This window comes from Streptomyces sp. NPDC005791 (genome assembly GCF_042871485.1).
Taxonomy (GTDB): Bacteria; Actinomycetota; Actinomycetes; order Streptomycetales; family Streptomycetaceae; genus Streptomyces.
On record NZ_JBIAIP010000005.1, the window covers coordinates 1 to 57,671 of the forward strand.

Sequence of the window (57,671 nt, forward strand, 5' to 3'; positions counted from 1 at the left end):
GCGGGACGCGTCGCGTCACCGAACGGGTCGTTGCCACGCCAGCCCACGGTCCACAGACCGAAGGTGAACCTGTCCGCGGGGGTGGGAGTGAAGCGGTCCGACATTGCACAGCCTCTTGTCGACGTCAGGCCCGGACGACAGCTCCGCCGCCCGGGGCCAATTTGTTTGGTTGCAGTACTAATACGCCATCCCGTCGAAGGTTTCTAGACCATTTCCGTGACGTATCGGTCACGTGGCGCCAACATGGCAGATCCGGGCGCACATCATGCGATTCGGCTACTCGGGCATTCCGGGAATTCCCGCCGCGCACCAGCCCTGTCGGCCGCATTTGTTTTGTGTACGATCAAAACTGAGAGGACCCGCAGCCGCGCTTGCCGCAGGCGCCCTGACGTCCCGCCCAGCACCCCCTGATCGGCTAAGGACCACCCCCATGAAGTTCACCGACGGCTTCTGGCAGATGCGCAGTGGTGTGCACGCCTCGTACGCCACGGAAGTCCGCGATGTCCGCCTCGACGACGACCGTCTCGCCGCTTACGCCGCCGTCAAGCGCGTCACGCGCCGCGGCGACACGCTGAACGCCCCGCTGATCACGGTGGAGGCCTACGCGCCGGCCGAGGGCGTCATCGCGGTGCGCCTCACCCACCACGCCGGCAAGAGCCGCAAGGGCCCCGACTTCGGGTTGCCGGGCTCCGCCCCGCAGTCCGCCGCCACGACCCGCACCGAGGGCACGGCCGCCGAGCTGACCAGCGGGCCGCTGACGCTGCGCCTTCCCACCGAGGGCGTCTTCGGTCTGGAGTTCCTCGACGGGGACGGCCGGGTCCTGACCTCCGCCGGCCGCAAGGGCAGCGCGTTCGCCACCGTCGACGACGGCAGCCACCACATGTTCGCCCAGCTCGCCCTCGGCGTGGGTGAGACCGTCCACGGCCTCGGCGAGCGTTTCACGCCGTACGTCAAGAACGGCCAGGTCGTCGACATGTGGCAGGCGGACGGCGGGACCAGCAGCGAGCAGGCCTACAAGAACATCCCGTTCTACCTCTCCTCGCGCGGCTACGGCGTCTTCGTCAACCACCCCGGCAAGGTCTCCTTCGAGATCGGCTCCGAAGCCGTGGGCCAGGTGCAGTTCAGCGTCGAGGACCAGACGATGGAGTACTTCGTCGTCGCGGGCCCCACCCCGAAGGACGTCCTGTCCCGGTACGCCTCCCTCACCGGTCTCCCGGCGCTCCCCCCGGCCTGGTCGTTCGGCCTCTGGCTGACGACCTCCTTCACCACCTCCTACGACGAGGCCACGGTCACCTCCTTCGTCGACGGCATGGCCGAGCGTGGCATCCCGCTGAGCGTCTTCCACTTCGACTGCTTCTGGATGCGCGAGTACCAGTGGTGCGACTTCGAGTGGGACCCGGCCGTCTTCCCCGACCCGGAGGGCATGATCGCCCGGCTCAAGGACAAGGGCCTGAAGATCTGCGTCTGGATCAACCCGTACATCGGGCAGAAGAGCGCCCTGTACGAAGAGGGCGTGCGCGAGGGCTACTTCGTCCTCACCCCCGACGGCGACATCTGGCAGTGGGACAAGTGGCAGGCCGGCATGGCGTTGGTCGACTTCACCAACCCCGAGGCCACCGCGTGGTACCAGGCCAAGCTCAGGGTCCTCCTGGACCAGGGCGTCGACGGCTTCAAGACCGACTTCGGCGAGCGCATCCCGACGGACGTCGTCTGGCACGACGGCTCCGACACCGAGCGCATGCACAACTACTACACGCACCTCTACAACAAGGCCGTCTTCGAACTCCTGGAGGAGGAGCGCGGTCAGGGCGAGGCCGTCCTCTTCGCCCGCTCCGCCGCCGCAGGCGGCCAGCAGTTCCCGGTCCACTGGGGCGGTGACTGCTGGTCCTCCTTCGAGGCCATGGCCGAGTCCCTGCGCGGCGGCCTCTCGCTGTCGTTGTCCGGCTTCGGCTTCTGGAGCCACGACATCGGCGGCTTCGAGGGCACCCCCGACCCGGCGGTCTTCAAGCGCTGGCTCGCCTTCGGCCTGCTCTCCTCGCACAGCCGGCTGCACGGCTCCTCGTCCTACCGCGTGCCGTGGGAGTTCGGCGACGAGGCGGTGGACGTGGCCAGGCAGTTCACCCGCCTCAAGCACCGCCTCATGCCGTACCTGTACGGCGCGGCCGTCGAGGCCCACCGCACGGGCGTCCCGACGATGCGCCCGCTGCTGCTGGAGTTCCCGGACGACCCGACGGCCCGCACGGTGGACCGCGAGTACCTGCTGGGCGCGGACGTCCTGGTCGCCCCGGTCTTCACCGAGGACGGGGAGGTGGAGTACTACGTCCCCGAGGGCACCTGGACCCACTTCCTCACCGGCGAGACGGTCTCGGGCCCCGCCTGGCGCCGCGAGACCCACGGCTTCGACAGCCTGCCCCTGCTGGTCCGCCAGGGAGCGGTCCTGCCGCTCGGAGCGGACGAGTCCCGCCCGGACGGCGAGTGGCTCGACCACCTCGAACTCCGCGTCTACGTACCGGAGGGCACCGGCGACTTCACCCGCACGGTGACGGTCCCCGACCGCACGGGCGCGGTGGCCGCGACGTACGAGGTGAGCCACGAGGGCGGCGAGGTCAGCGTCACGACGGACACGGACCAGCCGTACACGGTGACGGTCGTAGGCTGACCTCTTACGGCCCTTCCGAGCCGGCCCCGCCCGGGGCCGGCTCCCCGGCGCAAGGTGGAGTCCATGGGTGAGCTGCTTCTGATCCGGCACGGCGAGACGGAATGGTCCCGCTCCGGGCAGCACACGAGTCACACGGACCTGCCGCTGACCGACCTCGGGGAGCGGCAGGCCCGCGCCCTCGTTCCCGTCCTCGAGGAGCGCAGCGTCGGCCTCACCCTGGTCAGCCCCCTCCTGCGCGCCCGACGCACCGCCGAGCTGGCCGGCCTGCGCGCGCCGCGCGTCACGCCGGACCTGCACGAGTGGGACTACGGCGCGTACGAGGGCATCACCACGGTGGAGATCCGGCGCACCCGCCCCGACTGGGACCTCTGGCGGCACGGCGTCGCCCCCGGCCCCCAGGACCACCCCGGTGAGTCCCCGTCCGAGGTCGCGGACCGCGCCGACCGGGTTCTGGCCGAGGTCGCCGCGGCGGCCTCCCGCATGGGCCACGACGACATCGCACTGGTCGCCCACTCCCACTTCCTGCGCGTCCTCACGGCCCGCTACCTGGGACTGCCGGTCACCGGCGGTGAACTCTTCCAGCTGGCCACGGGCGCGGTCTCGCGCCTCGGCCGGGAACACGACAAGCCCGTCGTCAAGGCGATGAACATCGCCATCCCGAGGAGCATGTTCGAGGCGGCGGGCTGCTGAAGGGCCCACCGGCGTGAACCGTCACGCCGCACCCGTCGACGGTCGTCACGACCACAGCGCCCGTCCGGCCGCCGGGGCCCGTACGAGACAGTGGGGGCCGAGCTCCGCGGGCCGGGTGCAGCCGGACAGGGCGAGTGTCAGCTCGAACTCCGCGAGGAGCGTCCGGATGACGTGCTCCACGCCCGGCTCGCCGTCGAGAGCGAGACCGTAGACGTAAGGACGGCCGAGCAGTACCGTCCGCGCGCCCAGTGCCAGGGCCTTCAGCACGTCGTCCCCGGTGCGGATCCCGCTGTCGAACAGCACGTCGAGGCGGTCCCCGGCCGCCTCGACGACCGCGGGCAGTACGTCGAGGGACCCCACCGCGCCGTTGACCTGACGCCCTCCATGGTTGGACACGACGACACCGTCCATTCCGGTGTCCACGGCGTTCCGTGCGTCGTCCGGGTGCTGAATGCCCTTCAGAACGATCGGCCCCTTCCAGTGTTCGCGCAGGAACGCCAGGTCCTCCCAGGTCTTGCCGGGGTCTCCCGACATACGGAAGAAGTGGGCGACGGCGGCCTCCGGATCCTCCTCGACGGGTGCGGCGAGCCCTGCCAGGAACGCCGGGTCGGTGAAGTAGTTCGCCGTTCCCACCCCGTGCAGGAAGGGCATGTACGCCTGGTCCAGGTCGGCCGGCCGCCAGCCGAGGAGCCAGGTGTCCAGCGTGACCAGGAGCGCCGTGCAGCCGCAGGCGGCGGCACGGGCCAGGAAGCTCTTCGTGATCTCCCGGTCCTTGGCCCAGTACAGCTGGAACCACCGCTCGCCGTCCCCCATCACCTCCGCGACCTCTTCCATCGGCGTACTCGACGACGAGGACAGGACGAACGGCACCCCCTGTGCCGCAGCGGCGCGGGCGGCGGCCTTCTCCGCCTCGGGGTGCGCCACAGCCAGGGCGCCGACGGGCGCCAGCGCGACGGGAACCCGCAAGTGACGGCCGAGCACCTCGACCGACAGGTCCCGCACGCGGACGTCACGCAGCATCCTGGGCACGATGCGCCACCCGTCGAAGGCCTCACGGTTGGCGCGCGCCGTACGTCCGTCGCCGGCGGCGCCCACCACCGTCCCCACCGGCCCGGAACCGAGCCGCCTCGCGGTCATCGCCTCCAGGCGGTTCAGATCCGTCGGCAGCCGAGGAGGCGCCCCGGCCAGACCGTCACGAAAGATCTCGTGCTGGAACGCCGTCCAGTCCATGCCGTGTCCCGCTTCGCCCTGCATGGGGCATCTCTTCCGCGCCCCGGACCCGCACGACGGCACCCGGCGAAGTTTCACCCGGTCGGATCCGCTGCCCCTCGCGTCCTGTTGGCGAGGTGCGCACACTTTTCGGGGCTCCACTGTGAATATGTCCGGTATTCCCTCCTTGTGGTACATGACAGGAGACAACCGGCCATGCCAGCGAAACGCACGGCGCTCATCGCTCTTCTCGCGGGCGCGCTCTACCTGGTGGTGGGTGTGACGGCCACGGACTCGCTGCTCCCGGCGGGGGCCAGGGGCGGTGACACCACCACGACGGCCCGCACCGACACCGGCCTCGTGCGGGGTACCAGAACGGCCACCCACACCGTCTACCAGGGGATTCCCTACGCGGGGCCGCCCAAGGGCGCCCACCGCTGGGCCGCCCCGCGTCCGGTGCGGCCCTGGGCCGGCGTACGGGACGCGACGAGACCGGGCCCGCTGTGCCCCCAGGTCGCCTCGGCCTACGCGGACGTCGCGAGCCTGGAGGAGGACTGCCTGGTCCTCAATGTCACCACGGGCGCCTCGGCGGCCGCGCGAGGGCATGCGCCCGTCCTGGTGTGGATCCACGGTGACGGGGCGGTGGGGGGAGGCGCCTACTTCGACGCCCGGCGCCTCGCCGACCGTGGCCTGGTGGTGGTCACCGTCAACTACCGGCTGGGAGTGTTCGGCGGCTTCTCCTACCCGGGTCTCGAGGGGTCGGGGACGTTCGCCCTGCAGGACCAGCAGGCGGCGCTGCGGTGGGTGCGGCGCAACGCCGCCGCGTTCGGGGGTGACCCCGGCAACGTCACCGTGGCCGGTTCCTCCTTCGGCGCGGCCGCCATCAGCGGGCACCTCACGTCGCCGGGGGCCCGGGGGCTGTTCCACCGGGCCGTCCTGGCCAGCGGCGAGGGGATGATGGACATGCCGGCCGGGGCGATGGGGGAGGGTGTGCCGGCCTATCCGCACTACACCTGGCGTACCGGGCAGGAGTCGCGGGACACCGGTGTCGAGATGACCTCGTCCCTGGGCTGCGCCGGCCCGGACCCGCGGCGGGCGCTGCGATGCCTTCGGGCCCTGCCGGTGAAGAAGGTGCTGGAGGTTCCGGACATCATGAACGCCTTCCAGGCGTTCGCCTACGGCAACGAGGTGCTTCCGGAGCTGCCGGAGGCGGCGCTGGGACAAGGCCGCTTCCTCCGTGTCCCGCTGATGTCCGGGGCCACGCTGGACGAGCACCGCCTGTTCGTCGGAATGGCCCATGACGCGATCGGCTCCCCGTTCACCGCCGGCCAGTACGCCCGCGCCCTCGTCACCGCCTTCGGCCGGGACGCGGAGACGGTGGGCGCGCGCTACCCGGTCACGGCCTTCCCGTCGCCGGCGCTGGCCTGGTCCACCGTGGTGACCGACCGGATGTGGGCCCGCGGCACCTACGCTCAGGCGACCGCGTTCGGGCGCCGCACACCGACGTACGCCTACGAGTTCGCCGACCGGGACGCCCCGATGTACCTGCCCCTTCCGGGGGCCTTCGACTTCGGGGCCTACCACGCGGGCGACACCCCGTACGTGTTCGAGGACCCGGACGCGCAGAAGTACTTCACCGACGCGCAGGTGCGCCTGTCCGACACCATCACCGACTACTGGGCGCAGTTCGCCCGAACCGGCACACCGAACCGGCCGGGGCTTGTGCGATGGCCCCGGTTCGAACCGGGGGGCGCCGTACCGCACACCCAGTCCCTGGGGCCGGACAGGATCGGGCCGGTCGACTACGCAGGGGAACACCGGCTCGACTTCTGGCGCCGTCTCGCCGGACAGGGGACTTCGCCGGCACCACGGCCGACCGAGGGCAAGGAGCAGATGTCATGAGGGTTCCTCACGTCACCCACGACTGGGGTGTGCTCAAGGAGACAGTCGTGGGCAGGGTCATCGACTTCACCTTCCCGGCCGAGCTCGCCGCGGGAGTCCCCGACTTCCTCGGCTTCCTCCCCGAGCGTACGAGGGAGAACATGCCCCGGTGGGCGGGAAAGCTCTGGTCGCAGGCCGATCCCGAGGGTTACGGACGGTGCGTCGAGCAGGTCGAGGGACTGGCCCGTTTCCTCACCGCACGCGGGGTGAGGGTGCACCGCCCACGCGCGCTCAGCGAGAACGAACTGGAGTTGTACGACGGCGGGTTCAGCAGCCAGACCTTCGTACGCGATCCGATGGTCGTCATCGGCGACCGGGTCATCGAAGCGGCGCTGCGGCTGCCGTCCCGCTACAAGGAACGCTTCGGCCTGCGACCCGTCCTCGAGGAGGCGGAGGCACGCGGGGCACGCTACTCGGTCATGCCGCCACCCGTACCCCTGTCGTCGGCGGACATCCCCACGGCCGAGGGCCCCTTCCTGGAGGGCGGCGACGTCCTGCTCATGGGCCGTGACATCCTCGTCGGCACCGGCAGCGCCGCGTCCGACGCGAGGGGCGCCCGTTGGCTGGAACGGCTGCTCGGTGACGACCACCGCGTCCACCGGGTGCCCCTCTCGGAGCGGGTGATCCACCTGGACGACGGCCTCACCACCGTCCGTGAGGGCCTCGCCGTGGTCTGCCGGGAGCAGTTCACCGACGGGCTGCCCGCACCGGTCGCCGACTGGGAGCTGATCGACGTCAGCCTCTGGGACGCCGTCAACCTCCTGGCGGGCAACAGCCTGGTCCTGGCCCCGGGCGAGGTACTCGTCGACGAACGGCTGACGGATCTGGCCGAAGCCCTCACCGCTCGCGACGTCACCGTGCACACCCTGCCTTACGACGCGGTGACCCCCTTCGCGGGTGGTTTCCGCTGTTCCCACCACCCGCTGGTGCGGGAGCTCACCGGGTGACCCTCGGAGCGCGCCACGAGGACGTGTGGTGAAGGTGAGGGAGGAGTGCACACCCACAGTTAGGATGACGCGTCGAACAATTAGGCGACTTGGGTGATACCTGACAGGGGACTGGGGGCCATGGACGCACAGACCTATGGTGGGGCGGACGAGGTCGACCCCGCGGACCAGTGGGTGGTCAATCCCGAGACCGGGACCTACGAACTGCGCCTGGACGGACCGTCAGCAGCCGGCCCCGACGGTGATGCCGGGGCCGCGCACCCTTCGCCCGACAGTACCGCCGCGCCCGCACCGTCCCGCGTCCCCCGGCAGCGCGGCCGTCGCGACGCATCCGCTCCCGGCACCGCGTCCGGAGCCGGCCGCCGCAAGCCCAAGCGGCGCAGCAGGAAGAAGGCGCTGCTGTGGACGGGAGGCGGCCTCGCGTTAGTCCTCGTCGGGTCGTCGGCGTACGCGTACTACTGGTACGACCGCCTCGACGGCAACATCACCACCGTCGACATCGGCGACGTGGGGAGCGACAGCGTCCTGGCGGGCGGCCCGGCCAACATCCTGATCATCGGCAACGACGTGCGCGTCGGCAAGGGCAACGAGGGTTACGGCAACCGGGACAACGTCACCGGCCACGCCGACACCACCCTCCTCTTCCACATATCGGGCGACCGCACCAACGCGACCGTGGTGAGCATCCCCCGGGACCTCATGACCATGATCCCGGACTGTGAGACCAAGCAGCCCGACGGCTCGACCAAGGTCATCGCCGGCTCGGCGTCCCCCACCAAGTTCAACGAGTCCTTCGGGGTGAACGGCCGGGACCCGGGCTGCACCATGCGTACGGTCGAGGGCATCACGGACCTCGAGGTCGACCACTTCATGATGTTCGACTTCAACGCGGTCAAGACGCTGTCCACCGCGGTCGGCGGTGTCAAAGTGTGTCTGAAGGAACCCATCAAGGACGAGGACGGCGGGTCCAAGCTCGACCTGCCGGCGGGGGAGAGCCGGATCGCGGGCGAGGACGCGCTGTCGTTCCTCCGCAACCGGCACGGTCTCAAGAACGAGAGCGACCTGGACCGGATCGAGATGCAGCAGAAGTTCGTCGCGTCGATGATGCGGCAGCTGAAGGAAGACACCCTGAGCAGCCCGACGAAGATGCTCGATGTCGCGGAGGCGGCCACCAACGCGCTCACCGTGGACAAGGGGATAGGCACCGCGGGCAAGCTCGTCACCCTCGCCAGGGAGCTCGGCAAGATCGACCTGAAGAACATCACCCTGATGACGCTGCCGGTGGTCGACAACCCGGACGAACCCACGCCCGTCACCGTCGTCCCGAACCCGGTCGAGGCGCCGAAGGTCTTCAGCATGCTGCAGAACGACGTGTCCTTCACCGAGGTGAAGAAGCAGAAGAAGGCGGCCAAGGACAAGCAGGCCGCGCTGCTCGAAGGGCCGCGGGCGGAGGCGGCGGACGTGCGTGTCGACCTCGCCAACGGCGGTGCGCCGAGTGGCTCGGCGAGTGCGGTCCTGGGCTGGCTGCAGAATTCCAAGGGTGTACTCAAGTCCAGCAACGTGGGCAACGCCCCGAAGGACGTGGCCGCGACGACGCTGGAGTACGCGCCGAACCAGGCCGACCAGGCCCGTGCGCTCGCGGACCTCATGGGACTGCCGGCGTCGGCACTGAAGCCCGGTACGACGGACGCCACCGGGACGGAGGCGATGACGCTGGTGCTCGGGGCGGACTTCAAGGAGGCCGGCACACCCGTCGCCGCGCCGAAGAAGGTGGACGTCAGGCAGTCCCGGGCCGACGACAGCGTGTGCGGGGCCTGAGGGCTGTCCCGTGGACGGCACGGACGGCCGGTACCTCGCCCCCGAGGTACCGGCCGGTCCCATGGGGCGGGAAGTGCGGCGGGCGGGTCAGGCCGCCTTCCTGAGTGACGTCAGGTGGGCGAAGGCGACGACGTTGGCGGAGTAGCCGCTCTTCTTGTCGAAGCGCCCGCCGCAGGTCATGAGCCTGAGCTCGGGACGGCCGGTGGCGCCGTACACCTTGTCGTCGGGGAACTTCTCCTTCGTGTACGTCTTCACCTCGTCGACGGTGAAGACCGCGGTCTGCCGGTCGGCCCGGGTGACCTTCACGGTGTCACCCCGGCGCAGGGCGTTGAGATTGAGGAAGATCGCCGGTCCCGTCGCGGTGTCCCGGTGGCCGACGAGCAGGGAGGTGCCCGCCTCCCCGGGGGACGGTCCCTTGCTGTACCAGCCGACCAGCTTCGGCTTGCTCAGCGGCGGCGCGCCGAGCCGGCCCTTCTTGTCCAGGGTGAGGCCGGTGACGGAGGCCTCGATGAAGATCGCGGGGACGGCGACCCGCAGCGGCCGGGAGTGCACCAGCGGTGCGTGCGACACCGGCACCTTCGCCTGCGGCTCGCGCGGTGCCCTCCGGAACGGCGCGGCCCCGCCGCCCGCGGCGTCGCCGCCGCGGACGGCGGTGACCGACGAGGCGTCCTCGGGCGAGTCCGAGGACGCCCACACGACGCCGGTCACCAGCGAGAAGGTCACGCACAGGGTCATGGTGAGCCGGCATGCACGGCTCGGCCCCCGTCGTCGTCGCCGTCGGCCGCGGGTGTCAGGGCTCGTTACGGGCACGACGGCGTGCGGATCGACGGACCATGATCAGCCCCGCGATTCCGGCGGCACCGGCGACCAGCGCGGCCGAGGCGCCGACGTTCGACTCGCTCTGGGAGCTCACGCTCTCCATGTCCGGGACGCCGCCGCCCCCTGCGGGCACGGCGCCGGACGGCTTGTCGTACGACTTTGCCGAGCCCTCCTCGCCGTCCTTCTCGTAGCCCTTCTCGGCGTCCTTCTCGGCGTCCTTCTCGTAGTCCTTCCCAGCACTCGACTCCGAACCGTGGTCGCCGTCCTTCCCGTGTTCATCGCCCTGACCCGGCTTGGGGGAGCAGTCGACCTCGAAGCTCCGCTGCTTCGGACCCGCCGGGACGGTCCACACCAGCAGGTACGTGCCCTCGGGGAGCAGGTACTGCTGGCTGCGGGCCTGGCCGTTCACGAGCGGGAGGGTGCCCAGCAGCGTGTCGCCCGGGGGGACGGTCGGCGGCTGCTCGGTGATCGTCCATGGGACGGACTCGAAGGACTGGAAGTTGCTCGCCTTGAGCACGAACTTGCAGACCTCCACGCCCTCGCGGTCACCACGCGAGTGCCAGCCGACCGAGGTGACTTCAAGGTTGCCGCTGTCCCCGGGCAGGGCGTAGGCGGCGGGGGCCCCGGCCAGAGTGGCGCCGGCGACGGCGACCGCAGCGGCCATCGTGACGCCCGTGCGGGCGCTGCGGGAGCGGGCGGAAGCGGAAATGCGCATGCTGGGCTCCTTCAAGCCGAGATGATTGTCGTACTGATCACCTGATCGCCTAAGAGATGACATGGATGGTCCGAGAAGTGGGTCGGGACACCGCGAAGGGCCTGAAAATACCCCGACCAGCCCATAGCGGATCAGCCGGGACGCCGTCGGCGCCGCGCGCCCGGTGATCCGCGTGTGCGTCCGTGGGGGCGGTGGCAGCACCACGCACCGGGGGGGGGGCCCCCCCCCCCGCCCGGGGGGGGCCCCCCCCCCCCGGGGGGGGCCCCCCCCCCCGGCCCGTGGAACGTCAGGCGGTCAGGAGATCAGCTCGATCTCCGCCAGCGTCGCCGGTGTCGCGCTCACCAGCCGGTACTTCGCGTACACACCCGGCGCCCGCACCGAGAACGCCCGCGTCTGCTTGTCCCAGGCGAACGTCTGGCCGGACCGCTTGTCGAGGTCCTTCCAGGTCGTCCCGTCCGCCGACCCCTGGAGCACCCAGCCCGTGGGGGCCTTGGCGGCGGTGGCCGAGGTCAGCGTGTACTGGACCGCCTTCGTGCCCTCGGCCGCCGGCAGGTCCACCGACTCGACCGCGGCCGAGGTGGCCGAGGTGTTGTCGTACAGCGCGCCGTCACCCTTGAGCACGTCACCCCGGGGCGCCGGCACCTTGTCGTCCTTGGTGATCGAGACCGGGGCGGCGTTCTTGCCCGTGCCCCACGCCGACGGCTCGGAGCCCATGTCGAACTCCAGCACGCCGCCCTTGGCCAGCAGGTCGTGCGGCAGCGAAGTGGACGCCCACTTCTTCCCGTTGACCTTCAGTCCCTGGACGTAGATGTTCCTGGCGCTGTTCTTCGGGGCCTTGACGACCAGCTCGCGGCCGTTCTCCAGGTGCACGGTCGTCTTCTTGAAGAGCGGCGAGCCGATCGCGTACTCACCGCTGCCCATGACCAACGGGTAGAAGCCGAGCGAGGAGAAGAGGAACCAGGCCGACTGCTCGCCGTTGTCCTCGTCGCCGTGGTAGCCCTGACCGATCTCGCTGCCGGTGTACAGCCGGCCGAGGACCTCGCGGACCTTCTCCTGGGTCTTCCAGGGCTGCGAGGCCGCGTTGTACATGTACGTGGCGTGGTGCGCGACCTGGTTGCTGTGACCGTACTGGCCCATCCGCACGTCGCGTGCTTCGGTCATCTCGTGGATGACGCCGCCGTACGAACCGACGAACTCGGGCCCGGCGGTCTCGGGCGTCGAGAAGTACGTGTCCAGCTTCTCGGCCAGTCCGTCGCGGCCGCCGTAGAGGTTTGCCAGCCCGCGGCTGTCCTGCGGGGCGGTGAAGGCGTAACCCCAGCCGTTGGTCTCCGTGTAGTCGTAGCCCCAGACACGGGGGTCGTACCGGTCGGAGGGCACGCGCCAGTCACCGTCGGCCTTCTTGCCCTGGAAGAAGCCGGCCTTCTCGTCGAAGAGCTTGACGTAGTTCTGCGCGCGGTTGAGGAAGTACGCGGACTCCTCCTTGTAGCGCGCCTTCTTCGTCTTCTCGTAGAGGGCCTTGCCCATCTCCGCGATGCCGTAGTCGTTGAGGTAACCCTCGAGCGACCAGGAAAGTCCCTCGTGCGTCGAGGTGTTGGCGTATCCGGTGAAGACCGAGGTCTCCATGCCCTTACGGCCGACACCCGAGGACGGCGGAGCCACCGTGGCGTTCTTGACCGCCGCGTCGTACGCCGCCTCGGCGTCGAAGTCGACGCCCTTGACGTACGCGTCGGCGAAGGCCACGTCGGAGCTGGTGCCGGTCATCAGGTCGGCGTAGCCGGGGGAGGACCAGCGGGAGGTCCAACCGCCGTCCTTGTAGTGCTGGACGAAGCCGTCGACCATCTTGCCGGCCTGTTTCGGCGAGAAGAAGGAGTACGCCGGCCAGGTCGTCCGGTAGGTGTCCCAGAAGCCGTTGTTGACGTACACCTCACCCTCGACGAGCTTCGCGCCGGTGTGGGTCGGGGTGTCGGTGCCGGTCTGCGGCGAGAAGGGGCTCGCGTAGGTGCTCTTGCCGTCGACCTGCTCGAAGCCCGAGTTCGGGTAGAGGTAGAGCCGGTAGAGGCTGGAGTAGAGCGTGGTCAACTGGTCGGCGTTCGCACCCTCGACCTCGACCTTGCCGAGGATCTTGTCCCAGGCCTTCTGCGCGTTCTTCCTCACCTTGTCGAAGGAGGTCCTCGCCGGCAGCTCCATGGCGAGGTTCTTCTTCGCCTGGTCGACGCTGATCAGCGAGGTGGCCAGCCGCAGGTTGACCGTGCGGTCCTTACCCGCGTCGAAGCGGAAGAAGCCGGTCACGTCGTCACCGCCGCCGCCCTTCAGCTTGCCGCTGTCGGTGACCGGCGCGTCGAAGGAGCCGTACACGAAGAGCCGGGTGGCGCCGGTGGACAGGCCGCTCTTGACGTCCGAGTAGCCGGTGAAGGAAGCGGTCTCGGGGTCGAGGGTCAGTCCGCCCCTGTTGTCGACGTTGTCGAAGACCAGGCTCGCGTGGTCACCGGGGTAGGTGAACTTCATCCGCGCCGCGTGGTCGGTGGGCGTCATCTCGGCCTTGAGGCCGTTCTCGAAGGTCACCCCGTAGTAGTGCGGGGTCGCCGTCTCGTTCTCGTGGCGGAAGGGCAGCGCGCGCGCCGTGCGGGAGGCGTCGGGCGTGCCGGAGGCCGCCGACGGCATCATCTGGAAGGTCTGGCGGTCACCCATCCAGGGGCTCGGCTCATGGCTGGCGCTGAACGCCTGGAGCGTCGGCAGGTTGTCCTCGTTGTTGCCGCGCGCGTAGTCGTACAGCCAGCTCGTGGAACCGGCGTTCGTGACCGGTGTCCAGAAGTTGAAGCCGTGCGGGACCGCGGTCGCCGGGATGTTGTTGCCGCGCGAGAAGCCGCCGCTGGAGTTCGTGCCGCGCACGGTCGACGCGTAGTCGGCGAGGTGCGCCTTGCGCTTCTCGGGTGCCTTCGGGGCGATGGTGACGTCGTCGATCCAGCCCTGGAACTTCGACGGGCCCTTGGGGGAGTCGTACGCCACCAGGATCCGGTCGACGGTCTTGCCGGCCGCTACCGTGCCGATGCGCGAGGCGACCTTGTTCCACTGGTTCACGTACAGCCGTTTGGCGTCGGCCTGGCCCTGCGGGGTCAGCAGCCCGCCGTGGCTGTCGGTGGCCTTCAGCTCGCTCAGGTACGTGCCGTCGGTGAAGGCGAGGTCCACCGCCACGTGCGTGGCGGGGTAGTCGAGGTCGGTCTCGCCCATCTGCGGATAGACCAGGTAGGAGAGCTGCGTGTCCTTGGTGACCGCCGTGTCGACGTCGAAGACCTTGTTGTACGAGTAGGCGTGGCCGTCCGGCTTGTGCGTGCCCGCGTACCGCAGGGCCTTCTTACCGGTGAACCCCGCGCCCTGCTTGGCGGTGGGGGAGCCCGAGGGGCCGCGGTCGGGCTGCGAGCGCATGTCGTCGGGAGTGGGGGTGGACGTGTCCCCGTCCGAGAACTGCACGTCGGCGAGCTGGAGCGCGTCGGATGCGCCGTTGTTCTTCGTGATCTCCAGCCGGAAGTGCTGGTAGGCGGTGTCCGTCGTGAAGTCGTACGACTTGGTCTGGAAGCGTTCGGAGAACGTCTGGCCCGTGCGGGTGTCCAGGTCCGTCCAGGTCCTGCCGTCGGCGGAACCCTTCAGGACCCAGTCCCTGGGGTCGCGCTCGGCGTGGTCGTTGGCGGACGTCAGGGCGTAGGTGACGACCTCGGTGGGCGCGGCGAGGTCGAACTCGACCCAGCCGGTGGGCGCGAAGGCCAGCCACTTGGTGCCGGACTCGAGGTCGGTCAGGTTCTCCTTGACCTCGCCGCCGCCGGAGTTCTCGCCGCTGGCGCGCAGATCCGTGACCTGGTCGGTGACATTGCCCGGTATCCCGGAGGAGAACCCACCGTCGACACCTGAGGCACGCTTCTTCCCGTCGGTTCCCGCCTCGACGGTGTTGCGCCAGTCCGGCTGCCTTTCGTCGGCCTCGAACGAGGAGCTGAACGACGTGTCGCCGGAGGGCTTCTGCGCGGCGCCGGGCTGCTGTGCGAGGGCCGTGGTGGGGGCGGCCAGGGCCATGACGAGAGAGGCCGCGAGGACCGCGGCGGATCGACCGTGTCTGTGACGGGGGTCGAGATGAGGACCACGTAGGGGCTGCATACGGAGTCGTTCCTCCTGGGGGCATGCTTGGACAACGTTGTCAGCAGGGGATGCGGGTTCCAGTAGGGAGCCAAGTGGCCGGATGTGTCAAGAGTGTTGCGTGGAGCGACACGGGTGATTCGACCGTATTGCGGAAAACGGTGATTCTGCGCCAAGGCGCGCGGTGCCGAGGAGTCGCCGAGGTCTCAACTCGGGAAAGACTGCCGCTCAACCCTGCTTTCGATCTTGCCCAGTTGGCGGCAAGTGGACTATACCTGTCGGCGTCCGCACAGCCGTTTCACCACGGCACGCGGGCGCGGGGGAGGGGGAACAGCTGTGGGCGCGCGAGGTGGCCCGCCGTAGGTTTCCCCGGAACTCCTCCACTGCTTCCAGTAATCCGGCAATGTGCACGATCCGAGCGCAACTGACTGCGGTGGCGGGGCCCTTCGCCTGAGGCGAATTCATCACGGGTGACCGGTACACCGCCTGAGTCCTGGAGAAGGCGAGGACTTGAGCATGGGATTCATCTCCGGCCGCACGAATGAGGGCCTTGGCCGTCGCGATGTGATCAAGCGTTCTGCCGCACTCGGCCTGATCGCCGTTCCGACGATGAGTTTCCTGTCGGCGTGCGCGAGCAGCGACAGCGGAAGTGACGAGAAGGCCGAGAAGGGCACCAAGAGCGCGAAGAACCCGCTCGGTGTCAATGAGACCGCGGCCCTGGAAGTGGTCATCTTCAACGGTGGCTTCGGCGAGCAGTACGCCATCGACGCCGAGAAGAAGTACAACGAGGCCTTCCCCAAGGCGCCGAAGGTCAAGCACTCCGCGACCGAGAAGATCCAGTCGATCCTGCAGCCGCGCTTCAACGGCGGCACCCCGCCCGACCTGATCGACAACTCGGGCGCCGAGCAGATGGACATGGGTGTCCTGGTCGGGAAGAAGCAACTCGCCGACCTGACACCGCTGATGGACGCCCCGTCCTACGACGACCCCGCCAAGAAGGTCCGCGACACGCTGCGCCCCGGTGTGCTGGAGATGGGCCAGTTCGACGGCGACCCGGTCTGGGTCATGTACTACGCGTACACCGTCTACGGAGTCTGGTACTCGCAGACCAACCTCGAGAAGCTCGACGCGACGTACCCGGAGACGTGGGACGACATGCTCGCGCTGTGCGCGAAGGCGAAGAAACAGGGCATCGCGGGCTGGACGTACCCGGGCAAGTACCCGTACTACCTGCCGTTCTCGCTCTACCCCTTCATCGCCAAGATCGGTGGCCGTGAGGTCCTCGACAAGATCGACAACCTGGAGCCCAACGCCTGGAAGGACCCGGCCGTCAAGGCCGCGTTCGAGGCGTACTACGAGCTCTTCCAGAAAGGCTACGTCCTCAAGGGCACGCCCGGTCTCACCCACATCCAGTCGCAGACCGAGTGGACCAAGGGCAAGGCGCTCTTCATCCCGAACGGCTCGTGGGTGGAGAACGAGGCCGCGCCCACCACGCCGGACGACTTCAAGATGATGGTCGGCGCACCGTCCAGCCTCGACTCGTCCGACGCGATGCCCTTCGGCACCCTCTGGGCCTCCGGCGGTGAGCCGTTCATCGTCCCGGCGAAGGCGAACAACGTCGAGGGCGGCATGGAGCAGCTGCGCATCATGCTCAGCGAGGAGTCCTCCAAGAACTTCACCAAGTCGGTGAAGTCCCTCAGCGCCTTCAACGGCGGCACCGACGGCCTGACGCTGTCCACCGCGCTGCAGTCCGGCGTCGACGTCCTGGCGAAGGCCGGCGAGAACGTGGTGAACCCTCGCATGCAGGACTGGTACGTGAAGCTGCAGAAGGAGCAGATCGGTATCGCCGGCCTCGGCGAGATGATGGCCGGCCGCGCGACCCCGGCGGAGACCATCAAGAAGATCCAGGCCTTCGCCGACGCGGCGGCCAAGGACCAGTCCATCAAGCACTACAAGCACCGGTGAGCCACCGTCACCAGCGGCGGCACCCGCTCGGAAATCGGGGTCGGTAAACGATGCAGCACGGCAGGTACCGGTTCATCGTGGGGTTTCTGGCAGCCCCACTGGCGTTGTACGCCATCTTCGTCATCTGGCCCTTCGTCCAGTCCATCTACTACTCGTTCACGGACTGGACCGGACTGAGCGCGGACTTCCGGATGGTCGGCTTCGACAACTACAGCCGGATGCTCGGCGACGACATCTTCTGGAAGTCCCTGCAGCACAGTGTGCTGCTCGCAGTGCTGCTGCCGCTGGTGACGCTGGGTCTGGCGCTCTTCTTCGCCTTCATGCTCAATGTCGGCGGCCGTCGGCGCAAAAACGCCGCGGTCGCCGGTGTGCGGGGTTCCGCTTTCTACAAGATCGCTTATTTCTTCCCCCAGGTCCTGTCGATCGTGATCGTGGCCCTGCTCTTCCAGTTCGCGTTCAACCCGACGTCGGGAATGCTGAACGCGACACTGAAGGGCGTCGGTCTCAAGAGTCTCCAGCCGGACTGGCTCGGCGACCCCGACCTGGCGCTCTACTGCGTGATGGTCGTGCTGATCTGGTCGACGGTCGGATTCTTCGTCGTCCTCTTCTCCGCCGGCATGGCGTCGATTCCGAAGGACTTCTACGAGGCCGCGCTGCTCGACGGAGCCAGCCGCGTCACGACGTTCTTCAAGATCACACTGCCGCTGCTCTGGGACACCGTGCAGTCAGGCTGGGTCTACATGGGCATCCTGGCGCTCGGCGTGGAGGCCTTCACGGCCGTACAGGTCATGACCGTGGGGCCGGGGGGTCCCGACTACTCCACCACCGTCCTGCCGCTGTACGTCTACCAGACGGCCTTCCGGGACGCCCAGGCCGGATACGCGACCACGATCGGCGTCGGGCTGCTCGTCGTCACCATGCTCTTCGCGGGCATCGTGATGCGACTGGGCCGGCGCGAGCGGCTGGAGTTCTGATGGGGGTCGCTGCGGAACACGGCGACCTGGCCCCCGGCTCCAGGCGAATCAGTTCGGTCCCGGTGGCCGGCTCGACAGATGTACGAGGTGAGCACACGTGAAGGTCACTGAGACTCCTCCCGCCGCCCCGGCACCGCGTTCGCCGGTGACGAAGGCGAAGGCCCCGGTGGACGGGCCGGCCGAGAGCAGCGAGGGCAGGGTCCTCAACGTCTTCTCGCACGGTGTGCTGGTCATCTGGGCGGTGCTCGTCGTCATGCCGCTGCTCTGGGCGGTGATGTCGTCCTTCAAGACGGACGACTCGATCCTGTCGAGGCCCTGGGAGCTGCCGGACGAGCTGCACTTCGAGAACTGGTCACGGGCCTGGAACCAGGCCCACATGAGTGACTACTTCCTCAACACCATCCTGGTGGTGGGCGGTTCACTCATCGGCACGCTGCTGCTGGGCTCGATGGCGGCGTACGTGCTGGCGCGGTTCGACTTCCCGGGCAACCGCTTCATCTACTTCCTCTTCATCGGCGGGATGAGCTTCCCGATCATCCTGGCGCTGGTCCCGCTGTTCTTCGTCATGAACAACATGGGCCTGCTGAACTCGGTGCACGGGCTGATCCTGGTGTACATCGCGTACTCGCTGCCGTTCACCGTCTTCTTCCTCACCTCGTTCTTCCGGACCCTGCCGACCTCGATCGCGGAAGCGGCCATGCTCGACGGCGCCTCGCACACCCGGACGTTCTTCCAGGTGATGCTGCCGATGGCGAAGCCGGGCCTGATCAGCGTCGGCATCTTCAACTTCCTCGGCCAGTGGAACCAGTACATGCTGCCGACGGTGCTCAACACCGATCCGGACGGCAAGGTGCTCTCCCAGGGGCTGGTCGAACTCGCCACGAGCCAGGGGTACAAGGGGGACTGGTCGGGCCTCTTCGCGGGTCTGGTCATGGCGATGCTGCCTGTCCTCGCCGCCTACATCGTCTTCCAGCGCCAGGTCGTCGCGGGGCTGACTGCGGGGGCGCTCAAGTAGGGGCGGTTCCGAGGAGCGCGTTCACGTGTCAGCAGCTGTGGTCGTCACCCTGTGGCGACAACAGCCACCATGAACGAACAGGCCTCCTGGCCAGGAACCACCCCTCGGCAGGGCCGAGGGGTGGTTCCTGGCCGTTTCCACCGCTTTCGCCGCTGTCCGGATGTGGAGGCCCCATGCTCACAGGAGGCTGCGGCTGCTCAAGGTCTTGACGGGGAGCACCCCAAAACGCTCAGCTTAGAGTTCACATGTTGGAGAAAACGGCAGGAGTGAGTGAGTCGATGGAGACTCCGGGGTCGCAGACGTCTCTGCATCGGGCCAACCTTGAGCGGGTCGTACGTGCCGTAAGGATGGCGGGGTCCCTGACCCAGGCCGAGATCGCCAGGAGCACCGGTCTCTCCGCAGCCACTGTCTCCAACATCGTCCGTGAACTCAAGGACAGCGGCACGGTCGAGGTGACCCCCACCTCGGCGGGCGGGCGCCGCGCGAGGAGTGTCTCCCTGAGTGGGGACGCGGGGATCGTCATAGGGGTGGATTTCGGGCACACCCACCTGCGGGTGGCCATCGGCAACCTGGCTCACCAGGTGCTGGCCGAGGAATCCGAGCCGCTCGATGTCGACGCCTCGTCGGCGCAGGGGTTCGGCCGGGCGGAGCAGCTGGTCAACCGCCTGATCGAGACCACCGGGATCAGCCCCGGGAAGGTGATCGGCGTAGGCCTCGGTGTACCGGGCCCGATCGACGTCGAATCCGGCACGCTGGGCTCCACCTCGATCCTTCCGGGCTGGACGGGCATCAATCCCGGCCAGGAGCTCGCCGGCCGCCTCGGTGTGCCGGTGTACGTGGACAACGACGCCAACCTCGGCGCGCTCGGGGAGCTCGTCTGGGGCAGCGGCAGGGGTGTCAAGGACCTCGCCTACATCAAGGTCGCCAGCGGTGTCGGCGCAGGTCTGGTGATCGACGGGCACATCTACCGGGGCCCCGGGGGCACGGCCGGCGAGATCGGCCACATCACCCTCGACGAGTCGGGACCCGTCTGCCGCTGCGGCAACCGCGGCTGCCTGGAGACCTTCACCGCCGCCCGGTACGTCCTGCCGCTGCTCAGGCCCAGCCACGGGGCCGATCTCACCATGGAGCGGATGGTCCAGCTGGCCCGCGAGGGCGACCCGGGCTGTCGCAGGGTCATCGGGGACGTCGGCCGGCACATCGGCAGCGGGGTCGCGAACCTGTGCAACCTGCTCAACCCGAGCCGGGTGGTCCTGGGCGGATCCCTCGCGGAGGCGGGCGAGCTGGTGCTGGCGCCCATTCGCGACTCGGTCTCGCGCTATGCCATTCCCAGTGCCGCGCGACAGCTCTCCGTGCTCCCCGGAGCGCTCGGAGGACGGGCCGAGGTGCTGGGCGCGCTGGCCCTCGTGCTCAGCGAGATGGGGGATTCGACCCTTTTGGAGAGCACCCTCCCTGCCGCCACTCCTGCCTTCACTTAGATAACGAATGGCACCGTTGTCATCTCGTTAAGAATTTACTCCTTGACGCCGCCCCTGCGGCCGAGTTGACTTCCAGCCACCTCGGCCGCAACGTCGCGGCCTCGTCAGGGAGGTTCGAAATGAACACGCGTATGCGTCGTGCCGCCGTTGCCGTTGCCGCCACCACCATGGCCGTCTCGCTCGCTGCTTGCGGCAGTGCCAAGGAAGCGGGCGACAAGACCGGTTCGGAGTCGGCTCCGGCCAAGAAGGGCGACGACCTCAAGATCGGTCTGCTCCTTCCGGAGAACGTCACGGCCCGCTACGAGAAGTTCGACAAGCCGATCATCGAGAAGAAGGTCGGCGAGCTCACCGGCGGCAAGGCGGAGGTCGTCTACGCCAACGCCAAGCAGGACGCCACGCTGCAGGCGCAGCAGGTCGACACCATGATCACGAACAAGGTCGACGCGCTCATCCTTGACGCCGTCGACGCCAAGGCCATCGAGAACAGCGTGAAGAAGGCCAAGGACGAGGGCATCCCCGTCGTCGCCTTCGACCGTCTCGCCGAGGGCCCGATCGACGCCTACACCTCCTTCGACAACGAAGAGGTCGGCCGCGTGCAGGGCACGGCCCTGCTGGAGGCCCTGGGCGACGCCGCCAAGCCCACCGTCGTGATGATGAACGGCGCGATCACCGACCCGAACGCCGCGCTCTTCAAGAAGGGCGCCAAGTCGGTCCTCGACGGCAAGGTGACGTACGGCAAGGAGTACGACACCAAGGAGTGGAAGCCGGAGAACGCCAACGCCAACATGGAGGGCGCGATCACGGCCCTCGGCAAGGACAAGATCGCCGGCGTCTACTCCGCCAACGACGGCATGGCGGGCGGCATCATCCAGGCCCTCAAGTCCGCCGGTGTCTCCAAGCTCCCGCCGGTCACGGGTCAGGACGCCGAACTCGCCGGTGTCCAGCGCATCATCACCGGTGAGCAGTTCATGAGCGTCTACAAGCCCTACCCGCAGGAGGGCATCGTCGCCGCGGAGATGGCCGTCGCGCTCGCCAAGGGCGAGAAGCTCGACACCATCGCCACGTCCAAGGTCGACAACGCCGGCACGAAGGGCATCGCCACCGTGCTCGTCCCGGTCGTCTCGCTGACCAAGGCCAACATCAAGGACACCGTCATCAAGGACGGCATCTACACGCTCGACGAGATCTGCACGGCCAAGTACAAGGCCGCCTGCACCGCCGCCGGACTCCAGTAGGCCGCAGGCGGGACCGGCCACCTCGGCCGGTCCCGCTAGGGCGTGTTTCGAAAGTCCCGCCTGCCTGGCGACGCCTGGCACGCACGCTCGCCGCGTTGTCGGGATCACCCCGATACATCCAGTATCGGGGCGAACCTCCGCCTTGCGATCGCACGCACCAGACGCCGCCAGGCTCGCCCTTCGGGCGGACGGCGCTACTTTCGAAACACGCCCTAGGCCCGCTGCACGAAGCCTGTCCGGTGCCTCGCCCACCAACTGTCCCGCTGCCGGGCGGGGCGCCGGGCGGAACGCTACGTGCCCACCCTTTTCATACTTCTGCTCAAACCACCGTGCCTTCCCCCAGGCGCGGTATCCCCGCCGGGTCAGGCGGCGAAGGAGATGGTTCACGTGTCCGCTACGCCCGTGTTGGCGTTGCGAGGGGTCTCCAAGCGATTCGGTGCCGTCCAGGCGCTCACCGACGTAGAGCTTGAGGTCCACGCCGGTGAGGTGGTCGCCCTGGTGGGTGACAACGGCGCCGGTAAATCAACGCTGGTCAAGACGATCGCCGGGGTCCACCCCATCGATGACGGAGTCATCGAGTGGGACGGCCGGACGGTCCCGATCAACAAGCCGCACGACGCCCAGAACCTGGGGATCGCGACCGTCTACCAGGACCTCGCGCTCTGCGACAACATCGATGTCGTCGGCAACCTGTACCTCGGCCGGGAGCTCCGCAAGTTCGGGATCCTCGACGAGGTCGAGATGGAGCGGCGTTCCCGCGAGCTCCTGAGCACGCTGTCGATCCGCATTCCCAGCGTCCGCATCCCGATCGCGTCGCTCTCCGGCGGTCAGCGCCAGACCGTCGCCATCGCCCGCTCGATGCTGGGCGAGCCCAAGCTCGTCATCCTCGACGAGCCCACGGCCGCGCTCGGCGTCGAGCAGACCGCGCAGGTCCTCGACCTCGTCGAGCGGTTGCGCGAGCGGGGCCACGCGGTCGTCCTCATCAGCCACAACATGGCCGATGTGAAGGCCGTCGCCGACAAGGTCGCCGTGCTCCGGCTCGGCCGGAACAACGGGGTCTTCGACGTGAAGACCACCTCGCAGGAAGAGATCATCTCCGCCATCACGGGCGCCACGGAGAACGCCGTGACCCGTCGTGCGGCGCGCAACGCGGAGGCTCAGAAGTGACAACCGACAAGACGTCCACCGCAGTGGTCAACCCGGAGGCGGCCCAGGGCGCCGACACCGTGGTGGACCCCCGGCTCCTCGTGCGCGAACAGGGCCTCGGCGGCTACCTCACCGAGTTCAAGCGCAAGATGCGCGGTGGTGACCTCGGCTCGATCCCCGTGATCATCGGCCTGATCATCATCTGCGTGGTCTTCCAGAGCCTGAACTCCGAGTTCCTCTCGGCGAAGAACATCAGCGACATCGCCGTGACGATGGTGGCCACCGGCATGATGGCCGTCGGCATCATCTTCGTGCTGCTGCTCGGCGAGATCGACCTCTCGGTCGGCTCGGTCAGCGGGGTCTCGGGCGCCGTCGTCGCCGTGCTCAGCGTCACGCACGGCATGAACGAGTGGCTCGCCATACTCGTCGCCATCGTCAGCGGCGCGGTCATCGGGGCCATCCACGGCTTCTTCTTCGCGCGGATCGGCGCACCGGCGTTCGCCGTCACCCTCGCCGGTCTGCTGTTCTGGCTTGGCTTCATGCTCCAGCTGCTCGGTGACACGGGCACGATCAACCTGGACAGCGACGGCGTGGTGGGCAGCCTGACCACGTACTACTTCTCGGACGTCGCCGCCGCCTACAGCCTCGCCGCCGTCGCGGTGATCGCCTACTTCCTCTCCGCGTTCCTGGACACCCGCCGGCGTGAGGCCGCCGGAATCCCCTCGCGGCCGCTCGTCGACATCGTGATCCGCACCGTCGTCCTCACGGTGTTCGCCTTCGGCGCGGCGTTCATGTTCAACCAGTACCGCGGTCTCCCGCTGGCCCTGGTCCTCTTCCTGATCGTCCTGGTCGGTACGGACTTCGTCCTGCGCCGCACCTCCTACGGGCGCAAGATCTTCGCGCTCGGCGGCAGCGTCGAGGCCTCCCGGCGCGCGGGCATCAACGTCACCGCGATCCGGGTCTCGGTCTTCGCCATCGCCGGCACCTTCGCGGCCATCGGCGGCCTGTTCTGGGCCTCCAAGATCGCGGCGGCCAACCAGGGCTCCGGTGCCGGTGACCTCCTGATGAACGTCATCGCCGCGGCCGTCATCGGCGGCACCAGCCTCTTCGGCGGCCGGGGACGCACCTGGAACGCGCTGCTCGGCGTCATGGTGATCGTCTCGATCCAGTACGGCCTCGCACTGGAAGGCATCGCCACACCGATCAACTACATGATCACCGGCGCTGTTCTTCTCATCACGGTCGTCATCGACTCCATCACCCGCAAGACACAGAAGACCGCGGGCCGCGCCTGACCGTCGCACCTGCGCACATGTGCCCGGCATCCTCGCGGTGCCGGGCATCCGCGCGTCCGGCACGGCCTGGCGCGGTGCAACGGAATGCGCCGCCCGATGACCGGGGCCGCCGATGGAACATTAGACTCATCGGATCGACACGCTCGACCAGCTCACAAGCAAGGAGGCACGGGTGGACCTGCTGACCCGCATCAGGGGACCGCGCGACCTGGACCGGCTCGGCCTCGAGCAGCTCGACCAGCTCGCCGGCGAGATCCGCACCTTCCTCGTCGAGGAGGTGGCCAAGACCGGCGGGCACCTGGGCCCGAACCTGGGCGTGGTGGAGCTGACCATCGCCCTGCACCGGGTCTTCGAGTCCCCGCAGGACAAGGTCCTCTTCGACACCGGCCACCAGAGTTATGTGCACAAGCTGCTCACCGGTCGGCAGGACTTCTCGAAGCTCAAGAGCAAGGGCGGACTCTCCGGATACCCCTCCCGCGCCGAGTCCGAGCACGACGTCATCGAGAACTCGCACGCCTCGACGGTGCTCGGCTGGGCCGACGGCCTCGCCAAGGCCAACGAGCTCCTGAAGAAGGACGACCACGTCGTCGCGGTCATCGGCGACGGCGCGCTCACCGGCGGTATGGCCTGGGAGGCGCTGAACAACATCGCCGCCGCCAAGGACCGCCCCCTCGTCATCGTCGTCAACGACAACGAGCGCTCGTACGCCCCGACCATCGGCGGACTCGCGAACCACCTCGCCACCCTGCGCACCACCGACGGGTACGAGCGTTTCCTGGCCCGCGGCAAGGACATCCTGGAGCGCACGCCCGTCGTGGGCAGGCCGCTCTACGAGACCCTGCACGGCGCCAAGAAGGGCCTCAAGGACTTCATCGCCCCGCAGGGCATGTTCGAGGACCTCGGCCTCAAGTACGTCGGCCCGATCGACGGCCACGACATCGAGGCCCTGGAGTCCGCGCTCCAGCGGGCGAAGCGCTTCGGCGGCCCGGTCATCGTGCACTGCCTGACGGAAAAGGGCCGCGGTTACACCCCCGCTCTCGAGGACGAGGCGGACCGCTTCCACGCCGTCGGCAAGATCCACCCGGACACCGGACTGCCCATCTCCACCTCCGGCCTCGACTGGACCTCGGTCTTCGGCGAGGAGATGGTCAAGCTGGGCCACGAGCGGGAGGACATCGTCGCCATCACGGCGGCCATGCTCCAGCCCGTCGGCCTCGGCAAGTTCGAGGCGGCCTTCCCGGACCGGATCTACGACGTCGGGATCGCCGAGCAGCACGGCGCGGTCTCCGCGGCGGGTCTGGCCACCGGTGGGCTGCACCCCGTCTTCGCGGTCTACGCCACCTTCCTGAACCGCGCCTTCGACCAGGTCCTGATGGACGTCGCCCTGCACAAGTGCGGAGTGACCTTCGTCCTTGACCGGGCCGGCGTCACGGGCACGGACGGCGCCTCGCACAACGGCATGTGGGACATGTCGATCCTGCAGTGCGTGCCGACCCTGCGCATCGCCGCCCCGCGCGACGCCGACCAGGTCCGCGCCCAGCTGCGCGAGGCCGTCGCCGTGGACGACGCGCCCACCGTCGTCCGCTTCTCCAAGGGTGCCGTCGGCCCCGCGGTCAAGGCCGTGGGCACGGCGGGCGGCATGGACATCCTGCGTACGGCGGGTACGGACACACCGGACGTCCTCCTGGTCTCCGTCGGTGCTCTCGCCCCGATGTGCCTGGAGATCGCCGCGCTGCTGGACGCCCAGGGCATCTCCACGACCGTGGTGGACCCCCGCTGGGTCAAGCCCGTCGACGAGGCGCTCGCCCCGCTCGCCGCGGAGCACCGGGTCGTCGTCACCGTCGAGGACAACAGCAGGGCCGGCGGTGTCGGCTCCGCCGTCGCCCAGGCGCTGCGCGACGCCGACGTCGACGTACCGCTGCGCGACTTCGGTATCCCGCCGGTCTTCCTCGACCACGCCTCGCGGGGGGAGGTCATGGCCGAGATCGGGCTGACCGCGCCGGACATCGCCCGCCAGGTCACCGGCCTGGTCGCCAAGCTCGACGGACGCTACGAGAGCCACGCCGCGGAGCAGACCGTAGGCGACTGATCCACCCGCGCGCACCTGGGCCGGCCGCCCACCCCACTCGGGTGGTCCGACCGGCCCATTCGCGTGAAACCGGGGCGTAGGGGGCGTGCCGAGAGGGCTGCTTCCGAATCATGGCGTGCACGACGAGTGCGTGGAGGTACGCCGGTGAGCACGCAGCAGGACACGCCCCCCAGCGGGAAGGGACTGTTCAGGACCAAGACGGTCGAACAGTCCATCCGCGATACCGAAGAGCCGGAGCACTCCCTCAAGAAGTCGCTCTCCGCGGTGGACCTCACGGTCTTCGGCGTGGGTGTCATCATCGGCACCGGCATCTTCGTCCTCACGGGCAAGGTCGCCAAGGAGACGGCCGGCCCCGCCACAGCCCTCGCCTTCGTCGCCGCGGGCGTCGTCTGCGCGCTCGCGGCCCTCTGCTATGCCGAATTCGCCTCGACCGTCCCGGTGGCAGGATCGGCGTACACCTTCTCGTACGCCTCCCTGGGCGAGCTCGTGGCATGGATCATCGGCTGGGACCTGGTGCTGGAATTCGCCCTGGGCACCGCGGTGGTGGCGGTCGGCTGGTCCGGCTACGTCCGCTCGCTCCTGGACAACGTCGGCTGGAGCATGCCCGACGGGCTCTCCGGCCCGGACGTGGCGAGCGGCTTCGGCTTCGACATCCTGGCGTTCGTCCTGGTGCTGATCCTGACCGTGATCCTGGTACTCGGGATGAAGCTCTCCGCCCGGGTGACCACGGTGGTCGTCATCATCAAGCTGGTGGTCGTGGGCATCGTGATCGTCGCCGGCCTGTTCTTCATCAAGTCGGCCAACTACTCACCCTTCATCCCCGATGCCGAGAAGCAGCCCTCGGGATCCGGCCTGGACGCGCCGCTGGTCCAGCTGATCTTCGGCTACGAACCGACGAACTACGGCGTCATGGGCATCTTCACCGCCGCCTCCATCGTCTTCTTCGCCTTCATCGGCTTCGACGTCGTGGCCACCGCGGCTGAGGAGACCAAGCTGCCGCAGCGAGACATGCCGCGCGGCATCCTCGCCTCGCTCGTCATCTGCACCCTGCTCTACGTCGCCGTGTCGATCGTCGTCACCGGTATGCAGCATTATTCCGAACTGTCCGTCAGCGCCCCGCTGGCCGACGCGTTCAAGGCCGTCGGGCACCCCTTCTACGCGGGTGTCATCAGCTTCGGCGCGGCGGTCGGTCTCACCACGGTCTGCATGATCCTGCTGCTCGGCCAGACCCGGGTGTTCTTCGCGATGAGCCGCGACGGACTGCTCCCCAGGTTCTTCTCGAAGACCCACCCTCGCTTCGGCACCCCGTACCGGCCCACGATCCTGCTCGGTGTGGTCATCGCGATCGTGGCCGGCTTCACGAGCATCAACGAGCTGGCCACCCTGGTGAACATCGGCACGCTCTTCGCGTTCGTGGTGGTGGCCCTCGGCGTCATCGTCCTGCGCCGCACCCGCCCCGACCTGCACCGGGCCTTCCGCACCCCGTGGGTGCCGCTGCTCCCGATCGTCTCGGTGGCCGCCTCGGTCTGGCTGATGCTGAACCTCCCGGCGGAGACCTGGCTCCGCTTCGGGATCTGGATGGCGCTCGGAGTGATCATCTACTTCGTGTACGGGCGCCGTAACAGCCGTATGGGGAAAGCGCGTTGACCTGCTCAGCCACGTCCTGACGGCGGCAGCGGCCGCACCGTGCGCGGCCCCGTGCAGCGGGCGCCGCAGGCCTCGGCCCGCTGCCGCAGTCCGCGGTCGGCCGTGACCACGACGCAGGGCCGCAGACCCTGGGCGGCGGCCGCGAGGGAGGCGATCAGGTCGTCCCCGCTGCCGGGCGCCGCCTCCACGCGTACTTCCGGTACGGATACGACTCCCCGGGCCGCACCCTCCACGACCAGGACGAGTTCGACCGGGCCGGGGTCCCCGGGCAGCCCCTCGGCGGCGTACGGGACGAGCGAGTCCCGCAGCCGCTCGGCGGCGCCGCGCCGGTCCCGCCACCAACCGTCCGGGACGGACCCGACCACGTTCGCGGCGTCGACGATCACCAGGGTCTGCTGTTCACCGGTCATCCCCGCAGGATGCCAGGTCAGCCCCCGGTGGCCGGAGACCTCTTGGCGGACTCGGGAATCGTGCCGTCCGTCCGGATCGCCTTCCAGAGGTCGCCCGCCTGCGGTTCGGATGCCACCACACGGTTCGGATCCTGCTTGTCGTAGGCGACCGGGAGCATGATCGTCTCCATGGTGGAGGGATCGACGCCGTTCATCGAGCGGGCGAACTCACTGAGAGAGGTCAGCGAGGCGAGCCCCTCGTCGGTGGTGAGCGACTTGGTGGCGGAGTTCGCGATCTTGTACGTGGTCGCCGGACTGCCCAGCAGGTCCTGCGACTTGATCTCCTTCAGGAGTGCCATCAGGAACTGCTGCTGGAGCCCGATCCGGCCCAGGTCGCTGCCGTCGCCCACGCCGTGCCGGGTCCGCACGTAGGCGAGGGACTCGGTGCCGTCCAGCTTGTGCTCACCTGCCGTCAGGTCGAGCCCGGACGCCTTGTCGTGGATCGGCTCCTCGACGTCGACAGTGACGCCGCCGATCGCGTCGACCAGGTCCTTGAAGCCGGCGAAGTTGATCTCCATGTAGTGGTCGATGCGGACCCCGGACATCTTCTCCACCGTCTTCACCACGCAGGCCGGGCCCGCGAGGGAGTAAACGGCGTTGAACATCTCGCGCTTCTTCTCGGGCAGCTCCGAGCCGTCGGCCGTCGTGCACGTCGGCCGGGTCACCAGGGTGTCGCGCGGAATGGACACGGCGACGGCCTCGGACCGGCCCTCGGGTATGTGCACCACCATCGTGGTGTCGGACCGTCCCCCGCTGACGTCACCGCCCCCGCCCAGCTCCTTGTTCTCCGCCCCGGCGCGCGAGTCGGAGCCGAGGACGAGCAGGTTCTGCCCGGCGGTGGGGAGCTTCTCGGGGCGGTCCTGACCGAGCGCCTCGTCGATGTCGACGCCCTTGATGTTGCCGTCGAGGTCCTGGTACATCCAGTACGCGGTGCCGCCGCCCGCGAGCAGGGCGACGACCAGTACCCCGAGAGTGATCTTGAGGCCGCGGCGGCGCTTACGAGTGCCTCGTCCGCGCTTGCCTCCACCGCCGTGAGACGCCGAACGGCCTCCGTGCGTGCCCTGGGACATGGCTTCGTGACTCATGGTTGTCGAGTCCTCACATCTCGTGGCCCGGGTGGGCCGTGGATCGCGTGGGACTCGGGTGGGGGGTGTGGCCGGTCCGTGTGTGCATGACTGAGCGTGCACTATAGAACAGAGGATCGTGCGCATGGGTGTTCCGGTCCCCGAAGTGCGACCCGCACAGTCCGCACCGCCGAGCGGGCCGGGTCGAGTTGATCGCGGGTGACGGGGCTGTGGATGTCGCAGGCCGGAGCTGGGGGCAACGGCCTGGATCGGGCGAATCGACGCTGAGCATATGATGTTGTCGGCCCCGTGTGGGCAGGATGAAGAACCGGTGAAGCGGAGAGGGTGTTACTGGTCGTGCGGAGAAGAGGATCGGACTCCGCGAGCAGTGCCCCCGCCCTCGCGCCGTCGCCCGCGCGCCACGAGGTCCGCGGAACGCCGCGTGGCCGCTGGATGCCGCTCGGCAAGGACGGCAGGCTCACCCTCTACGCCCGCACGGACGGCGGCCTGTTGCGCTGGACGCAGCGGAGGCCTGGCGGGGACCGGTGGGACGGCCCGGACTTCGTGCCGGTCGCGGACCTGACGGACATCACCGTCGTTCAGGGCGCCGACTCGTACGTGCATCTCCTCGGGCGGCGCGAGCGTCATGGCGCCGACGGGCCGAGCGTGGACTTCGTGCATGCCGTCCAGTACCAGACCGGTCGTCCCGTCACCGAATGGCGCTCCCTCGGCAATTTCCACCGGGACCGGGAGGCGGGCCGGCAGGTCGGCGCGCCGGCCGGGGCCGTCGATGCCAAGGGGACGGTCTTCGTCTTCGCGCGCAACGCGGGTCGAGGACTGCAGATGCGCCGTGAGGAGAAGGGCGGTAAGTGGGGGGCCTGGCAGGACCTCAAAGGGGCCGGGCTCGCCGCCGACCTCGTGCCGTCGGTGACATCGAGCGGGCTCGTCGAGGTCTTCGCGCCCAGTGACCGCGGGGCGCAGCAGTGGCGTCAGGATGATCCGGACGGCCCGCTGCGGCTCACCCTGGCGCCCCTGCAGTTCTACGCTCTGGAGGGTTCAGTGGCGGCGCTGGAGACGGCGCCCGACCGCCTCACCTATTACTGGACCGACGCGAACACGGCAGGGGTCGTCTCCTACCGGGCGGGCGCCTGGCCCGTGCCGGTGGGCGGGTACCCCGGGGACGGCGCCCTCGTGGCGTTGCGCACCCCGCTCGACGGCTACGACTGCACGGTTCTCGCGCAGCGCGGGGCAGGCGACACCTTGCTGATCGGGGTCTGCACCACCGAGGGGGAACAGGGCGGGGTCTGGTGGTCGGACACCACCGAGAAGTGCGTCGGTGATCCCACGCTCGCCCTCGACGGCCAGGGCCGCGTCGTCGTGGCGGTTCGCGGGCAGGACGGGGCGGTGTCCGTCGCCCGGCAGGAAGCGGGTCCGGGGCTCACGCTCTCGCCGCACTGGCGCCGGCTGTGACCTGACAGCACCTTTCGGAACTGGCCTGAAAGCACCTTGCGGAACCGGGCTGACGGCATCTCCCGGAACGTCGACTTCACCGGCACGTCACCTCGATTCCATGTTCCGTTCTCGTGAAGTCGTAAAAGGTTGTACGAGTTCTCGGTGGGATTCCTCACGGGTGAACGCCGGATATGTCCGCTTTTTTGGCTGGACACTGATCGATTCTTTATGTGAAGGTTCTGTGACTTGCTCGCGAGTGAGCAGGTGTGACTGTCCAGTGGGGCGGTCGTGATGGCAAATGACAGGTTTCGGTCTCGTACCGTCGGTCGTCCGGGCACGAGGTGGTGCCTGGCCGCGGCAGACGCTGGACCGCAGTGGCGTGGGTGGTGGATGCCTCGTGGTCGGTTCCGGAAATCCGGAGGCGGGATCGCTGGTCTCGGCGTACCGGTCCGTCGTGCCGGCGGGGGCGCGCAGGGGCATCGTCCGCAAGGTGCCGGCCCCGTTGCGCTCGGCCGTGAAGTCCTCGTTCACCTCCGTCGACGCCATCCGTTCGGCGACGGTCGTCTGGGCGATGGGCGGCCGCCGCAGCTCCCCCCGGCACAGCGCGGCCTCCATGCGCCGGGTGGTGCGCGTCAAGGGCCGTCACGTGCACGCCCTGCTCGTGGAGGGCGCCACGGCGTGGGCGGCCCGGGCGCGCAATCTGCACATCCTCGTCGCCGCCCTGGAGGCCGGGGGCATCGACTACTTCTGTATCCGCGGTGCCACGAAGGACGTTCCGACGGTCGCGGTGCCCGCCGGGCAGCGCGAGTCGGCGGAGGAACTGCTCCAGATCGCCTTCGGACAGACACCGGGATACGTGGGCGCGGCCACCGCGTCGGAGTCGGCCATGCGACCCGGCGACGACGACAAGTCCTGGCGCCAGCTGCGCAGGCACGACGCCCTCCGCGTCGCCTGGTATGTCACCGACCCGACGCAGGAGCTCGTCTTCGGCGCTGATCAGGGTTGTGACCTGGAGTTCTGGGCGGAACGGCAGGGTCGGTTGGAGGCGCCCCGCCCCAACCGGGTGGTCGACGAGGTGCCGGTCGGCGCGACACGCCACACCGTGCCGCAGGCCCTGTTCGCCCTGGTGCCCGGCGCCTACTCCACCGGTAGCGCGCGTACCGTAGCCGAATTCACCCAACCCCTGGCAGAGGACCACCTCTTCCCCATCGACGTCGTCTACACCTGGGTCGACGACTCCGACCCCAGGTGGAGCGCCGAACGCGACGCCGTCCGCTCGGGACGGATGGGCGCCCCGCCTCAGGCCCTGCACGCCCAGGCGGCCAACGACGCGCGCTTCACCAGCCGCGACGAACTGCGCTACTCCCTGCGCTCCCTGCACCAGTACGCACCCTGGGTCCGCACCGTCTACCTGGTCACCGCCGGACAGGTGCCCAGCTGGCTCGACACCGAAGCGCCGGGCATCCAGGTCGTCGACCACCGCGAGATCTTCTCGGACCCCTCCGCCCTGCCCACATTCAACTCCCACGCCATCGAAAGCCAGCTGCACCACATCGACGGCCTGTCCGAGCACTTCCTCTACCTCAACGACGACGTGTTCTTCGGCCGCCCCCTCGGCGCCGAACGCTTCTTCCACACCAACGGCCTTACCAAGTTCTTCCAGTCCAAGGCACTCATACCGAGCGGCCCCTCGGACACGGACGACCTGCCGGTGAACGCGGCGGGCAAGAACAGCCGGGCACTGATCGAGCGGTCCTTCGGCACCCGTATCGCCCAGAAGATGAAGCACACCCCGCACCCGCTGCGCCGCAGCATCCTCGACGACATCGAGCTGGTCTACGGCGAGGAGCACCACCGCACCCAGCACTCCCGCTTCCGGTCCCCCGAGGACGTCCCGATCGCCTCGTCCCTGCATCACTACTACGGCTTCCACACCGGCCGTACGACCGCCGGGAACATCCGCTACCAGTACATCGACCTGGCCGCCGACCAGGCCCGGCGCCGTCTGGACAGCCTCCTCGCGCATCGGAACTTCGACACGTTCTGCCTGAACGACACCGTCGAGCATCCCGATCCGGAGGCCCAGGAGCGCATGGTCAGGAACTTCCTCGACGCCTACTTCCCCGTCCCCAGCCGCTTCGAGCGCGTGGACGCGGACGAGTACCGCGACGTGAGCCGGTCGCAGAAGGCCGAAATCGGAGGGTGAGCGACCCGCTCCCCGCCGCGGAATCCGTCCCCCGTAACGAAAGTGAACCGCGTGTTTGACACCTCCAGTCGTGAAACGGCTGGCGAGACCTGGGGTACCGGCCCTCGCCCGGAGCCCACGCCCGCGCAGCTGCGCAGGAGCCGTGCGGAGCGGCAGGTCGTCGTGGACATGCACACGCGTGTCGCCCTGGTGCACGACCGTCTCACGCCGCTCGCCGCGCGTGAGCTGAACAACCTGGAAGTCCGTCGCGCCCTGGAGGCCGAGCGGATCGACTGGTTCGCGGTGCCGGGCCTCGACGACACCGCCTCCGCGGTCGGAGTCGACGCGCGTCGACGACCCCAGGCGCTGGCGGCGCTACGCGCCCGCCTGTCCGACAGCAGGGGCTACCTCGCCCGCCCCAAGGCCGGGACGGCCCCCGGCGACGGCGCGTGGGACGGCTCGTCGGACAAGACCTGGGAACGGGCGGACGGCCTGTCCGTCGTGCGTGCCTTCTGGTTCCGCACCACGGAGGAAGGGCACCTGACGCACGGTGCCGATACCGGCTGTGACATCGAGTTCTGGGAACCCGAGGAGAGCGTGCCCGGCCAAGGAGTCGACCGTCTGGTCGCCCCCCGCCGTAACCGCGCGAGCGAGCACGTCTCCCTCGGCCGCCGGCAGCTCGTCGTGCCCGGGGAGCAGATGACCAGGCTCGTGGGCCGGGTGCACGGGTCCGAGGTGCCGCCGCTGCGCCCGACACGCACCCGCCCCGAACTGGACATCCCCTTCCCCGACGAGCACCCCTTCCCCATCGACGTCGTGTACACCTGGGTGGACGGCGACGACCCGGCCTGGCAACGGCGCCGCGCCGAGAGCCGCGGTGAGGTCTTCCACGCGGAGGCGGCAAGCCTGGCCCGTTACGTTTCCCGCGACGAGCTGAAGTACAGCCTTCGCTCGGTGCGGATGTTCATGCCGTGGGTGCGGAACATCTACATCGTCACCGACCAGCAGACCCCGCACTGGTGGGACGCCGGCGACGGCAGGGCCCGCGTGGTGGACCACCGGGAGATCTTCGACGACCCGTCGCACCTGCCCACCTTCAACAGCCATGCGATCGAGTCCAGGCTGCACCACATACCCGGACTGTCGCGCCATTTCGTCTACTTCAACGACGACATGTTCATCGGGCGGACCCTCACGCCCTCCGCGTTCTTCCACCCGAACGGCATCGCCAAGTTCTTCCCGTCCCCGGCACAGGTCCCCTACGGCCCCCCGGAGCCCGACGAGGTGCCCACCTCGGTCGCCGCGAAGAACAACCGCCGGCTCATCCAGGAGCGGTTCGGCCGCACGCTCGTGCAGAAGATGAAGCATGTGCCGTACGCCCTGAACCGGGACATCCTCGCCGCCATCGAACGGGACTTCCCCGAGGAGCACCGGGGCACCTCCGCCAGCCCCGTGCGGAGTATCTCCGACCTGTCCATAGCCTCCTCGCTGCACCACTACTACAGCTACTACTCCGGGTGCAGCCTGCCCGGGGACCTCCGGTACGGCTACTTCGCGCTGGACGACCCCGAGCTGGAGCACAAGCTGGAACTGCTGCTGCTGCGCCGGGACCGGGACACCTTCTGCCTCAACGACTCCGCGAGCGACCCCGCCGAGATCGAGCACCAGAGCCAACTGCTCCACCGATTCCTCGAGGCCTTCTACCCGGTGCCGAGCCCGTACGAGAAGACGGCGACCTGAGCCATGAACATCGAGATCCTGGTCCATACCCTGGCCACCGATTCCATCGGCGCGCGGGCGGCCGCCCGGCTCGCCCAGTCCCTCGTCGCCAGGCACCGGGTCACCGTCGTCACCGTGCGAGGCGCCGCCGCACCGCACCCGGCGGTGCGGCTCCCCGGAAACGTCGCCGTCGTGGCCCTGGCTCCCTCCGTCGCGGCAGGCGACCGGGACGACGAGAACACCTCACAGCTCGTCATCGCCGGCGACCCCGAGTTCCGGCGCTACAACCGCGCCGACGACGGAAGACTCCAGAAGCACCTGTCCGCGAGCGGCGCCGACGCGGTGGTCGCCCTCAGCTCCGCCCTCGGCGCGGTGCTGGCTCAGTGCCGCGTACCCCACGCGCGGCGTATCGCCCGCCAGCCGGCACCCGTCGAGCGGCTGCCCGAGTCGGTGCGCGCCCGATGGGCGGAGCTCTACCGCGAACTGGACGCGGTCGTCCCGCTCACCCAGGGCGACGCCGCCGCACCCGAGTACCGAGCGCTGGGTGCCGCCGGCGTCGAGGTGCGCCACATCGCAGAGCCGGTGCTGCTGACCGAGAGCCCGGACAAAGCCACGACGGGTGTGGTGATCAGCGCCGGGCGGCTGGTCTCGCACCGGCGCGTCGACGTGGCGCTGCACGCCTTCGCCCGGACCCGTACGGCTCAACCGGGCTGGGAACTGAGGGTGTTCGGCACCGGGCCGCTGCGCCGTGAGACCCGCGAACTGGTCACCGCGCTGGGACTCCACGACCATGTGCTGCTGTTCGACCGAGAAGCCGGCGAAGAGGACTTCTACGACGCCGACATCGCCCTGGTGACCGCGGAGCGCATGGACAGCGCTCGGCCGGTGGTGGAGGCGCTGGCTCAGGCCACACCCGTGGTCGCCACGGAAGTGCCGTGCGGAGCTCCCGAGGTCCTCGCCGAGGGCCACGGCGGGCTGCTGGTGCCGGTCGGTGACGTCCATGCCACAGCCCGCGCCCTGGAGCGCTACATGGCGGACGAGCGGCTGCGCTCCGCGCACCGGACCCAGGCCCTGCGGACCGCACGGTCCGCAGGCATGGAGCAGGTCGGCGACGCGTACGAGGAACTGCTCAGGGCGGTCAAGGCCGGGGTGCGCGGCCGATGGGGCCAGCGGCGGCGCGCGGGCGGCGGCGCCCCTGCCGAGGACCGCCCCCGTCCCACCGCCGACTGCCGGGTGCTGCCGAACGGTGCGTGGGAGGTCACTTTGCGCGGCGTCTCCGGCGCCCGCACCGTGCGCGTCAAGGAGCAGGGCAAGGGCCGCAAGGAAGTGGTCGACTTCGCCGTCGAGAGCGGGGGGACGTCGGCCCGCATCGACGCTCGCGCGCTGGCCGTGCTGGGCGAGGGCCGCGCGGATCTCCACGTGGTGGACGGCAAGGGCAAGGAGAGCCGCCTGCGCTACGGCCGGTGCACGCTCGGCGGGGCACGCGACGTCGGACACCTGAGCGACCTGGATCACTTCCACTGGGTGCTGCCGTACGCGACCGAGGGCGGCTATCTGCGCCTGCGCGTATGGTCCCGGACGAACCACGCCGAACTGGTGACCGTCGACTACAGCGACACGAGCCTGTGGCTGACGGGCTGGCTGCAGGGGGAGTGGCAGTTCGGTGGCGAGCTGTCGTTGCTGCTGCGTCGGCGGCAGGAGCCCGCGCGCACGCTGGCAGCCGGTCGGGTGCGCTACGAAAGCGGCTGGTTCGGCGCGGAGCTGGACATGGACGAGGCCATGAGGGCCCGGCTGCTCATGCGAGAGAACTGGGACGTGCTGCTCACCGACGGCAGCGGCAGCGAGCCGGTCAGAGTGGCACGCATCGCCGACGACCAGGTGGTGCGGCGTGATGTGCAGCGCTTCCCGGAGCTGGTGCGGGAGGAGCCGACGGGCCTGTTCGGCCCCGACGTCGGCCGTGCCGTCGTCGGACTGCGCCCCTACTTCACCGCCGACAACGAACTCTCGCTCGTGATGACCGAGCATCACTGACAGCGGCCCTCACGGACCTCCACTTCCCCGAAGGACACTTGTGCGGATCTCCTTCCTGCTCCACAGCTTCGACAATTTCGGCGGGGTGCCGCGGGCGACCAGCAGTCTGGCCTCCGCGCTGGCGGTCCACCACGAGGTGGAGATCGTCTCGGTCTTCCGTACGGCGGACCGGCCGTCCTTCCCGCCGTCCAGCGGTGTGACCCTGCGCTACCTGGCCGACCGGCGCGAGGGGGCGGCGCAGACCAAGGGCGGCAAACCGTCCCGGATCATGCCGCGAGAGGACGGCTGGGCCGACCACTACACCCCGGCCGTCGATGACCTGATCCTCGGTCACCTCGGGACGTGCGACGCCGATGTCGTGATCGCTGCCCGGCCGGCGCTCGCCGCGTATCTCATAGCCCATGGACGGCACGGATACGGGCGCGTCGTCATCGACCACGAAGGCTCGATGGTGCCCTCCCAGGAGCTGCGTGAACGCACACTGGAGCTGTACCGCGAGATGGACGGCGTCGTCTGCCTCACCCAGGCCGACGCGAACAACTACCAGCGCCAGCTCGGCGACCAGGCGCCCCCGCTCGCCGCCATCGGCAACATCGTGCCGCCGCCGGCCCGGCACGCCCCTGTGCGCGGTCTGCCGCTGATCGTGGCCGCGGGCCAGCTCGTGCCGCGCAAGGGCTTCGACACGCTGATCAACGCGTTCGCCATGGTGGCCCCCGAGCACCCCCAGTGGCGGCTGCGCATCTTCGGCCGCGGGCCCGAGCACGCACGGCTGCAGGACCTCGTGCACGCGCACGGGCTCAGTGACGCCATTCGTCTCATGGGAGCGCAGCCCGACCTCGCGGCGGAGTGGGACAAGGCCGCGTTCGCGGTGAGCGCGGCCCGCCGCGAGTCCTTCGGCTTGACCCTGGTGGAGGCCATGCACCACGGGCTGCCGGTTCTGGCGGCCGATGCGCCCTTCGGCCCGGGCGAGATCGTGGTCCCGGGCCGCAACGGCATCCTGGTCCCGGTCGGTGACGAGGAGGCCATGGCCCAGGCGATGCGCTACCTCATCGAACAGCCGGCCGAGCGGGAGAACCTGTCCCAGGGCGCCTACGCCTCGGCGCCTCTCTACGGCGCCGAGCGCATCGCCTTCCGCTACGACACGTTCCTGCGGGAGGTGGCGGCCTCCGTACCCAAGGAGCGCACCGCCGCGGTCCCGGCGGTCGTCCCGGCGGAGGTACTGGTGCGCGGTGACGGCTCCATCGAGGTCCGCGCCGTGCTGCCCCCGGGCGCGGAGCCACCCGCGCTGTGCATCACCCTGCGCAAGGCCGAGACGCCGCTGGCCAGGCTGGCTGCTCTCGGGACGTCGGTGGACGAGGCGACGGGCACTGTGCGGACGGTGTACACGGTCCCCGCCGAACCGCCGGTTCTCGCCGAGGGCCGTTACGACATCGGACTGGAGCTTCCCGACGGCCGCCGCCAGCCGCTCGCCGTGGAGGGTGTCCACACCGGTGGACTGCTGATCCGCCGGATCCCGCCGGAAGGCCCCGCGTACTGGCCCGTGCCCTACCGCACCGCGGACGGCCATCTGTCGGTCTTCGTGCGTCATCGCGTGGAACATGCCGAGGTGCATACCGTGCTGGTGGGGCCGGAGGGCTGGCTCGTGCGCGGCAGCCTGGTCGCTCCTCCGGGCACCAGCCTCTTCGGGCTGCAGCTGAGGGCCGTGCCCCGCAGGGGGAGTGCCGGGGCCACCGTGTCGGGCCAGGTGTCCGTGGGACACGACGGCGCCTTCGAGGCGCATCTGCCGTTCGCCGGGGTGGTCGCCGCCTCGTCGGGCGGTCACGACGACTGGGACCTTTACGTGGAGCGTGAACCCGGCCAACCGCGGATCCGGCTGGCGCGCTTCTTCGACGACATCCTGGAACGCAAGCGGATCGACGTCTATCCCACGCAGCGCTGGCACCACCCGACGCAGGGTCCGGCGTGCGGGAGGGTCTTCTTCACGCCCGGCAACGAGCTGTCCTTCACCGTCAGCCCCGACAAGGCCTGACACCCCTCCTTCCGGCCCCGGGCCCCCGGCCACGGGGTCGGCTCGGAGCATCCTCCCCTCACCTCGTCATATCCGCCGTCCGCTGTGGAGTACACGTTCATGCCTACGCACCACCGCCGCACCCGCAAGGCCGTCATCCCGGCCGCAGGTCTCGGCACCCGATTCCTCCCCGCGACCAAGGCGACTCCCAAGGAGATGCTGCCGGTCGTGGATCGCCCCGCCATCGAGTACGTGGTGGCGGAGGCCGTACGCAGCGGACTTGATGACGTGCTCATGGTCACCGGTCGTAACAAGCGGGCCTTGGAGGACCACTTCGACCGTGCCTACGAACTGGAGCACCTGCTGGAGCTGAAGGGTGACGTCGGCAAACTGCGCCAGGTCCGTGAGTCGAGCGAACTCGCCGATGTCCACTACGTGCGCCAGGGCAACCCGCTCGGCCTGGGCCATGCGGTCCTCTGCGCGGAACCGCATGTCGGTGACGCTCCGTTCGCGGTGTTGCTCGGCGACGACCTGATCGACGAGCGCGAGTCGCTGCTCGCCCGGATGCTGGAGGTCCAGGAGCAGCGCGGCGGCAGCGTCGTGGCGCTCATGGAGGTCGAGGACGACCGCACGCACCTGTACGGATGCGCGGCTGTCGCTCCCTCGGACGACGAGGCAGGTGACGTCCTGGTCGTCACCGACCTCGTGGAGAAGCCCGAACCCGGCACCGCGCCCAGCAATCTCGCCGTGATCGGGCGCTACGTCCTCGCCCCGCAGATCTTCGAGATCCTGCGCAGGACCGCGCCGGGCCGTGGTGGCGAGATCCAGCTGACCGACGCCCTGCGGCAGTTGGCCCTCGATCCGACTTTCGGTGGTCCCGTGCACGCGGTGGTCTTCGGCGGTCGCCGCTACGACACCGGGGATCGTGGCGACTACCTGCGTGCCGTCGTCCGGCTGGCCTGCGAGCGGGAGGACCTCGGCCCGGAATTCCGTGCCTGGCTGGGCGAGTTCGTGCAGGAAGAGGGCATCCGGTAGCACGGAGGCCGGAGCGGTGAGGGCCGTACGGGAGTGATCCCGTACGGCCCTCACCGCGTTCACGGTGGTGGTGTCACGCCGGGACGCTCGCCACGCCCGGCTCCAGGAACCGCTTCCCGTTGACCCGCTCCGAGACGCCCTCACGGTCCAGGTACGGCGTGATGCCGCCCAGGTGGAAGGGCCATCCCGCGCCGGTGATCAGGCAGAGGTCGATGTCCTGGGGCTCGGCGACGACGCCCTCGTCCAGCATCAGGCCGATCTCCTGCGCCACCGCGTCCAGGACGCGGTCACGGACCTGGTCCTCCGTCAGGACGGTGTCGCCCTGCTTGAGCAGTGCGGCGACCTCGGGGTCCAGCTCCGGCTTGCCGGAATCGTAGACGTAGAAGCCGCGCTTTCCGGCCTTGACGACCGCGGCGAGGTTCTCGGAGACGGTGAAGCGCTCCGGGAAAGCGCGGTTCAGGGTCTCGGAGACATGCAGGCCGATGGCCGGGCCGACCAGCTCCAGCAGCACCAGCGGGGACATCGGCAGGCCGAGGGGCTCGATGGCCTTCTCCGCCGTCTCGACCGGGGTGCCCTCGTCGATGATGTTCTGGATCTCGCCCATGAAGCGGGTGAGGATGCGGTTGACGACGAACGCCGGGGCGTCCTTCACCAGCACCGCGGTCTTCTTCAGCTTGCGGGCGACACCGAAGGCCGTGGCCAGCGAGGCGTCGTCGGTCTGCTCACCGCGGACGATCTCCAGGAGCGGGAGGATCGCGACCGGGTTGAAGAAGTGGAAGCCGACGACCCGCTCGGGGTTCTTGAGCTTCGACGCCATCTCGGTGACCGAGAGGGACGAGGTGTTCGTGGCGAGGATCGCGTGCGCCGGGGCGACCGCCTCGACCTCCGCGAACACCTGCTGCTTGACGCCGATCTCCTCGAAGACGGCCTCGATGATGAAGTCGGCGTCGGAGAAGCCCTCGGCCTTGTCGAGCACACCGGAGACCAGGGCCTTGAGGCGGTTGGCCTTGTCCTGGTTGATGCGGCCCTTGCCGAGCAGCTTGTCGATCTCGGCCTGGACGTAGCCCACACCCTTGTCGACCCGCTCCTGGTCGATGTCCGTGAGGACGACCGGGACCTCCAGGCGGCGCAGGAAGAGCAGGGCGAGCTGGCTGGCCATCAGGCCCGCGCCCACCACGCCGACCTTGGTGACCGGACGGGCCAGGGCCTTGTCCGGGGCACCGGCCGGGCGCTTGGCGCGCTTCTGGACCAGGTTGAAGGAGTAGATCCCGGAGCGCAGCTCGCCGCCCATGATCAGGTCCGCGAGGGCCTGGTCCTCGGCGTCGAAGCCGGCGCCCAGGTCGCCGCTCTTGGCAGCGGCGATGATCTCCAGCGCGCGGTACGCGGCCGGGGCCGCCCCGTGCACCTTGGAGTCGGCGATCGCCTTGCCGCGGGCGACGGCCTGGTCCCAGGCGTCACCGCGGTCGACCTCGGGACGCTCCACCGCGATCTCGCCCTTGAGGACGGACGCGGTCCAGATGAGCGACTGCTCCAGGAAGTCCGCGCCCTCGAAGATCGCGTCGGCGATCCCGAGCTCGAAGACCTGCTTACCCTTGAGCTGCCGGTTCTGGTTCAGCGAGTTCTCGATGATCACCGAGACGGCGCGGTCGGCGCCGATCAGGTTGGGGAGCAGTGCGCAGCCGCCCCAGCCGGGGACCAGGCCGAGGAAGACCTCGGGCAGCGAGAAGGCGGGGATCGCGGTGGAGACGGTGCGGTACGAGCAGTGCAGACCGATCTCCACACCGCCGCCCATGGCCGCGCCGTTGTAGTACGCGAAGGTCGGGACCGCGAGGCCGGACAGGCGGCGGAAGACGTCGTGGCCGCCCTTGCCGATGGCCAGCGCGTCCTGGTGGTTCTTGAGGAGCTCGACGCCCTTGAGGTCGGCGCCGACCGCGAAGATGAACGGCTTGCCGGTCACACCGACGCCGACGATCGTGCCCTCGGACGCCTCCTTCTCGACCTGGTCGACGGCGGCGTTCAGGTTCGCCAGCGACTGCGGGCCGATGGTGGTCGGCTTGGTGTGGTCGAGGCCGTTGTCCAGCGTGATGAGGGCGAAACGGCCCGCACCGCCGGGCAGGTCGAGATGGCGTACGTGCGCCTGCGTGACGACCTCGCCGGGGAACAGCTCGGCCGCGCCCTTCAGAAGCTCGGTGGTGGGGCTCACTTGCTGCCTCCGGCTGCGTTGTCGAAGTTCGGGTTCTCCCAGACGACCGTGGCGCCCATGCCGAAGCCGACGCACATCGTCGTCAGGCCGTAGCGGACCTCCGGCTGCTCCTCGAACTGGCGGGCCAGCTGAGTCATCAGGCGGACGCCGGAGGAGGCCAGCGGGTGACCGTAGGCGATCGCGCCGCCGTACTGGTTGACGCGCGCGTCGTCGTCGGCGATGCCGTAGTGCTCCAGGAAGGCGAGTACCTGCACCGCGAACGCCTCGTTGATCTCGAAGAGACCGATGTCGCCGATGGAGAGGCCTGCCTTGGCCAGGGCCTTCTCCGTCGCCGGGATCGGGCCGTAGCCCATGACCTCGGGCTCGACACCCGCGAAGGCGTACGACACGAGGCGCATCTTGACCGGGAGGCCCAGCTCGCGGGCGGTCTCCTCGGACGCGAGCAGCGAGGCGGTGGCGCCGTCGTTGAGGCCCGCGGCGTTGCCGGCCGTCACGCGCCCGTGGGCGCGGAACGGGGTCTTCAGGCCTGCCAGGGACTCCAGCGTGGTGCCCGGGCGCATCGGCTCGTCGGCGGTGACCAGGCCCCAGCCCGTCTCTTCCCCAAGCTCTCGGCTTCGCTCGAGCAGGGGAGACCCCAATGCCTCGGCGTTGGTGCGGCGCACCGCAACCGGCACCAGGTCCTGCTGGATCTTGCCGTCGGCGTACGCCTTGGCGGCCTTCTCCTGCGAGCGGACCGCGTACTCGTCGGCACGCTGCTTGGTGATCGAGGGGTACCTGTCGTGCAGGTTCTCCGCGGTCATGCCCATGAAGAGGGCGGACTCGTCGACCAGCTTCTCCGACACGAGACGCGGATTCGGGTCCACGCTCTCACCCATCGGGTGGCGGCCCATGTGCTCGACACCACCGGCGATGACGACGTCGTACGCGCCGAAGGCGATGGAACCGGCCGTCGAGGTGACGGCGGTCAGGGCGCCGGCGCACATGCGGTCGATGGAGTAACCGGGAACCGACTGCGGCAGACCGGCCAGGATTCCGGCGGTACGGCCGAGGGTGAGGCCCTGGTCGCCGATCTGGGTGGTCGCGGCGATGGCGACCTCGTCGATCTTCGCGGGGTCCAGGTCCGGGTTGCGGCGCAGCAGCTCCCGGATGGCCTTCACGACGAGATCGTCGGCGCGGGTCTCGTGGTAGATGCCCTTCGGGCCCGCTTTGCCGAACGGGGTGCGGACGCCGTCGACGAAGACGACGTCCCGGATGGTACGAGGCACGGTGGCTCTCCTCCAGGGTGCGGGATGGCACTGCTGCGGGCGCACGCATCGGCGCGCCACGACCCTCATGCTACTTGCGGGTAACAGGACTGCCCACCCCCCGTCACCGGAGCGTCGAACGTCACATGCGTGAGGAGTGTCGCCCGTTGCCCGGGGCCGCCGGGTAACTGGCCTGAATTCGATCCTCCTCGACGGGCCGCTCCGTGGTGCGGTCCCGACACGCGTACGCCCCCCTGCCTGGTCCGACAGAGGGGCGTACGCAGGTGCGGGGACGTCTCAAATGCTCGTGTCCAGGGCCCGCAACAGCAGGGGGCCGACCTGTTCGATCTGCCAGCGGCGCGCCCCGTGACCGGCCAGCGCGGTCTCCACCGCGCCCGGGGTCAGGGCCTTGGGCGGCTCCCAGCAGACCCGGCGCACGGTGTCCGGGGTGATCAGGTTCTCCTGCGGCATGTGCAGGCGTTCGGCGAGCTCCGACACGGCGGCGCGGGCCGCCGACAGCCGGGCCGCGGCGGCCGGGTCCTTGTCCGCCCAGGAGCGGGGCGGCGGTGGGCCCGCCGGCTGCTGGCCGGGCTGTGGCAGCTCCGACTCGGGCAGTTCCTTGGCCCGGTCGACCGCCGCCTGCCACTGCTCCAGCTGCCGGCGCCCCATGCGGTGCCCGAAGCCGGGCAGTGCGGTGAGCGCGTGTACGTTCGCCGGCAGCGCCAGGGCCGCCTCGATGATCGCGGCGTCGCCGAGCACCTTGCCGGGAGAGATGTCGCGGCGCTGTGCCACCTGGTCACGGACGGTCCACAGCTCCCGTACCACCGCGATCTGACGGCGGCGGCGCACCTTGTGCATGCCGGAGGTCCGGCGCCACGGGTCCTTGCGCGGAGGAGCGGGCGGCGCCGAGGCGATCGCGGCGAACTCCTCCAGTGCCCACCCCAGCTTGCCCTGCCGCTCCAGCTCCTCCTCCAGGGCGTTGCGCAGGTCCACCAGCAGCTCGACATCGAGCGCGGCGTAGCGCAGCCACGGGTCGGGCAGGGGGCGGGTGGACCAGTCGACCGCGGAGTGGCCCTTCTCCAGGGCGTAGCCGAGGACGCTCTCGACCATGGCGCCCAAACCGACGCGCGGGAATCCCGCCAGCCGTCCGGCGAGCTCCGTGTCGAAGAGCGAGGTCGGGGTCATGCCTATGTCGCGCAGACAGGGCAGGTCCTGGGTGGCGGCGTGCAGGATCCACTCGGCTGGGCCGAGAGCCTCGCCGAGCCCGGACAGGTCGGGACAGCCGACCGGATCGATCAGCGCGCTCCCCGCACCCTCGCGGCGCAGCTGTACGAGGTACGCGCGCTGTCCGTAGCGATAGCCCGAGGCGCGCTCGGCGTCGACGGCGACGGGGCCGGTGCCTGCGGCGAAGTCCGCGATCACCCGGGCCAACGCATCGTCGGACGCCGCCACCGGGGGGATGCCCTCGCGCGGTTCGAGCAAGGGGATCGGCGCCGGGGCGACGTCGTCCGGGGGGGCGCCCCCGGTGGTTCGCAGTGATGTGTCTTCTGCGGTCTCTTGGGCGTCGGTCACATGCCAAGGGTATCTGTGTATGCGCGTCGCCCGTCGACGGAACGTTCCGTCGACGGGCGACCATGCGCGTAAACCGGCCGGTTACGCATCCGGGCAGGTGCAGGCGGGGGCGGGTCAGTGGATGATGCCCGTACGCAGGGCAACGGCGACCATCCCGGCGCGGTCCCCGGTGCCGAGCTTGCGGGCGATGCGGGCGAGATGGCTCTTGACGGTGAGGGCGGAGAGGCCCATCGAGACGCCGATGGCCTTGTTGGACTGGCCCTCGGCGACCAGGCGGAGCACCTCCACCTCACGGCCGGAGAGTTCGCGGTAGCCGCCCGGGTGGCTCGGGGAACCGGGAGGCCTGCGGTGCATACGGGCTGCGTTGGCGCCGATCGGGGCGACGCCGGGACGGGTGGGATGGCCGATGTTGGTACGCGTGCCGGTGACGACATAGCCCTTCACTCCGCCCGCGAGGGCGTTGCGCACCGCGCCGATGTCGTCGGCGGCGGAGAGGGCGAGGCCGTTCGGCCAGCCGGCGGCTCGGGTCTCGGACAGCAGGGTCAGCCCGGAACCGTCGGGCAGGTGGACGTCGGCTACGCAGATGTCGCGCGGGTTGCCGACGCGGGGGCGGGCCTCCGCGATGGACGACGCCTCGATGACGTCACGAACTCCGAGGGCCCACAGATGGCGGGTGACGGTGGAACGGACGCGCGGGTCGGCCACGACGACCATGGCCGTCGGCTTGTTCGGGCGGTAGGCGACCAGGCTTGCGGGCTGCTCGAGGAGAACGGACACCAGGCCTCCTGGGGGGAGTGGCGGGACGGGCCGGCTCGGGGGTGAAGCCGGGGCGAACCATGCTTGAAGGGTCATTGACCTCTTCGGCAGCAGGCGCGTCCTCCTTTAGGGGAAGATCACGATTTTGTGAGTAACAATTCGGGCAAATAGGACGGACGATCGATTGTACGAAAAGAGGGCCGGTCCCGTGCGACCGGCTCTCCCAGGAGGTGACGTGGCGTTATGGCGCCTGTGGCCCTCGGCGCTGAGGCAGCGTCACCACCGCCGCGTCGGCCGTACCGGACGGCGGCAGACCCGCGAGCTGGGACAGCAGATCGCCCCAGGCAACCAGATGCGCCCCCATGTCAGGCACCCCGCCGTGCTCCTCGCGCGGCGTCCACGAGGCCCGGATCTCGATCTGCGTGGCGGGCCGGCGCTCGGACAGCGCACCGAAGTAGTGCGAGCCGGCGCGCGTCACCGTCCCCCCTGCCTCCCCGTACGAGAGACCCCGGGCGTCCAGAGCGCCCGTCAGCCAGGACCAGCACACCTCGGGCAGCAGCGGGTCGGCCGCCATCTCCGGTTCGAGTTCGGCCCGTACGAGCGTCACCAAGCGGAACGTGCCCTGCCAGGCGTCATGTCCGGCCGGGTCGTGCAGGAGGACCAGGCGGCCGTCGGCGAGATCGTCCTCGCCCTCCACGACGGCGGCCTCCACGGCGTACGCGTGCGGGGCGAGCCGCTGCGGCGGCCGTGTGGGCTCGACCTCCAGTTCGGGGCGCAGGCGGGCCGAACGCAGCGCGTCGACCGCCGACCGGAACGCGAGCGGGACGGTGTCGCCGTCCGCACCCTCCTCGCTGTCAGTGCCATCGGAATGATCGGAAAATTGTCCCTGAGCCGGAGCCATGCGGGGAAGAGTAGGCGGAACCGGAGCGCCGTGCAGGGAGGGACACCCATGCGACGTCCGGCTCGTTGCCGCTCCGTGCGAAGATTCTGTGCGTGAGTGCCAACGACCTTCCCCGAGAGTTCAGCCCGGCCCGATCAGGGGAGGGCTCCTCGTCGGGCCTGCGGACGACCCCCGCCACCCATGACTCGGCGTTCCTCAAGGCCTGCCGCCGCGAGCCGGTGCCGCACACCCCGGTCTGGTTCATGCGCCAGGCAGGGCGCTCGCTGCCCGAGTACCTGAAGGTCCGCGAGGGCATCGCGATGCTCGACTCCTGCATGATGCCGGAGCTGGTCACCGAGATCACGCTGCAGCCCGTACGCCGTCACAAGGTCGACGCCGCGATCTACTTCAGCGACATCGTCGTCCCGCTCAAGGCCATCGGCATCGACCTCGACATCAAGCCCGGCATCGGCCCGGTGATCGCCGAACCGATCCGCACCCGCGCCGATCTGGCCCGGCTGCGCGACCTCACCCCCGAGGACGTCCCGTACGTCACCGAGGCCATCGGGATGCTCACCGCGGAGCTCGGCGCGACCCCGCTGATCGGGTTCGCCGGTGCGCCGTTCACTCTTGCGAGCTACCTCGTGGAGGGTGGCCCGTCCCGCAACCACGAGCGCACCAAGGCCATGATGTACGGCGAGCCGGAGCTCTGGGCGGACCTGCTCGACCGGCTCGCCGAGATCACCGGCGCGTTCCTGAAGGTCCAGATCGAGGCCGGCGCTTCCGCGGTCCAGCTCTTCGACTCCTGGGTCGGCGCCCTGGCCCCGGCCGACTACCGCCGCTCCGTGATGCCGGCCTCCGCGAAGGTCTTCGACGCCGTCGCGCCGTACGGCGTCCCGCGCATCCACTTCGGCGTCGGCACCGGCGAGCTGCTCGGCCTGATGGGCGAGGCCGGCGCGGACGTCGTCGGGGTGGACTGGCGCGTCCCGATGGACGAGGGCGCCCGCCGGGTCGGCCCCGGCAAGGCACTCCAGGGCAACCTCGACCCGGCGGTGCTGTTCGCGCCGACCGAGGCGGTGGAGGCGAAGACCCGCGAGGTGCTCGACGCCGCGGCCGGTCTCGAGGGCCACATCTTCAACCTCGGACACGGCGTCATGCCGACCACGCCCCCGGACGCCCTGACGCGCCTCGTCGAGTACGTGCACGAGCAGACGGCCCGCTGAGAGCTGTCCGCAGTCAGCCTCCCGCCGCCCGCACCGCCGTCACGGCCTTGCGGGCGGCCACCAGGACCGGGTCCCAGACCGGCGAGAACGGCGGGGCGTAGCCGAGATCGAGGGCCGTCATGGCTTCCACCGTCATCCGGGCGGTGAGCGCCACCGCCGCGACGTCCACGCGTTTCGCCGCCCCCTCACGGCCGACGATCTGCACGCCCAGGAGCCGGCCCGTCCGGTACTCCGCGAGCATCTTCACCGTCATCGGCTTCGCCCCCGGGTAGTAACCGGCACGCCCCGTCGACTCGATCGTCGCCGTGACGTAGCGCAGGCCGACCGCGCGTGCGTCCTTCTCACGCACTCCGGTCCTGGCGATCTCCAGGTCGCAGACCTTGCTCACCGCCGTGCCCACGACGCCGGGGAACGTGCCGTAGCCGCCGCCCACATTGGACCCGATGATCTGGCCGTGCTTGTTGGCGTGGGTGCCGAGCGCGATGTGCCGGGTGCGGCCGGCGACCAGGTCCAGGACCTCGACACAGTCCCCGCCGGCCCAGACGTCGTCCTGGCCCACGACCCGCATCGACAGGTCCGTCAGGAGGCCGCCGTGCGGCCCCAGCGGCAGACCGGCCTCACGGGCCAGGCCGGTCTCCGGTTCGACGCCGATGCCGAGCACGACGACGTCCGCCGGGTAGGCGCCCCCGTCCGTGACGACCGCCTTCACCCGGCCGTCCTCGCCGGTGTCGATGCGGGTGACCGCGGCGCCGTTGACCGTGGTGATGCCCAGTCCGTCCATCGCGTCGTGGACCAGCTGCCCCATGTCCGGATCGAGCGTCGCCATCGGCTGCGCGCCGCGGTTGAGTACGGTCACGTCGAAACCGCGCTTGAGCATCGCCTCGGCCATCTCGACTCCGATGTAGCCCGCGCCGACGACGACCGCCCGGCGCCCCGGGGCCTGGTCCAGCGACTCCAGGAGCGCCTGGCCGTCGCCCAGGGTCTGCACGCCGTGGACGCCCGGGGCGTCGATGCCGGGCAGAGCGGGGCGCACCGGCCGGGCGCCCGTGGCGATCACCAGCTTGTCGTAGCCGGTCCAGTAGGTCTCGCCGCTGTTGCGGTCGAGCGCGCGCACACGGTGCCCGGCGACGTCGATCTCCGTCACCTCGGTGCGGGTGCGCAGATCGATGGAACGGGCCCGGTGCTCCTCGGGCGTACGGGCGACGAGGGCGTCGGGTCCCTCGACGTCACCGCTCACCCAGTACGGGATGCCGCAGGCGGAGTACGACGTGAAATCGCCGCGCTCGAAGGCCACGATGCTCATCGCGTCGGGTCCCTTGAGCCTGCGGGCCTGCGACGCGGCGGACATGCCCGCCGCGTCGCCTCCGACGATCACCAGTCGCTCCGTCGCCATGGCCCCAGGTCCCTTCGCCGCCGTATGCAGGTCCGGGCCCACGCTACGGCGCCTACGGGGCCGGCGGGGCCTCGGAGGTCTCCGCGGCCCGCGTCGGCGCCGTGCGGCGCCCGCGCGGACGGCCGCGAAGCAGCCGCCACAGGAGCGCCAGGACGGCTGCGGCTGCCAGGAACGGCGCCGTCGCTCCGATCGCCACGGCGATCCACCGCAGCATGGTCACGAACGCGTCCCAGCCGCCGCCCAGCGCGTCCAGGAAGCCGGTGTCCTCCTTCCCGGGGCCCTCTCCCTCCTCGTACGGTTCGCTGAGCTCGAGAGTGATCGTCGCCAGCGAGGTGCGGTTCTTCAGCGACGCCTGCTGGGCGAGCAGGGACTCCAGATCGGCCTGGCGGCTGCTCAGTTCGCCCTCGAGCGTCACCACGTCGGTGAGCTTCTCCGCCTTGTCCATCAGGTCGCGGACCCGTGCGACGCTCGCCCGCTGGGTGGCGATCCGGCTCTCGACGTCGACGACCTCCCCGGTGACGTCCTTGGCGTTCGACGTACGGGACAGCACCTTTCCCGAGCCGGCGAGCTCGTCCAGCACACGCTCGTAGTCGCGCTGCGGCACGCGCAGGACGAGACGGGCCTCCTCACGGCTGTCGTCCAGCCGTTCCACGGTCTCCTCCGAGACCCTGCCGAGGCCCATGCCCTTTGTCACGGCTCCGTGGGCCGCGGCGACCGCCTTCGGCACGTCCTTCACCTCGAGGGTGAGGGTGGCCGTGCGGATGATGTGGGCCACCACGCTGGATTGCGTGTTCGTCGTGGAGGAGGCGCCGTCGGGCTTCGCGGTCGACTTCTCACCGGCGCCGGCGCCGGTGGCACCGTGCGCGGCCGCTTTGCTGTCGCCCGCGGATGTCAGGTCCGGACCGCTGTCGTCGGAGGCGGTGCACGCCGCGGTGGCCAGGAGGAACATGAGCAGTCCGGCGGCCGCGAGCGCGCGTGGACGGCCCCTGCCGGTTCGATCGGGCGGATGGCTGTGCGTGTGGAGTTCGTATGGCATGACGCGTCCCCCAGGACCGTTGTCGATGATGCGGGTTCGACGTACGGGACCCGTGTGCGGGTTGCCTGCCGGGGATCTCGAAGTGGTCACGTTCGGGACTCGGAGCCGGTTTGAGAGAGTGGACCCATGCAGCGTCCTCTTCAGCGCGACACCACACGTACGGGCCACGCCGTCGTCATCGGCGGTGGCATCGCCGGACTCGCCGCCGCACACCGGCTGTTGGCCGCCGGTCTCCGGGTCACCGTCCTGGAGGCGACCGGACGGCTCGGCGGCAAGCTGATGACCGGCGAGATCGCGGGCACCCAGGTCGACCTCGGTGCCGAGTCGATGCTCGCGCGGCGGCCCGAAGCGGTCGCGCTGGCCACCGCGGTGGGGCTCGGCGACCGGCTCCAGCCGCCGGCCACCGCCACGGCCTCGGTCTGGACGCGCGACGCCCTGCGCCCGATGCCCAAGGGGCACGTGATGGGCGTACCGGGGGACCCGGCGGCGCTCAGCGGGGTGCTGTCGCCCGAGGGCCTGGCCAGGATCGCCGAGGAGCGCGACCTCACCCCGACCGCCGTCGGCGACGACGTCGCGGTCGGTTCGTACGTGGCCGACCGGCTCGGCCGGGAGGTCGTCGACCGGCTCGTGGAACCGCTGCTCGGCGGGGTGTACGCGGGCGACGCCTACCGGATCTCGATGCGTGCGGCCGTGCCCCAGCTCTTCGAGGCCGTGAAGGAGGGCGGCCCGCTCCTCGACGGCGTACTCCGCATCCAGAGGAGGGCCGCCGCCCGGCAGCAGGACGGACCGGTGTTCCAGGGCATCGAGGGGGGCATCGGTACCCTGCCGGGCGCGGTGGCCGACGCCGTACGGTCCGGGGGCGCCGAGATCCTCATGGAGACCCCGGTCCTCGGGCTGACCCGCACCGGCGAGGGCTGGGACGTGCGCACCGACAGCCGGGTGATCGCCGCCGATGCCGTCGTCCTGGCCACCCCCGCCTGGTCAGCCTCCACCCTGCTCGCCGCGGAGTGCCCGGCCGCCTCGGTCGAGCTCGCGGCCGTCGAGTACGCCTCGATGGCCCTGGTCACCATGGCGTTCCGGCGCTCCGACATCGAAGGGGCCGAAGCGCTCCGGGGACGCTCCGGTTTCCTGGTACCGCCCGTCGACGGGCGCACGATCAAGGCCGCCACCTTCTCCAGCAACAAGTGGCGGTGGGTCGCCGACGCGGCCCCCGACCTCTTCGTGCTGCGCACCTCCGTCGGCCGCTACGGCGAGGAGGAGCACCTGCACCGTGAGGACTCCGAGCTCGTCGCCGCGTCCCTGGGCGACCTCGCCACCGCGACAGGGCTGACGGCCCGGCCCGTGGACACCGAGGTCACCCGGTGGATCGGCGGGCTGCCCCAGTATCCCGTGGGCCACCTCGGCCGGGTCGCCCGGATCCGCGACGAGGTCGCCGAGCTGCCCGGTCTGCGGGTGTGCGGAGCGGTGTACGACGGGGTCGGGATCCCGGCCTGCATCGCGAGCGCGCACCGCGCCGCGGACGAGATCGTCCAGGACCTCACTGGCGCGGCCGCGGGGGAGATCGACAACACGCCGACCCGGGTTCGAGGCACCGGGAGCGAGGCGGGACAATAGCCGTATGAGTGCGCCAGAAAAGCTTCCGAACGCAGGCAAGAAGGCCAAGGACCTCAACGAGGTCATCCGCTACACCCTGTGGTCCGTCTTCAAGCTGAAGGACGTCCTTCCCGTCGACCGTGCCGGTTACGCCGACGAGGTCCAGGAGCTGTTCGACCAGCTCGCGGCCAAGGACGTCACGGTCCGCGGCACCTACGACGTGTCCGGTCTGCGGGCCGACGCCGATCTGATGATCTGGTGGCACGCCGAGACCTCCGACGCCCTGCAGGAGGCGTACAACCTCTTCCGGCGCACCAGGCTGGGCCGCGCCCTGGAGCCGGTCTGGTCGAACATGGCGCTGCACCGCCCCGCCGAGTTCAACAAGTCGCACATCCCGGCCTTCCTGGCCGACGAGACCCCGCGCGACTACGTCAGCGTGTACCCCTTCGTGCGCAGCTACGACTGGTACCTGCTGCCCGACGAGGACCGCCGGCGCATGCTCGCGGACCACGGCAAGATGGCCCGGGGCTTCCCGGACGTCCGCGCCAACACCGTCCCGGCGTTCTCGCTCGGCGACTACGAGTGGCTGCTGGCGTTCGAGGCCGACGAGCTGTACCGCATCGTCGACCTCATGCGTCACCTGCGGGCCTCCGAGGCGCGGCTGCACGTCCGCGAAGAGGTGCCGTTCTACACGGGGCGCAGGAAGTCCGTCGCAGACTTGGTGTCCGGACTCGCATAGCCAGCGTTTCCGGTCATCCCGACCCGGAAGATCAGTTGGCGGGCAACGGCGTGTGTGACGCCGCCCGTCGTTCCAGCGACACCGGGTCCGGTGCCGGGTGCACATCGGCCGACGGCCGGCGAACTGCCGCGGCCCGCGGGGGAGTCAGCCATTCCTCTCCGCGGACCGCCGTTCCTCGCCGTGTCCGGCCGATGTGTCCCGGGCCGCACAACGGAATATGACGTCACCAAGGGCCGCTCCCGGCAACGGGGCGGCCCTTGGTGACGCGCGCCCACGGACCGGTGGGTCGGCCTCCGGTCCGCGCCCCGCTCAGCAGGGCCGCCCGCAGGCCCGGGTCCTCCAGGGCTCCCACCCCCTGTACGGCCACCGCTGCCAGCAGATCGCGGTCCGCGCCGTGCACGGGGGCCGGCAGCGAGTCCAGCCAGTGCTGTCCGGACGGGGAGGCCCACGGGCTGTACGGGTGGTTCTCCACCCGCGCGACGGCCAGGCTGCCCAGCGTCAGGACGAGCGGGAGTCCGAACCAGGCCGCCACCGGGCCCGCGTGGCCCGTCTCCTGACCGGGCATCAGCATCGCGGTGGCGGCCAGGACGCTCACCAGCACGGCCGCGCCCCGCACGCCCCGCACCGCCGACTCCAGGGCCGTCCGTGTCCCGTGCGGTACGGCGAGCCCTGCGGCGACGAGACGGTCCGCGAGGGAACGCACGGCGTCGGCCGCCGCCGCTGCGGCCCGTACCGGGGCTGTCCGGGACTGTCCCTCCGGGCCGATCGCGCTGATCACGGTGCGCTCGACCTCGTCCCGGCCCTCCGGGTCGACGACCGTCACCCAGCCGGTGTGGGCGAGCAGCAGCCTGCGCCGCACATGCATGGAGACCAGGGCGAGATCGGCCACCCGCTGCGGACCGCCGGCCAGGAACGCCGTTTCGTACAGGGTGAGTTCAGGGGAGACGGCCGTCCGTTCGGCGACGGGCGGCCGCAGCGCCGCACCTGCGGTGACGAGACACAGCCGGATGCAGGAGGCGGCGGCCGCGCCCCACGCGACCAGAAGGAGCATGACCCAGAGCATGGCCGAGTTCTATGCGAAACCGGCAAGTAAGCGCCATGACCTGTTCACGATACGGACTGATGTCGGTCACAGGTGGTCATCGGTGGCTGCATCCATACGCTCGCCGGGTCGAGGTCCTCACGAGCTGCTGCCGCAACTGGAGCCGCCGCCGCAGCTCGACCCGCTGCTGCAACTGGACCCACCACTGCTGCCGCAGCCCGACCCCGAGCCGCAGGCGGACCCCGAACCGGAGTCACCGCCCCCGCCGCTGGAACTGCCGCAGCTCCCGCCACCGGGACCCGCCCCGGCACACCACACGACCGGGACGAGCGCGGCGGTCGTGGTGGTCGAGGCCGTCGACGAGGCGCGCGGGACGGGCCGCTGCCCGGCAGCTGTCACCAACCGCCCTCGGAGCACGGGATCGGGGAGTGCGCGCAGCCCCGAGGTGGCCACCAGGTGGGCGGGATCGACCACCTGGGCGTGCGAGCCCCGGAAGCCGTCGAGCGCGCGCCGCCCCGCCCGGGTGATCCGCCGCTTGGCCGAGGAGGCGGTGACGAAGCCGATGACGATCCCGGCCACGATCGCCGGAAGAATCTTGACGACGAACGGGAACGGTACGTCCGCGTAGTCGTCGTACGGGATCGACTGCAGGACGGTGGCGGCCAGGGCCAGAGGGAAGGCCACGACGCACACCACACCCTGGGACAGCGCCCACCGGCGCCGGTTCCGGTTCCCCTCCGGTGCCACCAACAGCCCGCGGGCCGCGAGCCCGTCGCCGATCTCCTGCACGGCCTCGTGCCGCATGACGGCCTCGCGCAGCGTGTGCAGGGCTCCGCTCGGGGCGGCGGCCAGCTCCTGGAAGACGGCACGTTCCACCGGGTCACGGGCCTCCTCCCGGTACACGGCGACGATTCCCGGGCCGCCGACGGCCAGCCGGCCGTCCATGTGCAGCGCGGTGAGCGCGGTGTCGACGACCCGGGCAGGGCCGCCGGCGAGGAAGGCTGCCTCGGCGCGGTCGTGCACCCGGTCGCCGGCGCCGGCGCGCCGGCCGGCCCTTCGGGTGGCGATGATCAGGAGAGTCGAGGAAACCGCCACGGCGAGGGTCAGCAGGACGGCAAGGCTGTTCAAGGAGGTCACCTTCCCAGCAGGGCGGTACGGGCGGCGTGGACAAGCCGGGTCCCTCGACGGGGTGGTCGTGGCCCCGCGCGGTCCTGCCACCAGCGGGTCAGCTGCCGCCTCGCCGCGTCGTCGGCCGGCAGGTCCGCGATGAGCTGGTGCTCGGCGAAGTCGAGGGCGTCACGACGGTAACCGGCGCACATCGGCCGGTTCCTGGCGTACGCCAGGAACGCCGCACGGTAGCCGTCGCCGAGGATCTCGGGCAGTTCGGGCGCGACCTTGGCGACGACATCGGCACGCTTCGCGGCCAGGGCGCGGCTCTGCACCCGGAGGCGCCGGTGGTCGAAGCCCTCCGGCGTGGGCGTGCCGGCCACGAGGGAGGACAACAGCGCGGTCTGTGCCACGGCGGTACGGTCGCGGGCGCCCGCAGCACGTGCGCCCGGTTCCGTGGGCCCTGCGGGCCGCTTCCGGCTGTCCCTCGCCGTGGTGGCAGCCGCGGCCAGCGTGCCGCGGATCGCGGTCAGCTCACAGGCCAGTTCCTCGGCCGGCGGGAAGTCGTCGTCGCGCTCCAGCAGGACCCCCGGCGGGTCGACGCGGGAGCGGAGCTCGCTCAGCACGTCCAGGACCGGGCGTGTCACAGGGTGGGCGTGCGTGTCGTGCCAGACACCGTCCCTCTCGATGCCGCCGGCCACATGGACGTAGGCGATGGCCTCCACCGGGAGTTCGTCGAGTGCGGTCGCGGGGTCCTCGCCGCGGTTGACGTGGTTGGTGTGCAGATTCGCGACGTCGATCAGCAGCCGTACGCCGGTCCGCTCGACCAGTTCCGCGAGGAACTGACCCTCGCTCAGCTCCTCGCCCGGCCAGGAGATCAGCGCGGCGATGTTCTCCAGGGCCAGCGGGACGGGCAGCGATTCCTGCGCGATCCGTACGTTCTCGCACAGCACGTCCAGCGCGTCCCAGGTCTTCGGCACCGGCAGCAGATGGCCCGCTTCCAGCACCGGCGAAGCGGTGGACGGCCCCCCGGCGCGCACGAACGCGATGTGCTCGGTCACCAGGGGCGCACCCAGCAGTTCGGCCCGCGCGGCCAGGCCGGCGAGACGGCCGGGATCCGGACGCTCGGCCCCGCCCAGACCGAGTGAGACCCCGTGCGGGACGACCGTGACCCCGCGCTCCCGGAGGCGTAGGAGCGAGTCGGGAAGGTGATCCGTGCAGATGTTCTCCGCGACCGCCTCGACCCAGTCGATCCCCGGCAGCGCCTCGACGGCGTCCGCGATCTCCGGCCGCCATCCGATGCCGATCCCCAGTTCCATGGTGTCCCTCCCCGTTCTGTTCAGGGGTCATGGCCCCGCCAGGCGCCGGTGAACCCGAAAAGGGGGACGTTCAGAGCTGAACTTGAGGTTCCCCGGTCCGGCCGCCCCGACGGCCGGACACAATCCCGTGATCAGCGGCGCAGCGCCGGGTGGTCGGCGACGACCGTGCACGATCCCGGGGCGACCTCGGTGAATCCGGCGTCCCGCACCACCGGCAGCCCGCTCGTGGTGAGTTCGCGCCAGCCGGCCGCGTCCGGGGTGGCGACGGAGAGTGGGAAACCCGCCTCACGCCATGCCTTGCGCTCGGTGTCCGACAGCTCCCACCAGGCGAGTTGCGCGCCGTGTCCGGTCTGCGCCATCGCCTTGCCCGCCGACATGGTGACGTCCGGATTCATCCAGAGCACCGGTCCCGCCGGGTCGGGAGCGGCGGGGGCCGCGGGGTCGTCCAGGTCGGTGCCCGACACCTGGAGCTTGGCCAGTTCCTTGGGCCAGCCGTCCAGGGGCACCGGCGGGAACACCCGGACCTCGGCGTGCGCACCGGTGACCGTGATCCCGGGCAGCGTGGAGGCCTTGCGCCACTCCGCGCCGCGCGCCCGCCGCACCACCTTGCGGATGCGGGCGTCCTGCCAGTCGTGCATGGCCCGCGCCCACTCGCCCTCGGCCCCGGCCTCGTCCTCGCTCAGCGAGCGGGGGTCCGAGAGGATCGTGAGTACCGCGCGGGCGGCGGTCACCAAGGCGTCGTTGCGCTCCGGGGGGTCGGTCTTCTCGAGGTGCACCACCAGCGGCAGAACGAACTGCGGGGCCTCGTCCCGGAGCGTCGGTCCGGAACGGAACGGACTGTCGGCGGAGGCCTCCGGCGCTGCGGAAAAGGGCTCAGAAATGCTGTCGCTGCTCACACACCCCAGTCTGCCAGGCCCCTCCGACAACCCGTCCTTGGCGGAATGCAGGGCTCCGGGTGAGGATGCACCGCATGAAGAGCGACCTCTTTTCCAGCGAGCACATGGCGCAGCCGGCCACGGTCCCCGGTATGACGCTGCAGAACGCCAAATCCATCAAATACGCCGTCAACGGTGAGATGCACGCGCGTCAGGGATCGATGATCGCCTTCCGCGGCAATCTCCAGTTCGAGCGCAAGGGCCAGGGCATCGGCGGCATGCTCAAGCGCGCGGTGACCGGCGAGGGGCTGGCCCTGATGGCGGTCAGGGGCCAGGGCGAGGCGTGGTTCGCCCACGAGGCGGCCAACTGCTTCATCGTGGAGATGGAGCAGGGCGACGTCCTGACCATCAACGGCCGTAACGTCCTGTGTTTCGACGCGAGCCTGTCCTACGAGATCAAAACCGTGAAGGGCGCCGGAATGACCGGCGGTGGGCTCTTCAACAGCGTCTTCAGCGGATTCGGCAAGCTCGGCCTGATCTGCGACGGCCACCCGATCGTGATCCCGGTCACCGCGCAGCAGCCGGTGTACGTCGACACCGACGCGGTGGTCGGCTGGAGCGCTCAGCTCTCCACCTCTCTGCACCGCTCGCAGAGCGTCGGCTCCATGGTGCGTGGAGGGTCCGGCGAGGCGGTCCAACTGATGCTCCAGGGCGAGGGGTTCGTGATCGTACGGCCCAGCGAGCTCAAGCCGGAGAAGTCGTCGTCTTGATCCTGCGTGATGTGGGCCGGCGCTACGGCCTGCGCGGTCCGTGGGTGCTGCGGGGGCTCGATCTGGACCTGCCCGCGCACACCCTGGTCCGGATCGAGGGTGCCAACGGCGTCGGCAAGTCGACCCTGCTGAGGCTGCTCGCCGGCATCGACGCGCCGACGGAGGGACGCGTCACGGGCCGGCCGCGCACGGCCTACGTCCCCGAGCGCTTC

At 70.0% G+C, this 57,671-nt stretch carries 42 protein-coding genes (1 of these 42 running past the window's edge); 25 read left to right on the forward strand and 17 right to left on the reverse strand.

Annotated elements, in window-relative coordinates:
• The first annotated feature begins 430 nt into the window (after window positions 1–430).
• Entirely contained in the window at window positions 431–2,659 is a 2,229-nt protein-coding gene (yicI, locus tag ACFYSH_RS11645) for an alpha-xylosidase (RefSeq protein WP_359472999.1), read from the forward strand.
• A gap of 63 nt (window positions 2,660–2,722) precedes the next feature.
• Window positions 2,723–3,349 carry a histidine phosphatase family protein gene (locus ACFYSH_RS11650; protein WP_359473002.1) on the forward strand — a complete coding sequence of 209 codons (627 nt, stop codon included), beginning with the start codon at window positions 2,723–2,725 and terminating at the stop codon, window positions 3,347–3,349.
• A 45-nt stretch (window positions 3,350–3,394) separates the two neighbouring features.
• Here the strand turns inward: ACFYSH_RS11650 and ACFYSH_RS11655 are convergent, their stop codons facing one another.
• Window positions 3,395–4,603: a lactate 2-monooxygenase gene (locus ACFYSH_RS11655; RefSeq protein WP_388752018.1), complete on the reverse strand. Its 1,209-nt coding sequence runs from the start codon at window positions 4,601–4,603 to the stop codon at window positions 3,395–3,397.
• 171 nt (window positions 4,604–4,774) lie between these two features.
• On the opposite strand from ACFYSH_RS11655, the gene ACFYSH_RS11660 reads away from it, so the two are divergent.
• From ACFYSH_RS11660 to ACFYSH_RS11670, 3 genes are all read left to right on the forward strand, one after another.
• Complete coding sequence (locus tag ACFYSH_RS11660; RefSeq protein ID WP_388752020.1) at window positions 4,775–6,460, forward strand: carboxylesterase/lipase family protein; 1,686 nt, start codon at window positions 4,775–4,777, stop codon at window positions 6,458–6,460.
• Window positions 6,457–7,446, forward strand: coding sequence for an amidinotransferase (locus ACFYSH_RS11665; protein WP_359473011.1), 990 nt, complete (start codon window positions 6,457–6,459; stop codon window positions 7,444–7,446). Before ACFYSH_RS11660 ends, ACFYSH_RS11665 begins: the two co-directional genes overlap by 4 nt.
• 120 nt (window positions 7,447–7,566) lie before the next feature.
• Window positions 7,567–9,264: an LCP family protein gene (locus ACFYSH_RS11670; protein WP_359473013.1), complete on the forward strand. Its 1,698-nt coding sequence runs from the start codon at window positions 7,567–7,569 to the stop codon at window positions 9,262–9,264.
• A gap of 87 nt (window positions 9,265–9,351) precedes the next feature.
• Here ACFYSH_RS11670 and ACFYSH_RS11675 read toward each other — a convergent pair whose 3' ends face one another.
• The 3 genes from ACFYSH_RS11675 to ACFYSH_RS11685 form a co-directional block, all read right to left on the reverse strand.
• Complete coding sequence (locus tag ACFYSH_RS11675) at window positions 9,352–9,999, reverse strand: class F sortase (RefSeq protein ID WP_388752023.1); 648 nt, start codon at window positions 9,997–9,999, stop codon at window positions 9,352–9,354.
• 55 nt (window positions 10,000–10,054) lie between these two features.
• Entirely contained in the window at window positions 10,055–10,798 is a 744-nt protein-coding gene (locus ACFYSH_RS11680; protein WP_388752025.1) for a hypothetical protein, read from the reverse strand.
• A gap of 294 nt (window positions 10,799–11,092) precedes the next feature.
• Window positions 11,093–14,941: a GH92 family glycosyl hydrolase gene (locus tag ACFYSH_RS11685; protein WP_388752027.1), complete on the reverse strand. Its 3,849-nt coding sequence runs from the start codon at window positions 14,939–14,941 to the stop codon at window positions 11,093–11,095.
• Window positions 14,942–15,436: 495 nt separating this feature from the next.
• Between ACFYSH_RS11685 and ngcE the strand changes: the two genes are divergently transcribed.
• The 9 genes from ngcE to ACFYSH_RS11730 all read left to right on the forward strand — a co-directional run bounded on the left by ngcE (window position 15,437) and on the right by ACFYSH_RS11730 (window position 27,764).
• Window positions 15,437–16,885: an N-acetylglucosamine/diacetylchitobiose ABC transporter substrate-binding protein gene (gene ngcE, locus ACFYSH_RS11690; protein WP_359473024.1), complete on the forward strand. Its 1,449-nt coding sequence runs from the start codon at window positions 15,437–15,439 to the stop codon at window positions 16,883–16,885.
• A 50-nt stretch (window positions 16,886–16,935) separates the two neighbouring features.
• On the forward strand, window positions 16,936–17,859 hold the full coding sequence (locus ACFYSH_RS11695) for a carbohydrate ABC transporter permease (protein WP_388752030.1): 924 nt from the start codon (window positions 16,936–16,938) through the stop codon (window positions 17,857–17,859).
• Window positions 17,860–17,956: 97 nt separating this feature from the next.
• Window positions 17,957–18,874 carry a carbohydrate ABC transporter permease gene (locus tag ACFYSH_RS11700; protein ID WP_388752032.1) on the forward strand — a complete coding sequence of 306 codons (918 nt, stop codon included), beginning with the start codon at window positions 17,957–17,959 and terminating at the stop codon, window positions 18,872–18,874.
• Window positions 18,875–19,152: 278 nt separating this feature from the next.
• Entirely contained in the window at window positions 19,153–20,352 is a 1,200-nt protein-coding gene (locus tag ACFYSH_RS11705) for an ROK family transcriptional regulator (protein WP_359473030.1), read from the forward strand.
• Window positions 20,353–20,471: 119 nt separating this feature from the next.
• Window positions 20,472–21,587, forward strand: coding sequence for a substrate-binding domain-containing protein (locus tag ACFYSH_RS11710; protein ID WP_359473033.1), 1,116 nt, complete (start codon window positions 20,472–20,474; stop codon window positions 21,585–21,587).
• A gap of 378 nt (window positions 21,588–21,965) precedes the next feature.
• Window positions 21,966–22,754, forward strand: a complete 789-nt coding sequence (locus tag ACFYSH_RS11715; protein WP_359473036.1) for an ATP-binding cassette domain-containing protein — start codon at window positions 21,966–21,968, stop codon at window positions 22,752–22,754.
• Complete coding sequence (locus tag ACFYSH_RS11720; protein ID WP_388752035.1) at window positions 22,751–24,028, forward strand: sugar ABC transporter permease; 1,278 nt, start codon at window positions 22,751–22,753, stop codon at window positions 24,026–24,028. The genes ACFYSH_RS11715 and ACFYSH_RS11720 overlap by 4 nt, the downstream gene beginning before the upstream one ends.
• Before the next feature lie 172 nt (window positions 24,029–24,200).
• A complete protein-coding gene (dxs, locus tag ACFYSH_RS11725; protein ID WP_359473042.1) occupies window positions 24,201–26,117 on the forward strand; it encodes a 1-deoxy-D-xylulose-5-phosphate synthase in 1,917 nt (638 codons plus the stop codon).
• 144 nt (window positions 26,118–26,261) lie between these two features.
• Window positions 26,262–27,764, forward strand: a complete 1,503-nt coding sequence (locus ACFYSH_RS11730) for an amino acid permease (RefSeq protein WP_388752037.1) — start codon at window positions 26,262–26,264, stop codon at window positions 27,762–27,764.
• Window positions 27,765–27,769: 5 nt separating this feature from the next.
• Here the strand turns inward: ACFYSH_RS11730 and ACFYSH_RS11735 are convergent, their stop codons facing one another.
• Both ACFYSH_RS11735 and ACFYSH_RS11740 read right to left on the reverse strand, forming a co-directional pair.
• Window positions 27,770–28,174 carry an NTP pyrophosphohydrolase gene (locus ACFYSH_RS11735; RefSeq protein ID WP_359473048.1) on the reverse strand — a complete coding sequence of 135 codons (405 nt, stop codon included), beginning with the start codon at window positions 28,172–28,174 and terminating at the stop codon, window positions 27,770–27,772.
• Between the two features lie 17 nt (window positions 28,175–28,191).
• Window positions 28,192–29,298 carry an LCP family protein gene (locus tag ACFYSH_RS11740; protein ID WP_359473051.1) on the reverse strand — a complete coding sequence of 369 codons (1,107 nt, stop codon included), beginning with the start codon at window positions 29,296–29,298 and terminating at the stop codon, window positions 28,192–28,194.
• Between the two features lie 336 nt (window positions 29,299–29,634).
• Between ACFYSH_RS11740 and ACFYSH_RS11745 the strand changes: the two genes are divergently transcribed.
• The 6 genes from ACFYSH_RS11745 to galU all read left to right on the forward strand — a co-directional run bounded on the left by ACFYSH_RS11745 (window position 29,635) and on the right by galU (window position 39,707).
• On the forward strand, window positions 29,635–30,747 hold the full coding sequence (locus ACFYSH_RS11745) for a hypothetical protein (protein WP_388752040.1): 1,113 nt from the start codon (window positions 29,635–29,637) through the stop codon (window positions 30,745–30,747).
• Window positions 30,748–31,126: 379 nt separating this feature from the next.
• Complete coding sequence (locus ACFYSH_RS11750) at window positions 31,127–32,935, forward strand: stealth family protein (protein ID WP_388752042.1); 1,809 nt, start codon at window positions 31,127–31,129, stop codon at window positions 32,933–32,935.
• A 168-nt stretch (window positions 32,936–33,103) separates the two neighbouring features.
• Window positions 33,104–34,654, forward strand: a complete 1,551-nt coding sequence (locus ACFYSH_RS11755; protein ID WP_388752043.1) for a stealth family protein — start codon at window positions 33,104–33,106, stop codon at window positions 34,652–34,654.
• Window positions 34,655–34,657: 3 nt separating this feature from the next.
• Complete coding sequence (locus ACFYSH_RS11760; protein ID WP_388752045.1) at window positions 34,658–36,664, forward strand: glycosyltransferase; 2,007 nt, start codon at window positions 34,658–34,660, stop codon at window positions 36,662–36,664.
• A gap of 40 nt (window positions 36,665–36,704) precedes the next feature.
• Window positions 36,705–38,693 (forward strand): glycosyltransferase, encoded by a 1,989-nt coding sequence (locus ACFYSH_RS11765; protein WP_388752047.1) that lies wholly within the window; start codon window positions 36,705–36,707, stop codon window positions 38,691–38,693.
• Window positions 38,694–38,792: 99 nt separating this feature from the next.
• Window positions 38,793–39,707, forward strand: a complete 915-nt coding sequence (galU, locus tag ACFYSH_RS11770; RefSeq protein WP_388752049.1) for a UTP--glucose-1-phosphate uridylyltransferase GalU — start codon at window positions 38,793–38,795, stop codon at window positions 39,705–39,707.
• A 73-nt stretch (window positions 39,708–39,780) separates the two neighbouring features.
• Here the strand turns inward: galU and ACFYSH_RS11775 are convergent, their stop codons facing one another.
• The 5 genes from ACFYSH_RS11775 to ACFYSH_RS11795 all read right to left on the reverse strand — a co-directional run bounded on the left by ACFYSH_RS11775 (window position 39,781) and on the right by ACFYSH_RS11795 (window position 46,383).
• Window positions 39,781–41,910, reverse strand: coding sequence for a 3-hydroxyacyl-CoA dehydrogenase NAD-binding domain-containing protein (locus tag ACFYSH_RS11775; RefSeq protein ID WP_388752051.1), 2,130 nt, complete (start codon window positions 41,908–41,910; stop codon window positions 39,781–39,783).
• The gene (locus tag ACFYSH_RS11780; protein ID WP_359473075.1) at window positions 41,907–43,175 is read right to left on the reverse strand and encodes an acetyl-CoA C-acyltransferase; all 1,269 of its coding nucleotides are present in this window, start codon (window positions 43,173–43,175) and stop codon (window positions 41,907–41,909) included. Before ACFYSH_RS11780 ends, ACFYSH_RS11775 begins: the two co-directional genes overlap by 4 nt.
• A 276-nt stretch (window positions 43,176–43,451) precedes the next feature.
• Window positions 43,452–44,726 (reverse strand): HRDC domain-containing protein, encoded by a 1,275-nt coding sequence (locus ACFYSH_RS11785; protein ID WP_388752053.1) that lies wholly within the window; start codon window positions 44,724–44,726, stop codon window positions 43,452–43,454.
• Between the two features lie 114 nt (window positions 44,727–44,840).
• Window positions 44,841–45,503 (reverse strand): response regulator transcription factor, encoded by a 663-nt coding sequence (locus tag ACFYSH_RS11790; RefSeq protein WP_033300087.1) that lies wholly within the window; start codon window positions 45,501–45,503, stop codon window positions 44,841–44,843.
• A gap of 220 nt (window positions 45,504–45,723) precedes the next feature.
• The gene (locus ACFYSH_RS11795; RefSeq protein WP_359473082.1) at window positions 45,724–46,383 is read right to left on the reverse strand and encodes a DUF3000 domain-containing protein; all 660 of its coding nucleotides are present in this window, start codon (window positions 46,381–46,383) and stop codon (window positions 45,724–45,726) included.
• A 158-nt stretch (window positions 46,384–46,541) separates the two neighbouring features.
• On the opposite strand from ACFYSH_RS11795, the gene hemE reads away from it, so the two are divergent.
• The gene (gene hemE, locus ACFYSH_RS11800; RefSeq protein WP_359473214.1) at window positions 46,542–47,585 is read left to right on the forward strand and encodes a uroporphyrinogen decarboxylase; all 1,044 of its coding nucleotides are present in this window, start codon (window positions 46,542–46,544) and stop codon (window positions 47,583–47,585) included.
• Window positions 47,586–47,598: 13 nt separating this feature from the next.
• Here the strand turns inward: hemE and ACFYSH_RS11805 are convergent, their stop codons facing one another.
• Window positions 47,599–48,978: an FAD-dependent oxidoreductase gene (locus tag ACFYSH_RS11805; RefSeq protein WP_388752055.1), complete on the reverse strand. Its 1,380-nt coding sequence runs from the start codon at window positions 48,976–48,978 to the stop codon at window positions 47,599–47,601.
• A 52-nt stretch (window positions 48,979–49,030) separates the two neighbouring features.
• Window positions 49,031–50,014: a DUF4349 domain-containing protein gene (locus ACFYSH_RS11810; RefSeq protein ID WP_388752056.1), complete on the reverse strand. Its 984-nt coding sequence runs from the start codon at window positions 50,012–50,014 to the stop codon at window positions 49,031–49,033.
• A gap of 126 nt (window positions 50,015–50,140) precedes the next feature.
• Between ACFYSH_RS11810 and hemG the strand changes: the two genes are divergently transcribed.
• Both hemG and hemQ read left to right on the forward strand, forming a co-directional pair.
• Window positions 50,141–51,628, forward strand: coding sequence for a protoporphyrinogen oxidase (gene hemG / locus ACFYSH_RS11815; protein WP_388752058.1), 1,488 nt, complete (start codon window positions 50,141–50,143; stop codon window positions 51,626–51,628).
• Between the two features lie 4 nt (window positions 51,629–51,632).
• Entirely contained in the window at window positions 51,633–52,346 is a 714-nt protein-coding gene (gene hemQ, locus ACFYSH_RS11820) for a hydrogen peroxide-dependent heme synthase (protein ID WP_359473095.1), read from the forward strand.
• A gap of 223 nt (window positions 52,347–52,569) precedes the next feature.
• Here the strand turns inward: hemQ and ACFYSH_RS11825 are convergent, their stop codons facing one another.
• The 4 genes from ACFYSH_RS11825 to ACFYSH_RS11840 all read right to left on the reverse strand — a co-directional run bounded on the left by ACFYSH_RS11825 (window position 52,570) and on the right by ACFYSH_RS11840 (window position 56,710).
• Complete coding sequence (locus tag ACFYSH_RS11825; RefSeq protein WP_388752060.1) at window positions 52,570–53,409, reverse strand: TIGR04222 domain-containing membrane protein; 840 nt, start codon at window positions 53,407–53,409, stop codon at window positions 52,570–52,572.
• 117 nt (window positions 53,410–53,526) lie between these two features.
• Window positions 53,527–54,516, reverse strand: coding sequence for a TIGR04222 domain-containing membrane protein (locus ACFYSH_RS11830; protein WP_388752062.1), 990 nt, complete (start codon window positions 54,514–54,516; stop codon window positions 53,527–53,529).
• Window positions 54,517–54,521: 5 nt separating this feature from the next.
• Complete coding sequence (locus tag ACFYSH_RS11835) at window positions 54,522–55,814, reverse strand: DUF692 domain-containing protein (protein WP_388752064.1); 1,293 nt, start codon at window positions 55,812–55,814, stop codon at window positions 54,522–54,524.
• Window positions 55,815–55,945: 131 nt separating this feature from the next.
• Window positions 55,946–56,710: a peptidyl-tRNA hydrolase gene (locus tag ACFYSH_RS11840; RefSeq protein WP_388752066.1), complete on the reverse strand. Its 765-nt coding sequence runs from the start codon at window positions 56,708–56,710 to the stop codon at window positions 55,946–55,948.
• 74 nt (window positions 56,711–56,784) lie between these two features.
• Here ACFYSH_RS11840 and ACFYSH_RS11845 point away from each other — a divergent pair, with 74 nt between their 5' ends.
• Window positions 56,785–57,459: an AIM24 family protein gene (locus tag ACFYSH_RS11845; RefSeq protein WP_359473110.1), complete on the forward strand. Its 675-nt coding sequence runs from the start codon at window positions 56,785–56,787 to the stop codon at window positions 57,457–57,459.
• A protein-coding gene (locus ACFYSH_RS11850) for an ATP-binding cassette domain-containing protein (protein WP_388752068.1) crosses the window boundary here: on the forward strand, window positions 57,456–57,671 show its beginning. 1,389 nt of this gene lie beyond the right edge of the window; the window shows 216 of its 1,605 coding nt (coding positions 1–216); the start codon lies at window positions 57,456–57,458; its stop codon lies off the right edge, out of view. The genes ACFYSH_RS11845 and ACFYSH_RS11850 overlap by 4 nt, the downstream gene beginning before the upstream one ends.

Bases quoted from the DNA above. Each gene is read 5' to 3' on its own strand.
- ACFYSH_RS11655 (WP_388752018.1), bottom strand. From the start codon at position 4,603: ATGCAGGGCGAAGCGGGACACGGCATGGACTGGACGGCGTTCCAGCAC.
- yicI (WP_359472999.1), top strand. From the start codon at position 431: ATGAAGTTCACCGACGGCTTCTGGCAGATGCGCAGTGGTGTGCACGCC.
- ACFYSH_RS11715 (WP_359473036.1), top strand. From the start codon at position 21,966: ATGGTTCACGTGTCCGCTACGCCCGTGTTGGCGTTGCGAGGGGTCTCC.
- ACFYSH_RS11845 (WP_359473110.1), top strand. From the start codon at position 56,785: ATGAAGAGCGACCTCTTTTCCAGCGAGCACATGGCGCAGCCGGCCACG.
- ACFYSH_RS11665 (WP_359473011.1), top strand. From the start codon at position 6,457: ATGAGGGTTCCTCACGTCACCCACGACTGGGGTGTGCTCAAGGAGACA.
- galU (WP_388752049.1), top strand. From the start codon at position 38,793: ATGCCTACGCACCACCGCCGCACCCGCAAGGCCGTCATCCCGGCCGCA.
- ACFYSH_RS11695 (WP_388752030.1), top strand. From the start codon at position 16,936: ATGCAGCACGGCAGGTACCGGTTCATCGTGGGGTTTCTGGCAGCCCCA.
- ACFYSH_RS11755 (WP_388752043.1), top strand. From the start codon at position 33,104: ATGCACACGCGTGTCGCCCTGGTGCACGACCGTCTCACGCCGCTCGCC.
- ACFYSH_RS11710 (WP_359473033.1), top strand. From the start codon at position 20,472: ATGAACACGCGTATGCGTCGTGCCGCCGTTGCCGTTGCCGCCACCACC.
- ACFYSH_RS11795 (WP_359473082.1), bottom strand. From the start codon at position 46,383: ATGGCTCCGGCTCAGGGACAATTTTCCGATCATTCCGATGGCACTGAC.
- ACFYSH_RS11825 (WP_388752060.1), bottom strand. From the start codon at position 53,409: ATGCTCTGGGTCATGCTCCTTCTGGTCGCGTGGGGCGCGGCCGCCGCC.
- ngcE (WP_359473024.1), top strand. From the start codon at position 15,437: ATGGGATTCATCTCCGGCCGCACGAATGAGGGCCTTGGCCGTCGCGAT.
- ACFYSH_RS11835 (WP_388752064.1), bottom strand. From the start codon at position 55,814: ATGGAACTGGGGATCGGCATCGGATGGCGGCCGGAGATCGCGGACGCC.
- ACFYSH_RS11760 (WP_388752045.1), top strand. From the start codon at position 34,658: ATGAACATCGAGATCCTGGTCCATACCCTGGCCACCGATTCCATCGGC.
- ACFYSH_RS11675 (WP_388752023.1), bottom strand. From the start codon at position 9,999: ATGACCCTGTGCGTGACCTTCTCGCTGGTGACCGGCGTCGTGTGGGCG.
- hemQ (WP_359473095.1), top strand. From the start codon at position 51,633: ATGAGTGCGCCAGAAAAGCTTCCGAACGCAGGCAAGAAGGCCAAGGAC.
- ACFYSH_RS11810 (WP_388752056.1), bottom strand. From the start codon at position 50,014: ATGCCATACGAACTCCACACGCACAGCCATCCGCCCGATCGAACCGGC.
- ACFYSH_RS11660 (WP_388752020.1), top strand. From the start codon at position 4,775: ATGCCAGCGAAACGCACGGCGCTCATCGCTCTTCTCGCGGGCGCGCTC.
- ACFYSH_RS11650 (WP_359473002.1), top strand. From the start codon at position 2,723: ATGGGTGAGCTGCTTCTGATCCGGCACGGCGAGACGGAATGGTCCCGC.
- ACFYSH_RS11805 (WP_388752055.1), bottom strand. From the start codon at position 48,978: ATGGCGACGGAGCGACTGGTGATCGTCGGAGGCGACGCGGCGGGCATG.
- ACFYSH_RS11705 (WP_359473030.1), top strand. From the start codon at position 19,153: ATGGAGACTCCGGGGTCGCAGACGTCTCTGCATCGGGCCAACCTTGAG.
- ACFYSH_RS11740 (WP_359473051.1), bottom strand. From the start codon at position 29,298: ATGAGTCACGAAGCCATGTCCCAGGGCACGCACGGAGGCCGTTCGGCG.
- ACFYSH_RS11685 (WP_388752027.1), bottom strand. From the start codon at position 14,941: ATGCAGCCCCTACGTGGTCCTCATCTCGACCCCCGTCACAGACACGGT.
- hemG (WP_388752058.1), top strand. From the start codon at position 50,141: ATGCAGCGTCCTCTTCAGCGCGACACCACACGTACGGGCCACGCCGTC.
- ACFYSH_RS11735 (WP_359473048.1), bottom strand. From the start codon at position 28,174: ATGACCGGTGAACAGCAGACCCTGGTGATCGTCGACGCCGCGAACGTG.
- ACFYSH_RS11680 (WP_388752025.1), bottom strand. From the start codon at position 10,798: ATGCGCATTTCCGCTTCCGCCCGCTCCCGCAGCGCCCGCACGGGCGTC.
- ACFYSH_RS11670 (WP_359473013.1), top strand. From the start codon at position 7,567: ATGGACGCACAGACCTATGGTGGGGCGGACGAGGTCGACCCCGCGGAC.